The following is a 57,671-nucleotide window of genomic DNA, read 5'->3' on the forward strand; positions in this document are numbered from 1 at the left end:
CTATACGCCCGTAACAAAAATCCTCCCCGTTAGATGCTCTCCGTGTCCGGTGAAGTAGCCTCAACCAGTATAGCCCTCAGGCTCAAGGACTGTCAAATATTCCGCAACATCCCAAGGCTCTCACCCCGGATATCACAGCTCCTGACACCCTCCCGGTCGCTCTCAGTCAGTGCACCGCATCACTGCCGTGCGAGCGTGAATCTATCAGCTCTCATCACTCCGCGTCAACTCCTTTTCACACTCTTTGTGAAAATTTCTCACCTTTCGGCTTTTCTGTGTCCGGCCTGTGATGTCTCGATGCTCTCCCGCAAAGGGTCTGCTGTTGCCCCCTACCTCTGGTTGCCGGAAGCTTCCTCCTGGAATTCTCCCAGGGCAAGAAGGACTCTGCGAAGAAGCATTGCTACCCGGGGAGAAGGTGCAGCCCCTTCCCGGCGATCACCCAGAACCCTCGTCAGGTCGGCGAGCCCGGGAGCGAGCAGAGCCCGTTCGCGTGGTCCGGACTCAACAAACCGGCGATACCCCTCCTCCAGGACACCCGAAAGATCAGCGCCGTACCTCGCCAGGGCAGAGAGAGCCCTGGAAGCAACTCCCGCGTCGGGATCGTCCACGGCATTTCTCAAGGCCCGTCTGCTGGGTGCGTCGAGGAGCTCTTCGAGCAGGGCCACGGCGCGCAGACGTATTCCGGGGAAATCCTTCCCCCGGCGCACCTCTTCCAGCGCGCTGATTCCGATATCCCGAAAAACCGTCACCTGCCCGGAGAGCCGCCCCTCATCGAGGAGATCCTGGCATAGCCTGAGAANCCGTTCCCGCTCGACCCGTCCTCCTTCAGAGAAGGTTGTTCCGGCGAGTTGTCCCAGGGCACCTCCCGGTGCGCCCAGGGCCTCTCCGCTCCTCCAGAAAGAAGGACCGGGCAGCCCCCCCCCACCAGCAACTCCGGGAGCCACGCGAAAAACCTGTATCCGCCAATCCCGGTATATCAGGACCAACTCACCCAGAGAGGGCACAAGGATCATTCTCTCGGGAGAAGCCGCGAGCTGAAAGGCCGATTCCACCACTCCCCGGGAAGAGAGCGCCAGAAGCCGTCGATTCCGGTCAACCAGAAAGACGCGACTCCGGTGGGAATCGAGAACTACCAGCTCTCTATCGAGGGGGTGAACCGTTACCGAGCCGTAATGGGCGCCGTCGTGATCCACCACCTGGAGAGTATCACCCTCCAGAAACCACAGGCGTCCGGCCCCATCGAACCCCTTCAGTTCTACACTCCCCGGGGACCTCCCCAGGGCAGAGCGCTGCCACTCCCGGCGGATCTCGCTCTGATCGGAGACACCACTCCTCGCCAGGTGCACCGAGCCGTCGGAGGCAACAGCAGCCATTACAACACGGCGACGAGACANGGTGGCCGCAAAGGCTTCGGGTGCAAAGGGGAAGGAGAAGACCACTTCACCCCGACCGGACTGATCGAAACGAAGAATCTGNCCGTTTTCCAGAGCAGCAAAGAGAAAGTTCCNCAGAGCCTGCGCGTCCAGGAGCGGGGCTGGCACGGATCGTTCCCAGAGAATTTTCCCNGAGGAGCTCTTGTGGAGAACCCCGCCGGATTTCCGGAAGATAAGGAAATTCCCCGCCGGATCGGGCCATACGAAGCNGGGCGCCTCCCCCAGGGAAGCCACGGGCCAGACCAGACCCCGTTCGAAGGAACCTCGCACCAGACGCCCCTGCGAATCGACGGCGGTGATCGCTCCTCCCCGATCCTGGGATCCCTGGTCCTGAAAGATGAAACGCCCCGAACGAAAACCGAGCCGAAGATCGCCCACCACCTCCCCGGAACGGTCAAAGAGTCTCAGGTACCGGTCTTCCGTGGATATAGCCAGAGCCTGGATGCGGCGCCCCTCTCCGAAAGACCCTGCAGGCCCGAAGGACCCTGCAGGGGAAATGTGCCAGAGCGAGTGGGGATCGAGAGAAATCGCGCCCGGGGCTATGATCTCCCAGGAGAACTCCAGATGCTCGTTCCAGCGAAGTCGTTCCTGCCCCTGAAGAGCTCCTGGATTTCCCTGGAGAATACCGGAAAAAAGAGCCATAAATCCGAGAAGAAGAGCCGGCCCGGTCCTGCGAAAAGAAGATCCCATGGAAGATATAGTATACCACCATCAGAGCGTTTTCTTTGTCCCGGGGCCCCGGATCCCGAGCCTCCCGGCGCTTCAGCTTTGCTGGAGCGCCAGGGGATCACCCTTTGAGCCGCAACTCCACCAGGACCTCCACGTGGGCCGTCTGAGGAAAGAAATCAAGGATCGTCACGTCCTGGATCAGGTAGGCCCCGAGGATCTCACCCAGATCCCTCGCGAGAGTCGCGCTGTTGCAACTCACGTAGAAGAGACGGGCGGCAGGACCTTTCTTCAGCCATCGTCGCAGCGTTGCCGAGAGCCCCGATCGGGGGGGATCCAGGATCACCGCGGAAGAAGGGGGGTCGAGATTTTTCAGGACGGGATCCACCGCAAGGGCCTTCTCGGCAGAGCGCGAAACAACCCGTATCCGCGCTTCCTTCAATCCTGCCCGTAGCAGGTTCTCCCCGATGAACCGGGCGTTTCTCCGGTCCTCCTCGACACAGAGGAGATCTCCGGAAAAAGCACTGCTCCCCGAGACGGCCAGGGCACCCAGAACTCCCGCCCCCCCGTAGAGATCCACCAGCACCCGGGGGGCGTCCCGGGCGATTCGGCTGCGAAGTTCCCGGCCCAGGCGCTCCAGCAGGGGGCCGTTCGCCTGAAAGAAACTGGACGGATCGAAGGAGAGAGGAAGGCCATCCAGACTGCGTTGCGCCGTCTGCGGCCCCGGAGCTACGATAACAGCTCTGGAATCCGGGCTTTCCCCATCCGCCAAAACCAGCACAAGACGCTTCCCCGGAGGCAGCAGAATTTTGCCGCTGGCGGCGTCTTCCAGAAAGCGATTGATCTCTTCGGTCACGACAGGGCAGNTCGAGAGGAGCACGATCTCTTCGGACCGACGGGCCTTGAATCCGGGACGCCCCCGGTGGTCCGTGTGAATCTGGACCCGCTCGCGATAGCCCCAGGGCTCACCGGCCAGAATCTGTATACTCTCCCTCTCAAGAAGAATTTTGCCGATCCGGCGGAGATTTTCAGCGACAATTCCCTTTTTCAGCTCCAGCTGATATTCACTGTGGCAATATTGCCAGTCGCACCCGCCACACCGGCCTGCCAGCGGACAGCGGGGCTCACACCGGTGGGGAGAGGGATCCAGGACCTCCCGCAACACCCCCTCGAACTGGCGGGAACGATCCCGGAGAACCGCAAAAGAAACGAGTTCCCCCGGGAGCACGCCCGAAATAAAACCGGCCTTCCCGTCGAGCCGGAGAAGCCCGTCCCCGCCATGAATGACCCGTTCCACCCGGGCAGTTCCGATCTGAGGGGCCTCCTCGGGAGCGGAATGATCATTTTGGCAAGGATTTTCGGGAGGTGTTTGTATTTTTTTATCGAAACGGGATATACTCATTGCTCCAGAGACAAGATTGCAAAGAGATTATATGAAGACTATGAAACTGGCAAGTATGCCCACCATCAAGCGACTCCCCGGGTACCTTCACGTAGTGGAAGCAGCCGCCCGCGAGGGGTTGCCCTACATTTCCGGAACCACCATCGCCGAGGAATTGGAGCTGGAACCGATCCAGGTACGAAAAGACCTGGCCGTGACGGGAATCATCGGCAAGCCCCGAATGGGATTCCCCGTTCCGGAGCTCATCCAGGCGATCAACGATTTTCTCGACTGGAACAGGGGGCATAACGCGATCGTACTGGGGGCGGGCCATTTGGGATCTGCCCTCCTGGGATATTCCGAGTTTAACCGCCACGGACTCAAGACAGTCGCTGCCATCGACACAGACCCTGCCGTAATTGGCACAGACATCAACGGCATCACGATTGCTCCGGCAGAGGAGATGGCCGCCATCATAGCTGCACACCGCATCGAGGTGGCGGTATTGACCGTCCCCTCAGGGTGCGCCCAGGAGGTCACGAACGAACTGGTCCGGTGCGGGATCAAGGCCATCTGGAACTTCACCAATTGCAAGATCAAGGTTCCCTCCCCGGTGATCGTACAGCAGGAGGATCTTTCCAGTGGCTATGCCGTTCTCTCGGTCAAGTTGCGACTCCAGCAGGGGCAGGTAGATCAGCCCCGAAGCGGCGCAGACGAGGAGACCCCGGGATGACCCCTGGCACAACACCGGAGCACACAAACACTTCCTCGGGGAGGATCCTCTAACGGGACCACATGACCGATCAAGACAAACAGCAACAGCAGAAAGACTTCCTGGCGAACCGTCTGAAGAAACGGTTCCGCCATCTCTGGAAATACGCAAAACGGGTCCAGACAACGGCCTTCCGCGTCTATCACCGGGACATTCCCGAGATTCCCCTGGAGATCGACTGGTACGACGGTCATCTGCACATCGCAGAATACCTTCGGCCCCACGACAGAACGCCCGGGGAACACCAGGCCTGGCTCGAGGAAATGGTGGATACGGCAGCGCGAACCCTGACGGTTCCTCCGGAACGGGTCTTCTTCAAGCAGCGCGAGCGCCAGCGGGGAAAAAACCAGTACGAGCCCGTGGCCCGACAGAACTATACCATCACCGTAGANGAACAGGGCCTGCTCTTTCGGGTGAATCTCTCGGATTACCTCNACACAGGGCTTTTCCTGGATCACCGGGAACTCCGTATGCACGTAGCAAAACGGTGCGCCAACAAGCGGGTTCTGAACCTTTTTGCCTATACCGGGAGTTTCACCGCCTACGCCATCGCCGGAGGAGCCCGGTCAACCGTGACGGTGGACCTTTCCAGAACATACCTGGACTGGGCCAAGGAAAACCTGCGCCTCAACGGCCTTTTTACGGCGGGCCACGAGTTCAGACGGGCCGATGTAATCCAGGAAATCGAAAATCTGCGGAATGAGGGCCGCCGGTTCGATCTGATCATCCTGGACCCTCCGAGCTTCTCCAACTCGAAAAACATGGAGACAACCCTGGATATCCAGCGGGACCACGTGACGCTCATCATGGACTGCCTTGCCCTTCTGGATCCGGGAGGGGAGCTGATCTTTTCCACGAACAAACGGAGATTTCAGTTCAGACGGCAGGAGTTACAGGACCGGGGGGTGGAGATCAGCAGCCTGACAAAACTGACCATGCCGGAAGATTTTCAGGGCACCAACATTCACCATGTCTGGAGCCTGACGGGCGATGCCGGCCGCCGCAGTGGCAGGACCGGNCACCGCCCCGATGCGGGNCCGAATCAGGAAACCAGGCGAAACCGGAAGTAACGCTTCTTTCCCGCCCGGAGCAGGAGTTCCTCCTCGCCCTGGTCGTTTTCCCGGNCCCAGGAGGCGTCCACCCGGGCTTCCACGTCCCCGACCTTTGTGTCGTTGATGACCGCCCCCCCCTGCTGAACCAGCCGTCTGGCTTCTCCCCGGGAGGAGGCCAGGCCGGCCCGCACAAAGAGTTCCAGGACGCCGATTCCTTCGGCGAGATCCCCCAGGGGCATCTCCTCTCCGGGAAGATCGACGCCTCCCGGCCCCCCGGGCGCGCCCGCGCCGCCGGACTGGAAGAGAGCCCGCGCCGCCGCATAAGCCGCCTGGGCCTCGGCCTCGCCGTGGACGAGAGTAGTCACCTCCAGGGCGAGCCGCTCCTTTGCTGCGTTCAGGGCAGCCCCACCCTGACGGGTAAGATCGTCCACAACATCCAGAGGCAAGAAGGTGTACATAAGCAGAAACTTTCGCACATCGTCGTCGGCCACGTTGCGCCAGTACTGAAAAAAATCATAGGGCGAGATCAGGGAGGGCTCCAGAAAGAGCGCACCCTTCTCGGTTTTCCCCATTTTCTTGCCATCGCTCCGGGTCACCAGGGGGAAGGTGAGACCGTAGGCACGGGCCTCGCTCCCCTCCACGCGCCGAATGAGGTCAGCTCCGGCAACGATGTTGCCCCACTGGTCGTCCCCCCCGATCTGGAGCTGGCAGTTCCTGGTCTGGAAGAGACGCAGGAAATCGTAACTCTGAAGGAGCTGGTAGTTGAACTCGATAAAGCTCAGCCCGGTCTCAAGACGCATCTTGTAGGTCTCGAAACTCAGCATGCGGTTCACCGAAAAATGGCGCCCGATCTCGCGCAGGAACTCAATATAATTCAGGTTGGCCAGCCACTCGGCGTTATCCACGAGAGCAAAGGGCACGGATTCCCCGTCGGCGGCCTCACCCCGGGCAGACGCCCCCCCGGAACCTGCTGCGCAGGCCGAAGCAGCCCCCCGGCGCAGGAACCGTTCGATCTGGGATCCGATCGAGCGGGCGTTCTCAGCCACCTCCTCGACCCCGACGAGACGGCGCATCTCGATTTTACCCGAGGGGTCCCCGATGCGAGCCGTGCCCCCTCCCACCACCACCATAGCCTGATGACCAAACTCCAGAAGGTGGGCCATGGCGTAGAGCGGCACCAGATGGCCCGCGTGGAGGCTGCTCCCCGTGGGGTCGACCCCCACGTAAAAGGTCACCTGCTGCCGGTCCAGAAGTTCTCCCAGGGCCTCCTCGTCGGTGCATTGGGCAAAAAACCCCCGCTCCTTGAGTCGCGCCAGCGCGCCGGGCCTCACGGGAGCTGCTGATTTGTTCACGTCTCTGCTCTCCTGTAGGTTTTGATCGCCTCACGCAACCGCTGGGCCAGTTCGCCCAGGGGAATCCGCTCCTGCTCCATGGAGTCCCTGTGCCGGAGGGTCACCGTGCCCTGGTCCATCGTTTCGTAGTCGATGGTCACGCAGAAGGGAGTTCCGATCTCGTCCTGCCGGCGGTAGCGGCGGCCAATCGCCCCGGACTGATCGTAGAAGGTAGAAAAATCTTCCCGCAGCGTCTGCTCGATCTCCCGGGCCTTCTCTGCCAGGCCGTCCTTCTTCACCAGGGGGAACACCCCCACCTGTACGGGCGCGATCATGGGATGGAACCGCAGGACGGTACGAACGTCGTTCTCGCCGACCTCTTCTTCCTCGTAGGCGTCGGAAAGAACCATAAGGACACTTCGGGTAAGGCCGGCCGAGGTCTCCACGATATAGGGGATGTACCGTTCCCGGCTCTCCTCGTCCAGATAATTGATCTCCTTGCCACAGAACTCGCTGTGCCGGGCAAGATCGAAATCGGTCCGGTTATGGATACCCTCCAGCTCCTGCCAGCCAAAGGGAAAGAGGTACTGGATATCGAAGGCAGCCTTGGCGTAATGAGCCAGCTCGTCGGGACCGTGCTCCTCAAAGCGAAGATGGTCCCGGCGAATTCCCAGCTTGTCGTAGTACTTGAGGCGTTCGGCCTTCCAGAACTCGAACCACTGGTCGTCCTCCCCGGGTTTTACGAAGTACTGCATCTCCATCTGCTCGAACTCTACCGTGCGGAAGATAAAGTTTTTGGTGACGATCTCGTTCCGGAAGGCCTTTCCGACCTGGGCGATGCCGAAGGGGATCTTTACCCGCGAGGTCTGGACAACGTTCTTGAAGTTCACATAGATGCCCTGAGCCGTTTCGGGACGCAGATAGACGGTACTGCCCGAATCCGAGGCCGGCCCCAGATGGGTCTTGAACATCAGGTTGAACTCCCGGGGTTCCGAGAGGGGGTTCCCCTTGGGGCTGGTTTTGGTCTCCCGCTGCTCCTCCGTGAGGTGATCCCAGCGGTAGCGCTCGTTTGTGACGGTGTCCTCCACCATGGTATCGGAAAAGCTGTCCACGTGACCGCTGGCTTTCCATACCGTGGGATGCATCAGAATCGCTGCATCGAGACCCACAATGTTGTCGTGGAGCTGAGTCATCTCACGCCACCAGAAACGCTGGAGACGGTTCTTCAGTTCGACCCCCAGAGGCCCGTAGTCCCAGGCCGAGGCAAGACCTCCATAGATCTCGGAGGAGGGAAAGATAAACCCTCTCCGCTTGCAGAGACTGACAATTTTTTCCATCCTCTTGGGATCTACGGTCGGCTCGTTACTCATTGCGCTCAAACTCCTTCTTGTGATTCTTCCGAAGCAACGTGACGGCGGCTGCCACTGCTACATAGTTTGTATCGGGGAAGTTATATCACCTTTAATATCGATACAACACCCCTGTGATGCCGGCCTGCGCCGGGGGTCGTCTCCGGGACCGTTCCAGGCCCCGGGAGCTTACGAGACTGCGGCCTCCAGCACCGCCCGGGCCCCGGCAATGCGCTCCCTGGCCCGGTCCATTCCCAGTTCCTTGAGCGACCCCACCAGGGGAGGAGAGACGGTCCCTCCCGTAAGCGCCACCCGCAAGGGCATAAGGAGGTTCCCAACCTTGGTTCCCGCAGCGTCGGCGGCCCTCCGGAAGGCTTCGTCCAGCTCCTCCTGATCGGCCAGGCCCTGGGACTCCACCACGGCCCAGGCCTGGTCCAGCCACTCCAGGGCTTCCCGGACCGAGGCTTTTTTTGGCACCAGAGCCTGGGCATCCCAGGAGGTGACATCCTGGTAAAGAAATCGTGTCAGAGGAACTACATCCTGGAGAAGTTTCAGCCGCTCCTGAATGAGCGGGATCAGNGCCAGCAGACGCGTTCGGTCTTCTTCTGTGGCCGGGGTCGCAGCCCACCCCTCGGCCTGAAGCCAGGGGAGGAGTTCCCCGGTCAGCTGCTCCGGAGAGAGCTCCCGCAGGTACTGTCCGTTGAACCAGTCCAGTTTCCGGTAATCAAAAACTGCGGGAGCCTTGTTGATTTTCTCTATCTTGAAGAGCTCTTCCAGCTCCTGACGGGAGAAGAACTCCCGGGAATCGTCGAAGGACCAGCCCAGCAGGGTCACGTAGTTCATCACCGCCTGGGGGAGATACCCCTGCCGTCGGAACTCGATGACGCTGGTCGCCCCNTGACGCTTTGAGAGCTTGGACCCGTCCTTGCCCATTACCATGGGCAGGTGGGCAAAGCGCGGCGGCTCCCACCCGAAGGCGTCGTAGATAAGCAGGTGAATCGGCGTGGACGGCACCCATTCCTGGGCCCGCANAACGTGGGTGATCTTCATCTGGTGATCGTCCACCACGTTGGCCAGATGGTAGGTGGGAAAGCCGTCTGATTTCAGGAGCACCGGATCCGGGGGAAGGTCCTTGTTTTTCCGCTTGATCCGGCCCAGCACCAGATCGTCGAACTCTGTTGTGCCCTCCCGGGGAACGAGAAGCCGAACGACGGGGCGAACTCCGGCATCCTTGTAGCGCTGGATCTCTTCGGGAGAGAGATCCCTGCCCTCGCAGGCGTAGGGGGCTGCTCCCTGCTCCCCCCGCTGGGCGGAGGTGTAGTCCAGGTAGGCCCGCCCCGAAGCGACCAGCTCCCCGGCGTATGTCTGGTACCGCTGCAACCGTTCGGACTGCACGTAGGGACCGAAGTCCCCTCCGTGATCGGGACTCTCGTCGGGCTCGATGCCGAGCCAGGCGAAGGTTTCGTAGATATCCCGGAGCGCGTCTTCGTGGAAGCGGGTCTGATCGGTGTCCTCGATCCGGAGGATGAAGGCCCCGCCCTGACTCCGGGCAAAGAAATAATTAAACAAGGCGGTACGGATACCGCCGATATGCTGCATCCCCGTCGGCGACGGGGCGTAGCGGACTCTCACCTGTTCTTCACTCATGACTGGGGCGAGTATACCTCCCCGNGCAGGGTGGATTCAACCGCTCGCCCCAGGATGCTCCATCCCCAGGATAGCCCGCTTCGTCTTCTGTCAGCTCTTCTCCCCCCCGCCCGCGGCGAGGCTGGTGGAACGGCCCCTAGAGCTGGCGATAACTACCGAGAAAATCACCGATCTCGTGCATGGCGCGCCGCAGATCCTCCCGGTCGGGAAGAAAGACGATCCGGAAATGATCCGGTTCGGGCCAGTTGAAGCCGCTCCCCTGAACGAGAAGAATCTTTTTCTCTACCAGAAGATCGTAGACAAATTGTCTGTCGTCGGTGATGTTGAACCGTTTGGTATCGATCTTGGGGAAAAGATAGAGCGCACCCCGGGGTTTCACCGCCGTGAGTCCGGGGATGTCGTTGATCAGCTGCCAGGCCACGTCGCGTTGTTCCCGAAGGCGTCCGCCGGGCAGGATCAGGTCGTTGATGCTCTGATACCCCCCAAGAGCTGCCTGAATGGCGAACTGGGCAGGAGCGTTGCTGCAGAGTCTCATATTGGAGAGCATATCGAGGCCTTCGCGGTAGTCCCGTATCATGGCCAGTTTCCCGCTCAACACCATCCAGCCGGCCCGGAACCCTGCCGCCCGATAGGCCTTGGAGAGACCGTTCAGGGTGATGCAGGGGATATCCCGNCAGTAGGTNGCGATCGAGACGTGCTCGTTGTCGTCGTAGAGAATCTTGTCGTAGATCTCGTCGGCCAGGACCAGGAGTCCCTTTTCGGCAGCGATATCGTGGAGTTCCTCGATCACGTCGCGGGGATAGACCGCACCGGTGGGGTTGTTCGGGTTGATGATCACCAGAGCCCGCGTGCGGTCGGTGATCTTCGACCTCAGATCGGCCAGATCGGGGTTCCAGTCAGACTGCTCGTCGCAGCGGTAATGCACGGGAGTTCCCCCCGCCAGATTCACCGCGGCGGTCCAGAGGGGGTAATCCGGCGCAGGAATCAGAACTTCGTCGCCATCGTTCAGGAGGGCCTGCATGGTCATGACGATGAGTTCGCTCACACCGTTACCNATATAGATGTCCTCGACCTGGACGTCCAGCATACCCCGGGCCTGATAATGTTGCATCACCGCCTTGCGGGCCGCAAAAATGCCNTTGCTGTCCACGTAGCCCTGGGCCGCTCTCAGGTTCAGGATCACATCGTGAACCAGCTCGTCGGGAGCGTCGAACCCGAAGGGCGCGGGGTTTCCGATATTCAGTTTGGTGACGCGGAATCCCTCTTCCTCGAGGCGCTGCGCCTCCTCGAGCACGGGACCCCGGATGTCGTAACAGACGTTTTCCAGCTTCTGGGACTTGTGAAAAGCGTGCAACAGGGTCTCCTTCCTTGCGTCTCAATCGGCCCGGACTGGCCCGAGACCACACCGATCCCGAGAGCCTTCCCGCGCTATCATCCCCGAGGGTATGTTATTTCATGGCCCGGGGACAATCCTGCCCGATCCTCACCCCTTTTCGGAGGACTGGCCCGATCCCTCCGGGCCGTAGAGCCAGAGGGCAACATCCTGCAGAAGCGTGCCCAGAATGACCACATGAAGCTCGCCCTGGGCTGCCGCGAGGTGTTTTTCCCATGCATCACGGGGAAGATGCGTCAGCAGATCTTCCTTCTGCTCCGAGGCCGAGGGGAGGGCTTCCCNCCCCTCTTCTGGAGGGGCCTCGGCGGAACAATCCTGCGGGGGAGGGCCCTCGTAGGCGTTCAGGAGGTAGAGCGCCACCGCCTGGACTATTCCCGGGGAGGTCATCCTCACCAGGTTATCCAGGACGAGGTGCGCTTCGCCGGTTCTTCCTGTCATCAGCANCCCGAAGGCGTAGCACCACTCGATCCATCCTTCGTGGGAAGAGAATTTACCGGATGAACGGAAGGTCTTTTTCCGCTCCCGCGAGGGACGAAACTCCCGAAAATACCGCACCACCGATTCACCGTCGCTGGAAAGAAGATAGGGAACTCCAAACCGCAGGACGTTCCGGCGCACCAGGGAGGGGCATTTCGTGCGCAGGTCTTCTTCGAGCTTCCGGATTTCCTCGGGTCGGGCCGAGACCACGCAGGCGTTGACAAAGAGCTTGACCGAGGAGCGGCGAANCAGGGGCCACCGGCGAAGACGGGCACCCAGAATTGTGACGATCTCCTGCCACTGCTCCTGTTCCAGAGCCCCGAAGAATCGCCAGTTCGAGATGAAATAGACGTTCAGGCAGCCCAGGGCCCCCACAAAGAGTACGGCCATATACCAGTTGGCCTGCCAGAACATACGGGCCACATCGGCCCCCAGAAAAAGGAGGGGCATGATGAACACCAAGAGAAAGGTGACACCCACCACCAGATTGAACACAAAAAAAACAGTTTTCAGCCTCACCCTGCCCATCCGTTTCGCAGCCCGCTCTCGGGGCTAAACAATTTATCCGATTTGCCGTTATACTAAAGCAGGAATAAAGTCTAATATGCGGCCGGAGCAGGGTCAATGGTAAGGAACCGATGAACACAATCGCCACTTCTCAGCTTTCCGAGGGAATNTATATTACCAGGGAAGCCTTTCTTGACGAGAAATACATCCTCCTTTCGCCGGAAATTCCTCTGNACAAGGCCCTGATAGAGCGGCTCGAACAGTGGCACTTCTCGGAAATTCGCAGTGAGGGAGATCTCACCGACNCACCTTCCCAGAGTGCGGCCGGGCCCGTGGCGATGGAAGATGCCCCCCTGGCAGCGATAGACCACGGGCGACGTGATGGCAAGGAGATGCAGAAGGCCCAGAAAAAATACGCAGCCCATCTGCACTTCGCTGAACAACTCTTCGGCCATTATCTTCAGAACGGAATTCTCCAGACCAACCAGATCCACGAGAAGATCAAGCTCCTCCTGGAGGACCTGAAAAACCAGAAGCAGTATCTTCTGCGCATACCCGAGCTGAGTGGTGTCACGGTGAACTACATCGTTGATCACGCCGTCAAAACAGCGATCGTCGCCATGGCTACGGGAGCCTCCATGAAGCTCCCCACTCACCGGCTTATTGAACTCGGCACGGTGGGCCTCCTCCACGAGATCGGCATGATACGTCTGCCCAGCCAGCTCTACATGAGCAACCGGGAACTGGCTCCCCGCGANAAAAAGGCGATATCTACTCACCCCGTGCTGGGGTTCAAGATCCTGCGTCAGTTTGATTTTCCCCTTCAGATTTGCCTGGGCGTGCTGGAATGCCGGGAAAATGTGGACGGTTCGGGGTATCCCCGAAATCTGCCGGCCAACAAGATATCTCTCTACGGAAAGATCATGAACGCGGCGAGCACCTTTGCTGCCATGGCGTCTCCCCGACCCTACCGTCCCGCTATCGATGGCCACACCATCATGAAAACCCTTCTGACGGGGGTGAATACCTCCTACGACAATACGGTGCTCCAGGCGATGATCGGGACCTTTTCCCTCTTCCCCTACGGCACCTACGTCCAGCTCGCTTCGGGACACCGGGCGATCGTGATCGACATCACCCCGGGCAAGGCCCGGGCCCCCAAGGTTCAGATTCTCACCGACCCCAAGGGAACGGTGGTGCGCGAACAGCCGGTGACGGAGACAGAAAACGAGCAGTACACCGTGACGGGTGTGCTGAGCCATCAGGAAGTGACACGCCTCAAGAACGCTCTTTGACCACCGTCAGAAGCCCGGGGCTAATTATCCAGAAGAGGGGGTATGCATGAATACTATCGCTGTTGCTCTGCCCGATTCTCCCGCCGTGAACGTACCTGCGGGGACATCCGTAGAATCGGCCTTGATCCAGGCCGGCTACGTCCATACCGGGGAGTCTCCCGTCGTGGCGGCCCTGGTGAACAACGAGGTGCGGGCCCTGAGCTACCACGTCCAGATTAATGCCGAGGTTGTTCCGATCCTGCGTGACGAGCCCGAAGGCCAGAGGGTCTACCGGCGCAGTCTCTGCTACGTCCTGGCGATCGCCGCATCGCGGGTCTGCCGGGATCAGCGACTCCTGGTGGGCCACGCCCTGGGAAATGCCTACTTTTACTCCTTCGATGGCGGAGAAACTGAAGGCGGGGCGGCATCCCCGGAGGTACTGAAGGCTCTGGACGAGGAGTTTGCTGCAATCGTGGCTGCCGACAAACCGATAGAACGGGGGGTGATCGCCTATACCGAGGCGCTGGAATTTTTCCGCTCCCGCAGGATGGAGGATGCGGCTCTTCTGGTGGAGCGCCACAACTACAGCGAGGTACCGGTCTATCGGTGCGATGATTTCATGGACCTCTCCCACGGTCCACTGGTGGCCCGCACGGGTCTTCTGCAACTCTACCGGATAGAACCGTTTCACGATGGGTTTCTGCTGGTTTTTCCCGGATCCGGTGCCCCCCGGGAGGTACANTCCGAGCACCGCAGCGAAATGCTCTTCCAGATCTACCGGGAGTACAAGCGCTGGGGCCGGATTCTGGGGATATCGTCGACGGGGCAACTCAACCGCCTGACCGAACAGGGCTCGGTNAAGGAGTTTATCCGCGTTGCCGAGGCGTTGCACGACAAGAAGATCGCCCGGATCGCCGACGATATCCACCAGGCGAGCGACACGGGGAAGGTGGTGCTTATCGCCGGCCCCTCATCATCGGGAAAGACCACCTTTACCAAGAAACTTGCCGTGCAACTCACCGTGGTGGGGCTCGTCCCGGTGGTGATCTCCCTGGATGACTATTTTGTTCCCCGGGAGCAGACNCCGAAACACCCCGACGGTTCCTACAATTTCGAGCACATCGAAGCGATCGATATCGAGTTNCTGAACCAGCACCTGCTCGCCCTCTTTGCNGGAGAAGAGATCGATCTCCGGACCTTTAACTTCAAGACGGGACAACCCGAGTACAGGGGAGAAAAATGCTCGCTCCCCGAACGGGGAATTCTTGTCATGGAGGGAATTCACGGCCTGAACGACGCCCTGACCCCGCGCATTCCCCGGGACCGGAAATACAAGGTCTACGTTTCAGCTCTGACCCAGCTGAATCTGGACGACCACAACCGGATCGCCACCACCGATAACCGCCTGATCCGGAGAATGGTGCGNGACCACCAGTTTCGGGGGCACAGCGCTGCCTCGACACTGGAAATGTGGCCCTCGGTCCGGCGGGGAGAGCGGCAGAACATCTTTCCCTTCCAGGACTCGGCCGATGCGACCTTCAACACCGCCCTGGATTACGAGCTGGGGGTGCTCAGGAACTACGCCGAACCCCTGCTCCGTCAGGTCAAGCCGACAGCACCGGTCTATCACGAAGCGGTGCGACTCCAGACCTTCTTGAAAAACTTCACCGTGATTCCCCAGAAACTGGTACCCCGGGAATCGATACTCCGGGAGTTCATTGGGGAGAGCGGGTTTCATTACTGAGACGGCTGGCGTCGGCCGCCCGGGCCAAGGCGATACCCCGGGCAAGGGCCGATGGTCCGTCACAGGAACTCCAGCTGCCCCGGGGGGCCCCATCGGCCCGCCCCCGGGCCTCCCGGAGCAGTTCCAGGAACACCTGCCGGGGAACCGGCGCGGCTCCGAAGGCTGCCAGATGGGCCGTTTCCATCTGACAATCGATAAAGGCAACCTCCCATTGCGAGAGCACCCCTGCCAGGGCTACCAGCGCAGCCTTGCTCGCGTCACGCTCGCGGGAGAACATGGATTCCCCGGAAAAACAGCCCCCCAGAGAGACCCCGTAGAGCCCCCCCGCCAGGGAATCTCCCTGCCAGACCTCTACTGAGTGAGCATAACCCAGGCGGTGCAGTTCCTCGTAGGCAGCCCTCATCTCCCGAGTGATCCAGGTTCCGCCCTCGCCCCTGCGGGGTTCGCTACAGGCCTGGATTACCCCAGGGAAATTCTGGTCAAAGGTGATCTGCCACGATGATTGTGTCAGGGTTCGACCGAGGCGCTTCCCCACGTGGAGGTCCTTGAGGAAGAGCAGGAATCGGGGGTCCGGCGAGAACCAGAGAATCGGCTCCTCCTCGTACCAGGGAAAAACGCCCTGCTCGTAGGCCGAGAGCAAAACCCCGGGCGAGAGGTTCCCCCCCGCCGCGAGCAGCCCCCAGCGGTCGGCCCGGGAGGGGTCAGGAAAGGGGATCCTGTGATCTTCGTCAAGGTGCTCCACGGGTCTCCTCTGGCGAGACTTGCGCTTCCGGGCCCGAACCTTCCGAGGCTGGCGGAGCGGCAGAGATGTCGATGTCGAGAGCGTTTTCTCCGAGGTCGATCCGGGCCTCTCCTCCCCGGGAGAGCTCACCGAAGAGAACCTGGTCTACAAAGGGTTCCTTTACCCGGCTCTCCACGATCCGTGCGATGTTTCTGGCACCGAACTCCTCGGAATAGCCCTCGCGGGCGAGCCAGCTTACCGCCTCGTCGGAGACGGTCAGCAGAACATCCCGTTCCTGGAGCTGTTGCGCAAAGAGACGCACCTCCTTGCGCACAATCGCCTCTATCAGGGACTGGTCGAGGCGAGAGAAGAGGATCACCTGGTCCAGGCGGTTCCGGAACTCCGGCGAGAAGGCCTGCTCCACGGCGTCCTGGACGGCCGAGGCTGTCACGCTCCGTTCACCGAACCCGATCAGGGGCCGGCCGATCTCGCGGGCTCCCGCATTGGAGGTCATGATGAGGATTACATTACGGAAATCCGCCTTTTTTCCGGCGTTGTCCGTCAGGGTGGCGTAGTCCATGACCTGAAGAAGAACGTTAAAGATATCCTGGTGGGCCTTCTCGATCTCGTCCAGAAGAACCACGGCGTGGGGGGTCTTTCTGATGGCGTCCGTCAGGAGCCCCCCTTCTTCGAACCCCACGTAGCCGGGAGGGGAACCGATCAGACGGGAAACGGCGTGCTTTTCCTGATACTCACTCATGTCGAAGCGATGCAGAACCACCCCGAGCTGGTCGGCCAGCTGCCGGGCCAGCTCGGTCTTGCCCACACCGGTGGGACCCACAAAAAGAAAGGTTGCCACGGGTTTGTCGGAGCTGCGAAACCCCGCGCGAGAGCGTTTCACGGCGGAGACCACAGAATCAATGGCCTCGTCCTGGCCGAAGATGTGCTCCCGCAAACGCGGGNCCAGGTCCTGGAGCTGCTTCCGCTCGTCCACCGAGACGGACCGGACGGGTATTCGCGCCATGGAGGAGACGACCTTCTCGATCACCTCCTCGTCCACCAGGGCATCCCCGGCAGGGTCTTCCCGGAAGCGATGCATTCTGAGGAACGCACCGGCCTCGTCGAGAACGTCGATCGCCTTATCCGGGAGAAAGCGCTCGTTGATGTACTGCGCGGCCAGGCGAACCGCTGCCTCGATCGCCTCGGGCGCGTACTGTACCTGGTGATGTTCCTCGTAACGGCTCTGAAGGCCCTGGAGGATCGCCACTGTCTCCTGGTGGGAAGGCTCTTCCAGATCTATTCGCTGGAAACGGCGGGCGAGCGCGCGGTCCCGCTCAAAAAACTGTTTGTATTCGCTGAAGGTGGTGGAACCGATGCACCGGAATGCCCCCGTAGANAGAGGCGGTTTGAGCATGTTCCCCGCATCCATAGCCCCCCCCGAGACAGCTCCAGCTCCCACGATGGTGTGAATCTCGTCGATGAAGAGGATCGCCCGGGGTTCCTGCTCCAGCTCCTTGATCACNGCCTTCATTCGCTCCTCGAAATCTCCCCGNTAGCGGGTCCCGGCGATAAGCGATCCCAGGTCGAGCGCAAAGACCCGGTGCTCCTTCAGGAGATCCGGCACCTGTCCATCGGCGATCCGCCGGGCCAGACCGTGAGCNAGGGCGGTTTTCCCGACCCCCGGTTCACCGATCAGGAGGNGGTTGTTTTTCATTCGCCTGCAGAGGACCTGAACCGAACGGTCCAGCACATCCTCCCGGCCGATCAGGGGTTCCAGGCGGCCCTGGCGCGCCTCCTCAACCAGCTCCAGGGCGTATTGATCCAGGGCGCGCTTCTGCTTTTTCCGGCGCGGATCNCCGGGGGTGCCGAAGGTCGTCTCTTCCGGGGACGGTTCAGGCCCGTCCTCCTGACCGGAGCGTCGGGACTGCCCGGGCGCGTCTCCCTCGTCGTGATACGGGTGATCTTCCCGGTCGTCCTCGTCTTCCCCGTCTTCTGCGGGGAGTCCGTGGCTGATTACCTCGAGCAGGGCGAGACGATGGACTCCGGCCCGGCGCAGGGCAAAACTGCTGTGGGATTGATCCTCGTCGTAGAGGGAAACCAGGAGATCTCCCAGGTCAACCGTATCCTTTCCTGCCGATTCAGTATGAAAAACGGCCCGTTCTATTACCCTCTGGAAACCCAGGGATTGCTGGGGATCCTGCCCCTCCCCCAGGGTGGGCATCTCTTCCCGGAANTAGGTCTCCAGGAGATCTTCCATTTCTTCCAGGTGGGCATCGCTGTGGAGGAGCACCGCACGGGAATAGTCGAAGAAGAGGGCTGCGTAGAGGAGGTGCTCCGGCGTGAGGTACTCGTGAGACCGGTGTTTTGCCTCGTGATAGGCCGCGCTCAGCAGGGCCTGTAGTTCCCGATCAATATCCATGGTGCCTCAGGAGACCTCCTCGATTGTGCACTTCAGGGGATAGCCCCCCTCTTTTGCCAGAGACCGCGTTCGGGCTGCTCTGGTAGCAGCGATATCNTAGGAATAGACCCCCACGATGCCCTGCCCTGTTTTATGTATCTTCATCATGATCGCGTGCGATTCCACGGGAGACTTGTGAAAGACCAGGCGGAGAACCTCCACCACAAAATCCATGGTGGTGTAGTTGTCGTTGTGAAGGATAACCCGATAGCGCTTTGGTTCCTGTACCAGCTCCCGAATCGCGCGATCGACCGCCCTGTCAGGTNATTCCGTTCTTCCCATACCGCCTATAATTTAGTCCATAACGGGAGAAAGGTCACCGGTCAGGCGGNGGNAAATAGCCCATCTCGTCACGGCCGCTTCGNACCAGAAGCCTCGCCTCGGCCGAGAGGGGAAGATAGNCCCTNCCGAAATCGGGGTTGGCCCGGGATGTGTAGGTCAACCAGTAGCGNCCGCCGGGATATTCCTGGATATCGCGGATCAGGGGCGCGAGCCCTTCGGGCTCGTAGAGATACCGCAGGGTGCCTCCCGTCTCTTNCACCAGGAACCGGATCTCCGCAGCGGGGCTGCGGGATTCAACCAGAACACCGTGGAAGCGTATTCCGTTGTTCCGAAGAAAGGCGGCCACTTCCTGCAGGCCGTATTCGTCGAAGGCGGTATCAGACACGGTTCCGTCCCCCACGAGCAGGATGTTTCGCCGCAACCCGCGCTCCAGCAAGGGGACCGCAGCAAGACGAATCGCGCTGTCCAGGGCGCTGTCACCCCGGGAAGCCTCCTCTCTTCGGGAGGAGAGGGCATCGCGGGCGCGCCCGAGGAAACGCTCCTCCGTGGCGGGACGCTTCAAGAGGAGTTCGGGGCTGGCACCGNCGATGTAGAGTCCCAGGCGGTCTTCTGCCGGAACAAGTCCGAGAAGATCCGAGAGGGCCTGCAGGGAATCGCCCCGGAGTTTCTCGCTCTCCAGAGGCTGAAGAATGACCGAGAGATCGAGTTCCCTCAGAGAGGAATCGGTTACCTCGACCCGCAGGTTTTCCTGGGGAATTCCTCGCTCCGAGACGACAAAGTTCTCCCGCGAGAGCCCCACCAGNGGACGCCCCTCACGATCGTGGACCGCCACCAGCAGGGCCACGTCGGGAAAGTTCCGCGCCAGCACCTGCTCGATCTTCACATCCAGACCGCTGTAGAGGGTTCCTTCGGGCTCGAAGAGCGCCAGCTCGCTCCTGTCGATATCGCCTGCCAGTATCCTGCCGTTCGCGTCGAGGGCCACGGGACCTACCCGCTCACGCTCGGCGTCGTCCATCACGGTGACAACCCTCCGCTGGAGGGGATCAAAGAGCAGGACCGCTCTTCCCGCCGCCACGAGCAGGAGAGATTCATCGTACCAGGCGAGCCCCTCTACGGCCGCTCCGGCAACACCGGACGAGGGAAAATCCGAGGCGTCCAGGGGGAGAGGGATTCGTTCGAGATAGTTTCCCGCTGTGTCAAAGACGATGAGGGCCACGCCCCGGGAGTCCCGGTCGGCCACATACACCCGCCCCCCCCGGAGGGCGATCCCCGTGGGGTGCTGGAGCCCGGAAAAGGAGCTTCCCGAGGGACCGCCAAAAGAGAGGAGGTACTCTCCGTCCCCGGAAAAGACGCTCACCCTGCGTCGGCCCCAATCGGTTACGTAGAGATGGCCGTTTTCGTCCAGGGCCAGGTACTGGGGCCCCACCATCTGTCCCTCCCCGAGGCCGGTCCCCCCGAAGTGACCCCTCCGGTTGCCCCGTTCATCCAGGAGGGCCACCCGATTTGCCCCGAACTCGGTGACAAAGAGCATTCCCTCGTGCCACTGCACATCGAAGGGCCGGTTCAGCGCCTGNAGCCCCCCCCGCAAGCGCTGCACCAGTCTTCCGTTGGGCGATATTTTCAGGATTTCCTGTGTGGCCAGAGAAACAAGATAGATGTTCCCCCGGGGATCCGTCGCGACTCCCGTGGGGCGCTGAAAGAAGGGGATATCACTGCCGCCCGATCTGGGCCCGGCCTCNCCCCGGATCAGGTGAGATCGCGAGAAGGCGGGCTCCTGATCCTGAAAGGGGACAATGCCCCGGCGGTAACGGAGGACCTCGAGCCGCGCCCGAAGATAGGCCCCGGCTGCGTCACGATCGGCGAGAAGCTCCCATTCGTTCACGGCGGCGTCGTCAAANCCGCTGCGGAAGAAGGCCCGGCCCAGCCACTCTCTGGCGNGGGGATCTTCGGGCTTGTAGGCCAGGGCGCGGGTAAAGGCCACGATGGCGTCGCTGAAGCGCGCCGCGTGGTAGGCTTCTACGCCCCAGCGGAACTCTTCCTGCGCCCGGGCAGCGTCCATGTCGATCGCCCCTGCCGGGTACATTCCCCGAAAGAGGGCCAGGAAGATCACCAGGACGACCACGGGAACCCTCTCCCTGCAGGGGATGTTCATATCTGCACCCCCGCAGAACGAAGGAGATCCTTGTAATGGTCCACGATCTCCCGCATACCCCGGGAGAGACGAAGGGCCCGCTCGTAGAGTTCCTTGGCCTGCTGCAGGTTCCCCTGGCGACGACAGACCATGGCAAGAGAATCCAGATAAGCGGGGTTCTCCGGGTACCGCTGGAGCGCGCGGAGGCAGTACTCCCGGGCGGTCTCGAGCTGGATATTGTTCTCTGCCAGGATAAAGCCCATGGAGTTCAGGGCGTTGGCGTTCTCGGGGTCGATGCGGAGGGCTTTTTCCAGGTGCGCGATAGCCGGCGCCGTTTTGCCCTGGGCGTAGACGGCGTAGGCCAGGGCCGCGTAGACCTTGGCAGATTCGTAGCCGTCCTCCAGGAGCCTGTTCAACTCGAACTCCGCCAGGCGATAGCGGCCCGTGACGGCGTAGGCGTACCCCATGATCATCCGGGCCTGGTAGATGTGCAGGAACCCGATGTCCGAGGCAACCACCTGCTCCAGGTAGAGGAGCGCTTCGTCGTACTTGCCCAGGTGGGTATAACAAAGCCCCAGATAGTAGCTCAGAAGCGATTCCCGGGATTGTTCTACCGTGATCTCCAGAAAATGATCCAGAGCAACGCGGTACTTCCCCTGCTGATAGAGGCGTATCCCCTCGTTCATGGTCCCTCGTTCACGATCCCCTGACCAGCCCGCTGGTTCGGTAATGGCGCTCGACCTCGTGGTTCACCGGGTTCAGCATGATGGGACTCACCGACAGGTGGCCCTGCTCCACGGCGTACCAGTCCGTTCCCGGTTCCAGTTCTGCCGGTTCGGGGCGGCCATCGACGAAGTAATAGGTGCCCCCCCGGGGTGGTTCGAAGGGCAGAAGCCGATCCTGATAGAGCCGCATGGCCGGAGTGGTTATCTCCACACCGCGGTAGGAGGTGAGGTTTGGCACGTTTATGTTGATGAAATGGCCCTCATCCCAGAGGTCCATCAATTCCTGGACGTGGCCCGTGAGAAAGGAACAGACCGGCTCAAAATGGAAGGGTGCGTGAAAGCTGTTCAGGGAGACGGCGATTCCCGGGATCTTCTTGTACGCTGCCTGGCGCGCTCCGGCACAGGTTCCGGAATAGACGATATCCGACCCCAGGTTTGCCCCGATATTGATACCCGAGACGACCAGGTCAGGCATGACGGGGATCGCTCCGAGGGTGGCAAGAATGACGCAGTCGGCGGGGGTTCCGCTGATCGCGTAGGAACGCTCCCCCACCCGGGTGCAACGGATCGGCTCCGAGAGGGTGATGCTGTTGGAGAAGCCGCTCCGCTCACCGTCGGGCGCGACAACCCATACCTCGTGATCCTGCGCAAAGGCCTCTTCCAGGGCTTTCAGGCCGGGACTGAGGATTCCATCGTCGTTGGTTAGTAGAACTGTCACACAGGAACTGTAGCACCGGCGCAGGGCTGTGTCAAAGCCCGAATCAGGAAGGACCAGGAGATGGCTCGTCCCGGCCACGGAACTTCTCCAGGAGAGGCCGTACACATTTTCTTTCGCTTTCGCTATTCTGGGGGGGTGAATGTTCTCTTGATACTCTTTTCGGCGGGGCTCCTCACACTGGCGCTCCCGAACGAGCTTTTTGTCTGGGGCAGCCCCCTGCTGGGGCTCCTGNCCCTGATCCCCCTCTTTCTGGCCCTTCACCGAAGCCGTTCCCGCACCAGGGCAGCCCTGCTGGGAGCGCTTTTCGGTGCCGTGAGCACGGCCGGCGCGAACTACTGGCTCGCCTTCTTTGGCGAGTTCTCTGTCTGGACCCTGGGGGGGGCCATGACGGGCTACGCCGGGTACAATTTCCTGCTCTTCTCCTTTCTTTTTGACGCGATCCACCGGGGCACCCCCCTGCCCCGGGCTCTCCCGGAGGAGAGAGCCCTGGCGGGAGAGGGGGCGCTGGCGGGAACAAGCTGGTACCGGCCCCTCCACCTGGCGGTCATCTGGACGGGGTACGAGTTTCTGAAGTCCGTGGGGTTTCTGGGATATCCCTGGGGGCTCATCGCCTACCCCCTCTCGCTCTGGAACGGCCTGGCCCAGAGCGCCGAGCTGGCTGGCCCCTGGGGGCTCTCCTTCCTTGCCGCCTGGACAAACGCGATCGGCGCAGAGCTGGTGCTGGGGTACAGGGGAAGATCTGCAGAGGCTCTGCGGGAGAGTCGTTCTGGCACTCTCTCGGGCCTCGTCACCACACCGATACAACACCACGTGATCGCTGCGGGAACTCTCTTCCTGGTTCTGGCGGGGTTTGGCCACTATCGCCTGGCCACGCTGGGACCCGACGATCACCACCGGACCCTTCGCATCCTGGTGGTTCAGCAGAATATCGACAGCTGGCAGCCGGGGCTCTTCTCGGAGGCGCTCCTCCAGGCCCAGGACCTCACCCTGGAGGCGCTCCGGAAACACCAGAGAGACTCATCGGAGCCCCTTGATTTTGTCCTCTGGAGCGAGACGGCCCTCCGTCGTCCCTACCAGGAGGGGGACTCTTTCTACGATGAGGTACCCCGGGAACTGCCCTTCCGTGATTTTCTCCGGCGTCTGGACCTCCCTCTCATCACGGGAGCACCCGCCCCGGTGGGGACAGACCGGGAGACCGGGGGGGACTACCGGAACAGCGCCATCCTGCTCTCTCCCGAGGGAACACTCCTGGGATCCTACGGAAAGCAGCAACTGGTGCCCTTTGCTGAATCGATCCCTTTCTGGCACCTTCCGGCGGTGCAGGGCTTTTTCCGCACCGTGGTAGGCCTCTACGGGACGTGGGTTCCCGGGGACGGGAGCGCTCCCGTGGAGGTTCCTGCGGGAGGGACGACGATTCCCGCGGGGTTCCCCATCTGCTTCGAGGACGCCTTCGGGTGGGTACCACGGGAGATGGTTCGCGAGGGTGCAGAGATTCTGATAAATCTTACCAATAATTCCTGGAGCCGCCAGGATTCTGCCCAGACCCAGCACTACCTGGCTGCACGGTTGCGGACGATCGAGCTGCGGACACCTTTAGTGAGAGGGACCAATAGCGGGCTCACGGCTGTGATCAACAGGCGTGGCGAGATGACCCAGGCCATGCCCATGTTCGAGAGCAGCGCCGGGGTTTTCAGCGTAGCGGTGCCCCCCGCCGAGTGGACGCTCTACCGGACGATTGGCGATCTCCCGGGAAAGCTTGCCGTAGCCTGGGCGGCTCTGATCCTGCTCTTCCGGGAGACCTTCCCCCGAAAAAAACGGAGAAGCCTCCCCAGGATCGGCTGGAAGGCTGACAGGAACGACAACTAGAGAGTCGGCCACACAGCCGCCATCCCGGAAGCGGCGGCGCCGAAGGGCACGCCTGAAGATCCGGCAGAACAGACGCCCACAAAAAAACGGAGCCCCCCGGGGAACTCCGCTCTCTACACCCGGCCTGGCAGGGCCCGGAACAGCTCCCGGCAATCATCCTGCAGGAGATTGCCGGGAAGAACATCAGCTCTTGATGTTGTACATCTTCCGGAACCGCTCGACACGACCGGCTGTATCCACCAGTTTCTGCTTACCCGTGTAAAAGGGATGAGAAGCACTGGAAATCTCCACCTCGTAGAGGGGGTATTCCTGGCCATCGTCATACTTCACAGTCTGGTTTGTCTGTACCGTGGAACGGGTAAGGAACATCGTACCACTGGCGGTGTCCTTAAAGACAACCTCTCGATAGTTTGGGTGTATATCTCTCATTGCATCCTCCGAAAATCTCAATCAGCACCTGATGTATTCATCGACTGAAGGAAGTCGCTATTATTCTTGGTTTTATTCATCCTGTCAATGAGCAGTTCCAGGACTTCCAGGTCGTCCATGGGGCTGATCACTTTCCGCAGGACCCACATCTTGCGAAGCTCCTCCTCCGTGAGGAGAAGGTCCTCCCGGCGAGTGCCCGATTTTTTCACGTTTATCGCGGGAAAGATACGACGGTCTGCCAGGCGGCGGTCGAGGATGATCTCCATGTTGCCGGTTCCCTTGAACTCTTCGAAGATCACCTCGTCCATGCGGCTCCCCGTCTCGATGAGCGCCGTGGCGACCACCGTGAGACTTCCCCCGTCCTCGATGTTTCGGGCTGCCCCGAAAAAGCGCTTGGGCTTGTGGAGGGCGTTGGAATCGACACCACCCGAGAGGATCTTGCCCGAGGTGGGAACCGTCTGGTTATAGGCCCGGGCAAGGCGGGTGATCGAGTCCAGGAGGATCACCACATCCTTCCCGTGCTCTACCAGACGACGGCTCTTTTCCAGAACCATCTCGGCGACCTGGACGTGGCGCTGGGCCTGCTCGTCAAAGGTGGAGGCGATCACCTCGGCCTTGACGTTCCGCTGCATATCGGTCACCTCTTCGGGCCGTTCGTCGATAAGCAGAACGATGAGATACGCCTCGGGGTGGTTCTCGGTGATCGCGTTGGCGATCTTCTGCAGGAGCACGGTCTTTCCCGTTCGGGGGGGAGAAACGATCAGACCCCGCTGCCCCTTCCCGATGGGGCAAAAGAGATTGATCATCCGCGTGGAGCTGTCACCCGACCGGGTTTCCATGTCGAGGCGCAGGTCGGGATACAGCGGAGTCAGGTTGTCGAAGGGGATTCTGGTCTGGGCAATCGAGGGGTGATCGAAGTTCACCGTCTCTACCCGGAGCATGGCAAAAAACCGCTCGCCCTCTTTCGGGGGACGAATCTGGCCGTAGACGGTATCACCGGTCTTCAGGTTGAAGAGGCGGATCTGCGACGGCGAAATGTAGATATCGTCGGGGCCGGAGAGGTAGGAATGCTGGGGGCTCCGCAAGAAGCCGTAGCCGTCGGGGAGGATTTCCAGCGACCCGTAGGCGAAGATCGTCCCGTTCCGTTCGGTATGAGCCTTCAGGATGGCGAAGATGACCTCCTGCTTCTTCAGGGCAGGCAGATTATCGGGGGCGATCCCCATCTCTTCCGCCAGGTCCCGGAGGAGCTTCATGTTCATCATGGTGAGCTCGTTGATGCTCAGGCTCTTCTCGTCCCGGGGGTGGGAAAAGTCGACGGTGCCCTCGTTACCCTGGCCGTTTGTCCCCAGAGGCGCCCGGCCGTTCTGCCCGGCGTCACCGGGATCCCCGGAATCACGCCCCGGGCCCCGGTCTCCAGCGGAATCGTTGTCCTTCACCAGGGCAACCCGAACCCGTTTCTTTTTTACCGGGGCACGCCGCGAAGTGCGAACCTTGGGCGATTCAGGTTTCTGCTGATTCCGGGATTGCTCAAGGTCATCGCCGTTGGTCTCTTCTCCGGATGAAAGTGCTTGCTGTTCGTCGTTATCTGACATGGATGACTCCATTTATACAATTTACCAAAGAGGCAGGTTAACTCGCAGAATACAGAAAGAACACAGAAATCCTTGCGCTATGCTGCTTTTTCCACTTGTTTGTAGAACCAAAACTATACTCATTCCCAAAACCGGTGTCAACCCGGCCGGATCTCACCACGGTTCAGCCCTTCGGGGCGCCAACAACCACGGGCCTACCCCCTGGTGTTATTGTGCGAAAGCGGTTCAATCACGGGGATTGCCTGCTTGCGCAGTTGTTCCAGCGAACCCGAGAAGACGTCCAGGGAATCGCTGTTTCGCACCATCTCGCAGCGCCCCTCGAAGACGACCCCTTCGGCGATGCGAACCTTCCCTGCCCGGACATTTCCGTACACAACGCACCCGGGAAGCATCTCTATCTCCGCTGTAGCCTCGATATTCCCGTGGACCGTCCCGCCGACGATAATGTTCCGTGCCCGGACGTTGGCGCGTACCGTCGCTTCTGCGGCGATGTAGAGAAACCCCCGGGCATCGATCTCGCCTTCGTACTCCCCGAAGAGCGTGACCGACTCCCTGAACCGGAGGGTCCCGGTAAAGCGGGTCCCCTTTCCGAGGCGGCTGACCGTCTCTTGTATGGATCTCGGATCAATGTGATGCGCCATGATGCTTCCTTCTTGCATGGTGGCCAATCGCGGAGCGACCGGGGTTCTATCCACCCCGGCGGGCGACTGGTACCGGGCGATATCTACTTGCTGGTCATGACGAAGACGCCATCCCAATCCTCCGGGGGAGGGTTGTCTTCGTAGAGAAGGCATCGTTCCAGATAGACTCGGGAGGGCCCGTCCTCGGGATCGACCTCGAGGGCCCGGGAAAAGTATTCCTTTGCTGCGGAAAACTCCATAAGCTTGTAGAGCTTTCTGCCCCGGGAGAAAAGGTCCAGAACCTGCTGCCTTTCTTCAGTGATCATTTCACCTTCCTGGAAGGGACTCCCTGGACTGCCATGGCCGCGTGCTTGCGGAATTTACTCTCCAGGTCCTCCAGAGATATCTCCTTCGATTTGAGCTCATCCCCCTGGGTCTGCAACTCCTGCACCTCGTCCTCGAGGCCTTCTACCGTGGCCAGGGCCTCGGCTGTCTGGGCCAGGACGAGCTCCACGAAGGACTGTACCGCCTCGGGATCCCTCACGTCCAGCGCTCTGGCGGCATCGCTCAGACCCTGGATCGGGTTCTTGATATGTCGTGTGAAATACGCAAGGGAGTTGTTCAGGGAATCCACCAGAGCCAGCCTGCGCTCACGGCGGACGACCTGACGCGAAAGCTCCCGCTGCCGAAGAACCGCCTGAATTCTGGCGAGAACCTCGGAGAAGTTGTAGGGCTTGGTGATGTAGTCNTCGATACCCAGCTCAAAGCCTTCGATCTTGTCCTCCACCTCATCCATGGCGGAGAACATGATGATGGGGGTGGATGCTACCTGGGCGTAGTCAGGGTCCTGCTTCACGAGGCGGGTCACCTCCCAGCCCGTTCGACCGGGCAGGATGTTATCCAGGAGAACCAGATCGGGCTTTTCCCGGAGAATCTGGTCCAGAGCCTCGTCACCGTCCCCGGCGGTTACAACGGTGTACCCCAAACGGGAGAGCATCACCTCAAAGAAATCAACGTTTATGTGCTCGTCATCGACCACCAGGATTTTCGGTGTATTCTGCGCCATGGCTCATTGTCCTACGTTCATCTGCAATTTGTCAATCTTGCCCCGGAACCGCTCGCCGACGTCGCCGATGAAGCACGAAGGAGACGGTCATCGCGGGAGGGGTCAGTCCGAGAAAGACCAGGGCGAGCCAGTCACCCCAGGCGGTGTAGAGGGTGCTCCGCTCGTAATAGACGGGCACCTCTCCCGCCAGAAACCCCTCCACAAAGGGCGGATAGAGGTCGAGAAGCACCCCGTTGGGGTCGATGATGGAGGTCATCCCCCCGTTGGTGCTCCGCACCACGCTTCGTCTGTTTTCCACAGCCCGGAAGACGGCCATTCCCATGTGCTGCATCGCTGAAGGTTCGGAATAGGACCAGAGATCGTTGGTGAGATTCACAATCACCTGCGCCCCCTCCCGGACAAAACCCCGCGAAAGGTAGCCGAAGGTATCCTCGAAACAGATCGGTGTGGAGAACCGGACACCGTCGCTCTCGAAGACGGTCCACTCCTCCCCCTGTTCCCAGAAATTGGTGTTGCTCTCCACCAGCATCCGGTGCATCCAGGGCAGCCGATCTTCATAGGGGAAGTGCTCTGTGAACGGCACCAGGTGAATCTTGCGGTAGGTTCCCAGGAGTTCCCCGCCGGGAGCGAAATGAAGCACGGCGTTGTAGTCCCGACGCTCGAGCTCCCCCCGGGAGGTCCGAACGAGCTGGCCATCGCTGTTGCCCACCACAAAAGGGACATCCTGCCGGGCGAGGTAGTGACGCAGCTCCCGGACCAGCTCGTAGCGCTGTTGGTCCCGGCGATAGCGGGTGTGAAAATCGATGGAGGGAACAAAGGAGGTCTCCGACCAGACCACGATCTCCGGATCAGCCTCGGCGATCGCCCGATCGCTCTGACGAAGAAGAATTTCCAGACTTTCCTCGTAGACCCGGAATCCGCCAACCCAGGGGTCGACATTCTGCTGAACCAGAGCGACCCGCCACTGGCGAACCCCCTCGTAGTTCACCGGAGAGAAAAGTCCGTAACCCAGCGAGAAGACCAGAAAGAGGGTGTACCAGACAAGTTCGGGCCGACGGTTTCTGAGCCCCCATCCGAGAGGGGGCACAAGAAGAGAACGGATCTCTTGCCAGACCCGGGGCATTCCGGACCGGGCCTGTTCCCCCGGAAGATCGGGCTCTGCCCGGGAGGCAGCATACTCCCGGAACCACTGCCCCACCAAAAAGGAGGGGAGCACCACCAGAAAGGAGACGATCCAGACCCCCCCGAGATCGGCGATCTGGATGAGCACCGGCGCGGGAAAGAGGGCGTACCCCATAATGCCGTAGGCGTAGCCCAGGAACCCCTGGGTNCGCANGTATTCGTAGGAGAGCCAGAGCAGGGACTGCAACANAAAGGTCGCCCGCCCGCCCCAGCGGTCTGCCGCCCAGAGGGCGGGAAAGAGAAGGAGAAAATACCAGGCGTAGATTACGGGAACGATGAAAATTGCCAGGGGATGAAAGGTGGCAAGCCAGTAGTTGAAGAGGGCGTAGGAAAGAAAGCCGTAAAACGCCCCGTAGAGCGGTGTGGCCCACCATTTCATCCGCCCGATGGCCAGAGCCACGGGAAAAAGCGCCACAAAGGCCAAAGGATAGGCGCCAAAGCGGATAACCACGTTGGGAAAAGCTGCGGCAAACAGAAGAGACCCCAGAGCCAGAAGCGCTGTGGTCNCTGCGACACCCCTCCACCGCCCTGCCCTGTTCCGGGAGACGCGTTTTTCTGCGACNGCCCCTGCCGGGGCCGAGCGGGATGAACCCGATCGTGCTGAACCCGACCGGGCTGAAGGGGGTGCCCCCGAACCGGCCCTCCTCGAGGGAGGGGATTTCTTTCTCTTTGGCATGATGTTTCTACCTGACAGACGAGAAAGGCCCGGAGACCACGACAGGCGAGGAACGCCCCNGAAACCACCGGGACCGGGACAAAAGGAACCGAAGGGCGATCAGCTTCTGAGCGGCCAACTCGCTTCTTTCAGCTCTTTTCCCGGGCGGAAAATGACAACGCCGTGGTTCTTCACCGCCACGGGCTCCCCTGTTTTGGGGTTCCGTGCGTGCTGGCGCCCTTTTCGTGTGCGGATCTCGAACGTTCCAAAGCCGCGGAACTCGATCACCTTGTCGCTGACCAGGGCAGACTTGACCTCCCCGAAGAACGCGTCGATGATCGAGTGTATATCCTTTTTGCTCACGTCCACCGTCTCGCTGATACGCTCGACGATCTCCGCTTTGGTAACCTTGGAATCCGCCACAACCGCTCCGCTGCCCGCTTAGGCCTGGAGGCTGTTTACTTTGCGTGCAAGGCGGGATTTTTTCCGCGCAGCCGTGTTCGCGTGGTACACGCCCTTGCCCGCAGCGGTATCAATGAGTTTGGTGAAATCCCGCAACGCCACCTCTGCAGCAGCCTGATCCTTTTCCTCAACTGCGTTCAGGACCCGCTTTACGCTTGTCCGAACCCGACTCCGTACACTCTTGTTCAATATGCGCCGCTTTTCGCTCTGCCGATGGCGTTTTGCGGCGGATCCCTTTGCGATCAAATGATGTATCCTCCGGATAAAATTGGGTAATCTAGGGGACCGTAGCAAATATCAGCGGCACCTGTCAACTTCAACCTTAACACAGCCGCCTCTTTCCCTGTAGAATNGCCACCCCATGGCCACTATTATACTCTTTATCCTTATTTTTGCCCGCCTCATCTGGTGGGATCTGGGTGACAAGATCCTGATCTGCCTGAACTGGAACCTCGCCAGGAGACACATCGACCGCACNGTATCGGACCGGGCCCGCAAGCTCTTCTCTCTGGCCCGGTTTACCNTGGGGTTGCGCATGGAGATGGATTTCGACGACTCCGAACTGCCCGAGCAGATGATCATCCTCGCGAACCACCAGAGCGTGATGGATATCGTGGTGATCATGGCAGCCTTTCGGCACCATTCGGTAAAGTTTGTCGCCAAGGGTGAGCTCCGACACTGGTGCCCCACGGTTTCACGGGTGCTCCGGGTTCAGCGCCACGCCCTGATTCCGCGCAGGGGCGACTACTCTCTGGCAATGAAGGAGATCGACCGCATGGCCTCCTCTCTCGGCCCGAGGGAATGCCCCGTGATCTTCCCCGAGGGGACCCGCTCCCGCGACGGCGAGCTCCTGCCGTTCCAGAGTGGCGCTGTCCGTCGCATCCATACCCGGGCACCCCTGCCGCTGGTGGCCCTGGCCCTGGACGGCGGGGGCCGCTTCTCCCGGGTCCAGGACGTTCTGGCCATGCCCCGGGGGCACCGCTATCGCATCACCGTAGCACAGGTGTTCCCCCCGGTTCAGGGAAAACGCGAGATCCTCCACCAGGTCGAGGAATCCCGGCAGGCGATCGGGGAGATACTCCGAGACTGGCGGAACCAGGGTTGATCGGGGAGTTCAGAACCCTCACCCCCCTGCTCCGGCGCCATAGCAGGGCCTACATCGCGGGTATTGTCTCGCTCCTGATCACAAGCGGAGCCCAACTGCTCCTGCCGTATTACACGGGACGGGCCATAGACCTGCTTCTGGACGGGGGCGGGGCCGCTGCCGTGGCACGTCCCATGGGGCTTCTCCTGGTGACGGCTCTGGTAATCGCCCTGACCCGCTTCGGCTGGCGCTTTTTCATCCACGGCAGCAGCCGCCGCATAGAGGCGGAGCTTCGGGAGAGCCTCTACCATCAGTTGCTGCGTCTCTCGCCCGATTTCTACCGCCAGACCAGGACGGGCGACATCATGGCGCGAGCCACCAACGACATGCGAGCGATCCGCATGGCCACGGGGATGGCCCTGGTGGCCTTTATCGACGGGCTCTTCATGACCGTGGCAATTCTGGCGATCCTCTTCAGCCGCGACCCCCGGCTCGCCCTGGTCACGGTCATCCCCCTGCCGGTCATCACGATTCTCATTATTGTTCTGGGAGAGGGTATCGGGAAACGCTTTCGGGCGGTCCAGGAGGGGTTCTCCCACCTGAGCGATCAGGTCCAGGAGGTTCTGAGCGGGGTCCGGGTGGTCAAAGCCTTCGGAAAGGAACCCTTCTTTCTGTCCCGTTTTGCCGATGCCAACGACCGGTACCAGCAGGAGAACATGCATCTGGTCCGGATATGGGGCCTCTTCTTTCCCCTGGTGAGTTTTCTCTCGGGGCTGACGCTTCTGATTCTCCTCTGGTTCGGAGGGGCTGCGCTTCTTGCAGGCTCCCTCTCGGCGGGAGACTTCGTGGCGACCCTGGGATACCTGCAGATGCTGACCTGGCCCATGCTGGGAGCGGGCTTCACGGTAAACATGCTTCAACGGGGGGCAGCATCGCTCTCGCGGGTCAACGAGATCCTCCAGAGCACCCCCCTGATNTCNTCCCCTCCCGGGGGCCGCACATCCCCGCCCGGGGGGGCTCTGGAGGTACGCGATCTCTCCTTCACCTTTCCCGGTCAGGAAACCCCCGCCCTGGAGAAGATCTCCNTCGATCTTGCCCCGGGGGAGATCCTGGGAATACTGGGGCGCACGGGGAGCGGAAAATCGACTCTGGTGAGTCTCCTGCCCCTCCTCCTGCCCGCTCCCGAAGGGGCGATCTTTATCGACGGAACCGACGTGGTCCGCTACAACCTGGACACTCTTCGGGAGACCTTCGGGATCGTCCCCCAGAAGACCTTTCTCTTTTCAGCCACGGTGCGCGACAACATCCGCTTTGCCCGGCCCCAAGCCCCGGAGGAGGACCTTCGGCGCGTGGAGAAGCTGGCGGCTCTGGACGAGGATATCGCCGAGTTTCCCCGGGGCCAGGACACCCTCGTGGGAGAACGGGGGGTCACCCTCTCGGGGGGGCAACGCCAGCGCATCGCCATCGCCCGGGCCCTGCTCCCCGACCCTCCGATCCTGATTCTGGATGACGCCCTCTCGGCGGTGGATACCCGTACAGAGGAGCGACTCCTCCGGGGGATTCTCGAGGAACGCCGGGGCAAGACCACCATTATCGTCTCCAACCGCATCTCTACCCTCACTTTTGCCGGGGAAATTCTCGTTCTCCAGGAGGGCCGGATAGCCGATCGGGGGACTCACGGGGAACTGCTGAGCCGCCCCGGCCTGTACCAGGATATCGCCCGGCTTCAGCAGCTCGAACACCTCAGGAAGGACTCATGATTCACCACCAGGACGAGACGATAATCGCCAGCTATGACTTCGGGATCATCCGCCGCATAGCCCGGTACACCGCCCCCTTCCGGAAGCTCGTGATGGTGGCTCTGATATGCCTGGTGGTGGCGACGGCGGGAGAGGTCCTGCTGCCGGTGATCATCCAGAGAGCGATCGACCACCATATCATGGACCACTGGAGCCGCCTCGAGGAGGACGCCCTGGCAGAGATCCCCTCCCCCGGCGAGGTGCGCCGCGTCGGCAGCGCGGTCTACCTTCGGGAAGAGCGCCTGGACCGGATTCCCCGGGCGACCCGGGAAGATCTTCGCCAGCGGAGGATCCTCTCGCGGGAATCCTTTACCCTGATACCCCGGGAGGTTGCCCGGGAACACCCCGACCTTCTTGCGGAATTTTCGGTGATCCCCCAGGACGCCGACCACCGGTGGGTTTCGCTTCCCCGAAGCGCTCTGGAACGGCTCCCGGAACAGGAGCGCCGGGCCCTGCTGCAGCACCAGCTCCAGGGGTTGCGGGGCAAGGCGCTTCTCTTCCTGGGGGTTCTTCTGGCGGTCCTCCTCGGAGCGTTCGGGCAGGTCTATCTCACGGCCTTTACGGGCCAGCTGGTCATGAAGAAGCTCCGCCATGATCTGTTCAGCCATACCCTGGGCCAGCATCTGGGGTTCCTGGGCGATCAGCCCGTGGGGCGTCTGGTCACGCGCATCACCAACGACGTAGAGACGATCAATGATCTCTTCACCTCCGTTCTGGCGGAGCTGGCCCGCAATGTGAGCCTCATGGTCGCCGTGGTGGCCACCATGTTCGCCCTGAACCCCCGGCTGGCCACGATCACCCTGATCAGCATGGTTCCCGTTCTCTTCATCACCGATGTGATCCGCCGGAAGGCCCGGGAGGCCTACCGGGCGGTGCGCCGCGCCGTGGGCGATCTCAACGCCTACCTCTCGGAACACGTCTCGGGCATGGAGATCGTCCAGATTTTTGTCCAGCAAACACGAAGCGGCGGGGAGTTCACCCGGAAAAACGAGACCCTCACCANGGCAAATCTCTCGGAGATGTATGTCTTTGCTGTCTTCCGCCCGCTGGTGGATTTCATGTCCAGCACCTCTCTGGCGGTGGTTATCTTTTTCGGGGCAACCCTGCTGCAGGCGGAAACGGTTTCACTGGGGGTTCTGATCGCTTTTACCAACCTGATCCGCCGCTTCTATATGCCCGTCATGAGCATCTCCGAGCAGTTTACCCTCCTGCAGAGCGCCATGGCAGGAAGCGAGCGGGTCTTTGATCTGCTCGACCAGGATCAGCGGATTCCCGATACGGGCGTGACCCCCCTCGCGGTGGAGTCCGTTTCCGGGGCTGTGGAGTTTCGGGATGTCAATTTTTCCTACCGTCCGGGCGAACCCGTTCTGAAGGGCCTCTCCTTCAGGGCAGAACCGGGGGAGCTGGTTGCCCTGGTGGGGTCTACAGGGTCGGGAAAGACCACCGTGATAAACCTGCTGACCCGCCTGTGGGACGTGACGGGGGGATCNATCCACCTGGAGGGGCAGGACTTGAGGAGCTACCCCCTGGGGGCGTTGCGGCAGGCGGTACAGCAAATCCAGCAGGATGTCTTTCTCTTTGACGACACGATACGCACCAATATCGCCCTGGGGAAGAAGGTCTCCGACGAGGAGATCATGGAGGCCTGCCGGGCGGTGCAGGTAGCATCGTTCATCGAGGATTTGCCCCGGGGACTCGACACCCGGCTCACGGGAGGAACGCGAAANATCTCGGCCGGCCAGGGGCAGCTCCTNGCNTTTGCGCGCGTTCTGATACACAACCCGCCCGTACTGGTTCTGGACGAGGCCACCTCGAGTATCGACAGCGAGACCGAGCGGAAGCTCCAGCAGGCTGTGGAGACGATCACCCGGGGAAGAACCTCCCTGGTGGTGGCCCACCGCCTCTCGACGATCCAGCACGCCCACCGTATTCTGGTACTCTCCCGGGGTGAGCTGGTAGAATCAGGAACGCACCAGGAGCTGCTGGCCCGGGACGGACTCTACGCTACACTCCATCGATTTCAATTTGATCATCCCCGGGATCAGCAGAGAGAGCCTGGGCAGCCTCGGGACACCCCTCGGGGTTGAGGATCCATTCCACGGAACGCCGCCGGTCCTTCTTTTTGCTCTGGGGAACGTTCTGGCGGTGCAGGGAGCAGACAGGAACGGTCAGGTGTTGCCCTTCGCTTCCGGAAAGCCGGACCTGACCGCTGAGGATATTGATCTCCTGTACCTTGAGCACCGCTTCGTCCAGCTCGACCAGGGAGCCCTCGCGGGGGTACTTCCTGCGCTCTTCCTGGTAGAACTGGTGCTCGTAGGAAAGACAGCACAGCAGACGCCCGCAGGGGCCGGAGACCTTCATGGAGTTCAGNGAGTAGTTCTGGTCCTTGGCCATGCGGATCGACACGGGCGGGAGCTTGTCCGATATGCCGTTGCAACAGAGCCGACGCCCGCAGATTCCCATTCCCCCGATGATCCTGGTCTCGTCGCGGACGCCGATCTGGCGCAGCTCCACCCGCACCTGAAAGATACCCACCAGATCGCGGACGAGGGTGCGAAAGTCGACCCGGTGGTCGGAAACAAAGAAAAAAAGCAGTTTTGACCTGTCCAGGGTATAGTGGGCGCTCACGACGTGCATGTCCAGCTTGTGCGCTTCCACGCGCTCGGCGCAGGTTCTGGCGGCTTTTCCAGCCCGCTCCTCNTGCTCCCGATAGGTTCGAAGATCGCTCTCGCCGGCGATCCTGAGGGCCTTGAAGCGGTCCTTGTATTTCTTCCGCGTTCCCTCCTGGACCGTTCCCAGGACGACTCCGATATCTACTCCGTAGCGCCCCTCGTAGACGATTCTGCTCTTGGGCTCCACGGGGAGGTCTCCGCAATCGCACAGGTCGGTTTCGCGACTGTGCATATTTCTCACGACGTAATCCATCGAATACTCCTCGCATCTTCCGAAGCGCTCCCCCCTCCGGTTCCAGTTCCGGGAAGGGCTCCGTGAAGGGCGTTACTGAAAAAGATCAACCAGCATTCCCTCTATCTCTTCGAGACGGGAAAGAATCTCGAGCTGCTGGAACTGGGTCCGCTGGAGCCCCTCCAACAGCCGTTCCACGGACCGGTTGATCTCGGTGATGAGATAATACCGCTTGCGGGAAATCAATCCCGGCCCCGATTCGTGGATCTCTATATTGTTGGCCTGAGCCAGAACCCTGCTCACAAAACGCCGGACCGCCTCGCGATACTGCTGCACCGCCGAATAGGTTCGCTCATCGAGCAGACGCTGCCCCGCCTCGTGGACCGCATCAAAGAGCTTCTCCGTGGGGGCGTCGACCCCGGGGAGCCCCTCCAGAAGATGGGCGCCACCGGCCTGGTCGACCTCGGAAACCCGGGACTGCTCCGGCCCCTGGATCGCCCCGGCGGCCAGATGGGTGTCGAAGCTCTTCTCGCCCACCGATCCCTTCCCCGCAGAGGTTGCCTTGCCGGGACGCCGCCGGGAAGAACCGGACTGTTTCGGCCGGATAGGTTCCATAACGGATCAGAGGTTTCCCACGGGCAGACGTCTGCGCCCCGAGCGACCTCTTCTCCGGGCAGGAGCGCCCCGGGAACCGGCGGTGAGATCACCCGAAGGTGCCCCGGGAGCATCTTTTTTCTCCGTGCCCCGCAGGTGGACCGCACCGTCCAGAATGACTCCCGAGTCGGCGATCATGCGGGGAGCAAAAATGTTCCCCAGCACCAGGGCCGATTCCAGGAGAATGACCTTTTCGCTGGCGTAGATGGTCCCCCGGAAGACACCGCCGATCACCACCGTGGCGGCGTCTATGGTGCAGTCGGCTCTTCCTCCGCGCCCCACGATGACCCGCCCCGAGGTCTTCACACCCCCGCTGAAATCACCATCGATCCGGAGGAGCCCCGATACGTCGATCTGCCCCTTGAAGAAGGTTCCGGCGCCTACGATGGAGTTTACCAGAGTTGATTCAGTTACCGCCATTGCTTCTGCCTTTCCCGATNAANCTTTCCCGATGAATTTCTGCCACGGTGTTNTTCCCCCGAGGAAGCGCTTCTGCAAGATCCCCTTCCAGCGGGTCCGGCCTCCAGAGGATTATGGTCCTGCGGAAGCAGGCCTCCCCGGACGCCCGTTGCACCAGTGCTCATAGTTTCCCGTTATATGCCCCGGGAATCAAGCCGGCCCCGCAGCGTGAGAAAGGCCGCCGGATCCACCACGTCGGTGCCGATCTTCACGATAAAATCGAGCCCGTACCCCGGAGCGAGACCACTGTTCCCCACCGAGCCGATCTCCTCGCCCTGAAGAAGGTTTTGCCCCTCCCGGACAGTGACGCGCTGGAGGTGGGAATAGCGCGTTCTGAAGCCGTATTTGTGCCGAAGATACACGTAGAGCCCCTGGTCCGGATCGTAGCCCATCTCCACAACACGGCCGTTGGCGCTGGCAACGACGGGGCTCCCCGGNGGAGCTGCAATGACCGTGCCCTTATGAATATACCAGGCCCCCGTTATGGGGTGAATGTTGGGACCGAACTCCAGAAGGACCCGGCCCACCCCGCCNGCCACGGGCCAGAGGTTGGGGATATCCGAGAGCAGCTCCTCGCGGGAACGGAGAACCCGCTGGATTTGCTGCAGGGGTTCCAGGGAATCACCCAGACGATCCGAGAGGTTTCGCAGATCCTGGATCTCCCGCGCCCGATTCTCGGCAACCACCTGAAGGTCTGAAAACTCGGCGAGATCGCCCCGGGTAAGGCCCGATGCGCCCGAGGAATCACGCCGCTCGATCCCCAGGCTGTTCAGGGTATCGACCATCTCCTGGTCGAAGGCGCGGGCGACGCGAAGGACCTTCTGGATCTCCTGGATTGTGGCCTCCAGATCGGTCTGGCTCCGGGCGATCTCCTGGGCCTGGGAGTCCACCAGGGCACCCGTGCCGATACGGACACTGGAGAGATAGAGGAAGGTCGCCACCAGGAANAGGNCCCCCAGAAAGAGGACCCCCAGAGCGAGGAGTGATATCTGAAAATTGAAGACGCTCCGCTCCGAGTGGGGGATCAGCATGATGGTGAAACGCTGCGTCAGAATATTCCGAAAGCGCCCACCCTGCCGACCGGATTCCTTCGGGGTCGGACGCTTTCTTGGGCTGGTATCGTATGCCATGAAAGTAAGTTCCGTGGAGGTACGGTACCACAGGGGCCGGGGACCGTCAATCTTGGCGCCTTTCTCTCCGCCTCCAGGTGCGGGACAGATTATCCACAGCCCGAACCGGCATATAATCCGCCACAGGCTCTTCTCAGGAAGATCCGGGTGCGTGGGTTCCACNCCCCCCTTCCCACGCAATCTGGTATCCGGGCGCCACCCGCCGGTTTTTCACGCTCGCCGGACAAGGTGGGCAGAGAGACCGTTCGCCTGGACCCTGCGTATCCGGCACGGCCGAGCTGTTCCCATCGTTTCCACCGCTCTGCCCGGGCCGGCGGGTCGGGCTCCCTGCTCCGATCACCTGCAGATCCATTTCATCGAACTGCCCAAGAATCACCTGAAAAGCACCGGCGAGGTGAAGGACAANCTTGATACATGGTGTTATTACTTTGAGCACGAAGGCTCCGTGAAGGAGGAGNATATGACGGTATTACTGAAAGACAACCCTGCTCTGGGCAAGGCGCACAGAGTCTACCGCGCCTTTACTGCCGACGACGAGCTCATGGATATTGCCGAGGCTCGCGAGAAATGGCAGCGCGATGTCAGTTCGCGCTTGCGCAGCGCCGAGCAGCGCGGTAAGGAAGAGGGCATGAAGCAAGGTATGCAGCGCGGCATGCAGCAGGCGCGTCGGGAAAATGCCCTGAAGATGCTGAAGCGAGGTTTCCCCGTTTCCGACATCGCCGATATCACCGGCCTTTCCGGGCAGGAGATCGGGGATCTCGAGCGATCAACGGCCACCACAGGATAATCATCCCCAGCGGGGACATTTCAATCGAGTCCTGACACTTTTTTTGGGCAGCTTGACCTTGACCGCTGCCGGTGCTATGGTTCCCGTGTCCATCAGGACAAATATCTTTTTTTTTAGGTACCCAGTATGAGATTATTTGATACTCATGCTCACATCGGGTTGATCGATGAAGACCCGATAGAGCAATTGATTGTAGTTCAGGAAGCACGCCACGAGGAAATTGACGGTATCCTCAGTATCTGCAATAACGTGCGCGACTTCTTTGGCATCTACGAAAATCTGAAAACTGCCTCGAACGTGTACTTTGCTGTGGGAGTCTCTCCCTCGGAAGTAACAAATCCTGGCCGTGACTGGGAATCTCAGATTGAGAAGGGGCTGGAACTTCCCCGCGTGGTCGCTGTGGGAGAAACCGGTCTGGACTACTACCGCAAGTTCGGCAACAAGGATTCCCAGATCGAGCTCTTCGTGCAGCAGCTGGAACTGGCCGAGCGCGTGGACAAGCCTGTGGTGGTTCATAACCGGGATGCAGGGAGCGATGTTCTGGAGATCCTCCAGCAGAAAATCCCTTCCCGGGGGGCTGTACTCCATTGTTTCTCCGAGAGCTGGAGTTACGCCCAGAAGGCGCTGGAACTGCCGGTGTATATCTCCTTTGCGGGGAATGTGACGTACCGGAACGCCCGGAACCTCCACGAGACGGCAAAAAACATGCCTCTGGAACGGATGCTCATCGAGAGCGAGAGTCCTTTTATGGTTCCCGCCTCCCATCGGGGCGAGCGCAACCGCCCCTCCTACCTGCCTGAAACGGCTCGTTTTCTGGCAGAGCTTCGGGGGATATCGGAGGAGGAGCTCTCGGAAGCCCTCTATCAGAATAGTTGCCGCTTCTTCGGGATCGATCCCGCCTGAGAAGCCCGTACAGGGCACCCTCCCCGGCTTTGCGGCCGGGAGGGTCGCTTCTCCCTTCCTTCACAACACAGCCCTTTCCACGCAGAAACCTTTTCCGCGACCCTCGCCCTTGCAGGGGCCACAGAGGCTGTTCTGTCCGGAAACGGCCCCTTACAGGGCGCAGCCAGACAGCCTGAAGGCTACGGAAGTGGTTCGCAAAACAGCCGACAGAAAATAGCTAGGTGATTGTCCGGAAATACTCGTAGGTGATGATCCCTGCTGCCACAGAGACGTTGTAGGAGTCGACCGTGGTGCCCCGGGGGGCACGATCGGGAATGGTCACCTTCAGGTCCGCCAGAGCGGCCACCCCGGGGGAAACCCCCTTCCCCTCGGCCCCGAGAAGAATGACCGCTGCGGGATCGAAGGAGACCTTCGGCAGGGCGGTTCCCCCCGCGTCGGCAGCGTAGATCCACCAGCCTGCGCTTTTGCAGTCCCGCAGGGCTCCCGCCAGGTTGGAGACTACCGCCACAGCCACCGCATCGGAGGCTCCTGCCGAACTACGGCGAACACCATCGCTGTCCAGAACGCTCCGCCGGGCCGGCACAATCACCAGAGGAACACCCATGAGGTGAGCCGTGCGCAGGATCGCCCCCACATTATGGGGGTCCGTGATATGGTCCAGAGCGAGGATGGGGCCGGTACTCCCCGGCGGGGTCTGGTGGAGCCAGTCCTTGAGCGATACCAGGCCTGTGCGCGCGTGATCCTGCCCAAGTTCCAGGGCTGCTCCCCTCACGGAGGAGCCCGCCTGTCGGCGAAGCCATTCGGACGATACGGTCTGAACGGTTACCCCCCGGGAGCGGGCCAGATGCTGCAGCTGTCCGTTTCGCCCGCGAGGGTCAACAAGATAAAGAGTTGCTCCGGGGGCTCCCCGCTGGAGCGCCGCTTCGATCGCGTGTCGGCTGGTGATCCAGGGCACGGTTAGTTCTCTCCGTATCGCCGGACCAGATCTACCTGTCCGTCGTGGTTTGTATCCCTGTCGAAGCCTCGTACGTGTACGCCATCGTCCATAAAGATCCAGAGATCGATGTTTCCGTCGAAATTGGTATCGATCTCCTGACGTTCCAGGACTCCCCGGGAGTAGAAATAGAAATTATCCATAATGCCGTCGTGGTTGTGATCAACCGCCTCGTATTTTTTCTCCCCCCGGTCATCGAGACGCAGGGCGTAGTCAGTCGTGCCGTCGCTGTTGCGGTCTCCCAGAATCCACCCCGAACCGTAGTCTTCCACGGGCCAGAGGGGGAACGATTCATCCCCGGCAAGAGCTTGCCCCAGGACGATAAAGACCAGAGATACCACCAGAAATGACGCGACACCACTCGTTCTGTACTTCACTGTGCCCCCTGGTGCGCATTATCGGAATCTTGCACCACAAGGTTAAGTGACAGAGCCCCAGGGCGGACCCGACGGTCAGACCCGGGACCCGGTGTTACAGATCTTTCAGGGGAATGGGTTCGGGCTGCGTTTCTTCCCCCTCGAGACGGGAAAATTCTCGCAAGAGATCCCTGGCCTTACCGGACATTTTGGCTGGCACGACGACCCGCAACTTGATGTACATGTCCCCGCGCCTGTTGGCGCTGTTGGGAACAGGGATACCCTCGTTACGGAGGCGCAGGACCTTTCCGTCCTGTGTTCCGGCGGGGACCTTCACCTTTACCCGCTTGCCGTCCAGGGTTGCCACGTGAAGATCGGTCCCCAGGGCCGCCTGGGTTATACTCACCGGCACCGCGCAGTAGAGATCGTAGTTATCGCGCTCGAAATGCTTGTGCGGCTGGATGTGAATCACCACATGAAGATCACCGGGCTCTCCCCCGCCCCGGGGAGCGTCGCCCTGACCGGGAATGGTTATCCGCTGGCCGTGGGATACACCGGCCGGTATGGTTACCTTGATACGCTGCCGTTTCTTCCGCACCCCCGAACCTGAGCAGGTAGGGCAAGGATCCTCGATGACCGTTCCCGAGCCCTGACAGGAGGGACACACCGAGGCCACAGAGAAGAACCCGCTGCTCCGGCGCACCTGACCAGCGCCTCCGCAGGTCGGGCAGGTCTTGCGACCGCTCCCCGCAGAGGCTCCCGAACCGTTGCAGGCATCACAGCCCGCCTCGCGCTCGTAGGCGATCTCGGCCTTCGTTCCGAAGGCCGCATCGGTGAAGGGAATCTGCAGATCGTACCGAAGATCGGACCCCCGGGAGCGGCCCCGGCCGGAGGATCGGCTGCGACCGCCTCCTCCAAAAAAGGAACCGAAGATATCGGAGAAGTCCCCGAAGATATCCTCAAAATCCCGGGAAGAAGAGAAGCCTTGGGAGCCTCCCCCGAGACCATCCACACCGGCAAAACCAAACTGATCGTAGGCCTGCCGCTTCTCGGGGTTGGCCAGGACCTCGTAGGCCTCGGCCGCCTCCTTGAACCGTTCCTCGGCTCCAGCGTCCCCGGGGTTTCTGTCGGGGTGGTTCTGGACCGCAATCTTGCGGTAGGCTTTTTTCAAGTCCTCTACCGAGGCATCCCGGCTTACGCCGAGAACCTCGTAGTAGTCACGTTTTGCCACAGATCGCTCCGCCCGGCTCAGCTTTTGGAATCGTCATCGTCGACGACTTCGTAGTCCACGTCTTCGACGTTCTCCGAGGACCTTCCCGACGATCCTCCGGGAGCGTCTCCCGGGGAAGCTTCTTCGGCTCCCGGACCCGCACCGGCGGCCCCGGCATCGGCCTGCCCTGCCTTGTAGGCCTCTTCTGCCAGTTTGTAGGCAGCCTGCTTCAGCTCCTCAAGTTTTGCCTTGGTGGCCTCCACATCGTCGCCGTCCATCACATCTTTCAGGGCCTGAACTGCCTGCTGGATCTTTTCCTTGTCCTCCCCGGAGATCTTGTCCCCGAAGTCGTCCAGGGATTTCTCGGTGGAGTAGATAATGCTGTCGGCCTCGTTCTTGGTGTCGATCTTTTCCTTCAGCTTCCGGTCCTGCTCGGCGTTCTCTTCGGCGTCCTTCACCATCCGGTCGATCTCGTCTTCCGAGAGACCACTGGAGGACTCGATGCGGATCTTCTGCTCCTTGTTGGTGGCAGTATCCTTGGCCGAGACGTGGAGAATACCGTTGGCGTCGATATCGAAGGCGACCTCGACCTGGGGGACTCCCCGGGGTGCTGGCGGGATTCCCACCAGGTCGAACCGTCCCAGGGTGCGGTTCTGGCTCGCCATCTCGCGTTCGCCCTGCAGGACGTGAATCGATACGGCCGTCTGGTTGTCGGCAGCGGTGGAGAAGATCTGGCTCTTCTTTGTGGGGATCGTGGTGTTCCGCTCGATCAGCTTGGTGAAGACACCACCCAGCGTCTCGATACCCAGGGAGAGGGGCGTCACATCGAGAAGGATCATGTCCTTCACGTCGCCACCCAGGATTCCTCCCTGGATCGCTGCGCCCATGGCCACCACTTCATCGGGGTTCACACCCTTGTGGGGGTCGCGCTTGAAGATGTCCTTCACGATCTGCTGGACCGCAGGAATACGCGTCGACCCGCCAACCAGGATGACCTCGTCGATATCTTCCGGTGAGAGACCNGCGTCTTTCAGGGCCTGCACGCAGGGGCCCTTGGTGCGCTGCACCAGATCGGCCACCATTTTCTCGAAGGTTGCCCTGTTCAGGGTGTACTGAAGGTGCTTGGGGCCACTGGCATCGGCGGTAATAAAGGGCAGGTTGATATCAGTGCTCTGGGTGCTGGAAAGCTCGCGCTTGGCCTTCTCGGCGGCTTCCTTGAGCCGCTGCAGGGCCATCCGGTCCTTACTGAGATCGATCCCCTGCTCGCTCTTGAACTGATCCACCAGCCAGTCGATAATCTTCTGGTCGAAATCGTCACCGCCCAGATGGGTGTCACCGTTGGTGCTCTTGACCTCGAACACCCCGTCTCCGAGCTCGAGGATGGAGATGTCGAAGGTCCCCCCCCCCAGGTCGTAGACAGCGATCTTTTCTTCCTTGGCTTTGTCACCGAAGCCGTAGGCAAGAGCAGCGGCGGTGGGTTCGTTCACGATCCGCTTTACGTCGAGACCCGCGATTTTCCCTGCGTCCTTGGTTGCCTGACGCTGGGAATCGTTGAAATAAGCCGGGACGGTGATGACCGCCTCGGTGACGGTTTCCCCCAGGTAGTCCTCGGCGGTCTCTTTCATCTTCTGCAGGATGGCAGCCGAGATTTCCGGCGGGGAAAGGTGCTTTCCGTTCACGTCGATCCTGACGCCGTCGTTGGCGTCTTTCTGGACGTGATACGAGACCATGCCGATCTCCCCCGAGACCTCGCTGTACCGGCGCCCCATGAAGCGCTTGATGGAGAAGATGGTGTTCTCCGGGTTGGTGACCATCTGGTTTTTGGCGGGTTGCCCCACCAGACGTTCCAGGGAGTCACCTTTTTTTGTGAAGGCCACCATGGAGGGGGTTGTGCGCTGCCCCTCGGCGTTTTGCAGGACTTCGGCCTCTCCCCCTTCGATCACTGCCACGCAGGAGTTGGTTGTTCCCAAGTCAATTCCAATAATTTTACCCATACACGTATTCTCCTCAAGAGTTCTAAAAATCAGCCTTTGCCCGGCGTCGAAACTTTCACCCTGGCTGCCCGCAGGACCCGGTCATGGAGCAGATACCCCTTCTGGAACTCCTCCAGGACCATCGATGTCTCGTCCCCCTCGCGGGGTTCTGCGGTTACCGCCTCATGCTTCTGCGGATCAAACTCCTGGCCCTCCGAATCGAGCCGCTTCAGGCCCCACTTCCGCTCGAGCATGCTGACGAGCTGCTTCTCTATGAGCACAACTCCGTCGTGAAAGGCATCGTAATCACGGGATTCCTCTGCCGAGGCAATCGCCCTTTCAAAATCATCAATGACCGCTGTCAAGTCAAGCAGCAACTGCTGGTTTGCATAACTGACGGCGTCTTCCTTGTCCCGGATCATCCGTTTCCGGTAGTTTTCCATATCAGCCTGCTTTCGCAGGTACTGATTCTTCAGTTCCGAGTTCTCGGCCTGAAGGTCCTCGATCTCTTTCTTCAGCGCTGCCACGGCACCGGAGTCTTCCGGTTCTGCCCGGCCCGGCTCTTCCCGGCCCGGTTCGTTCGCCGTAGCGGTGCTGCAACGGTCTGCACCGGAAGCGGAGGCTCCCGAGGCTCCGTCTCCCGAAGCGTTACCTTCCGAAGGGCCCTGCGAGGAGGGTGGCTCCTGGTGAGAAGGATTTCCTGTTTCCTCCCGGGCCTCCCTGGGAGCGTCCTCCTGGAGGTCTTGAGTGCGCAGGTTCTCCTGATCTGACATATTTCATCCTCTGGTGTGTTCTATGATTAGGTGAGAAGATACAATGTGAGGAAGCGACCGTCAAGTTTCCCCCGCCTGCGAAGGCGGATCGAAGCCCGGCAGGGTGAGATACCGCTCGGGGATTTCCCATAGTATCAGGCAGGGAGGAATCTCCCGATAGCTCTCGCTCGCCAGATACCGCGCCATGGGCAGAAAGGGCCCCTCTCCCGGGGATGCCACCTGGATCAGGTCGGCCTGGAAGGCGTAGCTCAGGGCTCCCGGAAAATCCCAGAATGGTCCGGCACTGAAACTGGTTCCTGCCAGCGCCAGGGGGATCTCGGGGAGATCAAAGAGCCCGCCCCGGACCTCCCGGAAATGGAAGGAGAACCGGGGGACCTCTTCGGGGCCCAGGGGGAAAAACTGCTTCCATCGGCCCAGGGGCAGAAACTGCAGGAGATCGCCTTCGTGACGATGAAGCCCCTCCTCCTCCAGAGTGACCCGAATCCGGGGGATATCCCTCAGGGCGGGGATCTCTCCGGCACGACGGGCGATCTCCCGCGCCACGGCCAGGGCTCCCCGGGGAGACCAGTGCGTATCGAAGGCCAGAAAATAATCATCCTCTCCGGCGAGGACCTCCCGGGGATCCACCAGGAGCGCCCCTTCCCGGGAGAGGCTGGCCAGAGCCCGTTCGTACCGGGGGTGGTCCGCAGCGGGTTCCCCCAATACCCGCGCCTTGGACGGGAGTAGCAGCACCACCACCTCCACCTGTTCCCGGGCAAGGCGTTGCAGGATGCTCCGGATCCACTCGAGGCGCATCTCCAGATGCATTTCATCCTCGGGAGAACGGCGAAACTCCTCTTCCGTGTAGAGGCGAAAGTCCCGGCCGATCACGACCGGACCGGAGCCCTCCCGAAAGAGGGCCACCCTCAGGGCCGTCACAAGGTGCAAGGCCGGATCCCGCAGGGGATGGGATTTCTCGATCGTCCCGTCGATCCTCCGGGCGAGATCTCCCCGGAGAAGGGACCNGGCAAATCCGGCGGGACGATGGGCTTCAGCCGACGGGGGAAGCGGAAACAGGGCGCTCCTGCCGGCGAGGAGCGCACCTGTCAGGGCCCCGCCCCCGGCCAGGATTGCCAGCGCGAAGAGGGCCGGCGCAAGAAAGGTCCAGAAGGTTTTTCGGGGCATTGCCATCCTCCCCTGATCAGTTTCTCCTGACCAGATTCTGTTGATCTGACGAGCCTTCCGTCGTGGCTCGCCCGTCTCGTTCCGGTGCGCCTGCCCCGTCGCGTCTCGTCCCGCCTCATCCCGTCCCGGCTCGTCCCGTCCCGGACTAGAACTGGAAGTACAAAAAGGGCGAATAGGAAGCAGCCAGGAGCCGCAGAAGGCTTGCACCAAAGAGAATCGAGAGGGAGATACTCCGCAGGAGAGTCCACCGCTCCCGATGGTAGTGCCCCACCGAACAGAGCATCGGCTCTGCCAGGGCGATGACCAGCCCCGCCACCAGCGCGACCAGGGCTCCCGAANTCATCTGCCAGGCCAGATGGGAGGCGATGAGGGGCTCCTGCNACCGGAGGAGAGGCCCCACCTGCAGGAGGGCACGAACCATCACTCCTGCACCTGCGAAGGTCTCAGCCCGAAAAAAGACCCACCCCAGAAGTACCACGATCAGGGTTCTCGCTTTACCCGGCCCCTGCCATCGCCATCGCCATCGCCAGGAGAAGGTTCTTCGCAGGAACCGTTCCAGGGCGAGCCATGCCCCGTGCCAGCCTCCCCAGATCACAAAGGTCCAGGCAGCGCCGTGCCAGAGTCCGCCCAGGACCATGACCACGGCAAGGTTCAGGTAGGTTCTCCCCTGACCTCGCCGGTTCCCGCCCAGGGGAACATACAGGTAATCCCTGAGCCAGGCCGAGAGGGTCATGTGCCACCGGCGCCAGAACTCCGTTATGGAGGAGCTGTGGTAGGGCATGCGAAAGTTTTCGGGGAGGGAAAAGCCCATCATCCTCCCCAGACCGATCGCCATGTCGGAATAGGCTGCAAAGTCGAAGTATATCTGCACGGTGTAGGCCAGCAATCCGATCCAGGCACCCCCGAAGCCCGGGTCGGAGGAGGAGAAGGCCGCCTCTGCCAGGGGAGCTACCGCGTCGGCTATCAGGACCTTTCTCGCCAGGCCGAGCATGAACCGCTCGGCTCCCCGGCACAGGTTCTCCAGGCTGTGCTCCCGGCTGGCAAACTGATCGGCGATCTCGGAGTACCGCACGATAGGCCCCGCCACGAGCTGGGGAAAGAGCGAGACGTAGGCCATAACGTCCAGGAAGGACCGGGCGGGCGATGTTGTACCCCGGTAGACATCGACGATGTAACTGATGATCTGGAACGTGTAGAAGGAGATTCCCACGGGCAGAACCACCTGCGCGGCAGGAAGGGGGCGCAACCCGAGCCCCTGAAACACCACCGAGAGGGACTCCACCCCGAAGTTGAAATACTTGAAATACCCCAGGACCCCCAGGGCGAGGGTTACTCCAGCGACGAGCCACCGCCGGGCCTGAACGTGGGATTCGGCCCTGGCGATCCCCCGCCCTGCCAGAGCTGCCCCCAGGGAGGAAGCCGCCAGAAGCAAAAGAAAATCGAAACGCCACCACCCGTAAAACAGCCAGCTTCCCAGGACGATCCAGAGCGACCGGTTTCGCTCGGGGGTGGCGTAATAGCCCGCCAGAAAGAGGGGCAAAAAGAGGAAAAGAAAGGTGGGGCTCGAAAAAACCATGACCGCTCCGACGGATATCAGTCCTGCACCACCGAGGCGCGGGCGGTGAAGCCGACGAGGCCCGGGTGGCGGGGAACAACAAATACTGCGGTGGAATCGCCCCGGGAAAGGAGGACCTCTGTTACCACCCTGGCCACTCCGTTGTGCCGGATCTCCAGCTCCACCGCTACGGCGTTGAGGGCCACCGTGGCCGAGGCGGGGCCGGAAAAGGGAGGAAAGATAGCCTTCCCCGAATCGGCCACGACGAGTCCGAGCTCCTTCTCCGAGAGGTTATAGAAGACCAGCTGCGCCCTCGCCGGATCGTCGTGGGGTGTATCCTGAAAGACATGGTGTTTCTCACCCGGCTCCGGGGCGAAGCCCGTGACGATTGTAACAAACGAAGCTGGTTCCGGACTCACCACGGTGCGCTCCGGTCCGGGGAGTCGGTATACTCCCCGGGGAACGGGGCGGTAGGGCCCCGCTGTCATGGCTGGTTTTGGAGGAAACCGGATCGGACCCAGGCGGAGGGGGGGAGAATCCTTCCGGGGCGAGAGATTTACCACCCGAACCAGGGCAGCGTCCCCGGGGCGATGGGGCGCGTAGAGCCCCTCCCGGGCGGCCAGATCTGCCCTTCCCGGGATGACCAGGCAGAGGAACACCCCCACCATCGTTCTGAATCCCGGCAGACTGTACACATCACACTCCTTGCCACTATAAATAATAGGGGCAAGAGAGATTTTTCACAACAGGTCTTCCGGTTTTTACACCGGGGAAGGGTTTTTCCCGGGGGACCCCTCCCGGAAACGCCCCGGGAGTTGGACGGTGCAAACCCGAGCCTGTTGCGCTTCGGAAGAAGAAGAAAGGATTGTTTCTTATGAAGTGGCTCTGCCGGTTCGGAACGATCGCCCCCGGGGGTTCTGCCCGTTCGGTCAGACCGGAAGCTCCCGGAAGAAGGCTGTTGTTCTGGCTTTTTCTCTGGTTGTTCCTCTGGTGCTTCCTCTGGTGCTTCCTCTGGTGCTTCCCCACCCCTGCGGTGGCGTTTCAACCCCGGGAGTTTGCCCTCCTGCCCGGGGATGCTCTCCAGGAGATCGTATCGCCCCGGGANATCGACCAGGCCGGAGCAGAACTCTTTGAGACAGCCCCGGCACCACGGGCACGCTACGCCGTGCGGATCTACCAGTTCCGCTTCCCTTCCCGTTATCCCGATGGAACACCCACGGAGGTGGAACTCCAGGTCTTTATCCCGGAGGTTCCGGCTGCGGCGATTCGCGGGGTCTATCTCTTCGCCCCCGGTTCGACGGGTCTGATCGAACCCTGCCGACCCTCGCGGGAACATCTGGCGGGGGTTCGCTGGGGGCTGTACCGGACCCACGTCCTGGCCCGGGCCGGACAGGGGATGATGGGCCTCATGCCGGACTACATCGGCTTTTCCGACTGGCACCAGGTTCAACCCTACTTTCACGCTTCCAGCGAGGCCCGGGTGATCTTCGAGGCGCTGGGGGCTCTGGACACCTGGCTTCGCCCGGCTTTTCCCCGGGGGATCGCTCCTTANACCCGGGTCGCGGCGGGCTTTTCCCAAGGGGGGCACGCCGTACTGGCTGCGGCNGACCGCAACAGCGAACAGCGGCCAGAGCTGGCCCTGCACGGGGTGATCGGTTACGGTGCGACGGCGAGGATCGAGCCGCTTCTTCTGTCGTACCACAGTCTGGCACCGATGATTGTGCACTCCTTCGCCACGCACTACGGGGAGGATCGCTTTCCTCCGNGAGAGATTCTTCGTTCCCCCTGGGCAGAACGCCTCGAAGAGGATACAACCCGTCAGTGCGTGGGGGGCATGGTGCAGTACTATCCCGATTCTCCTGACGAGCTCTACCACCCCTCTTTCCTGAGAGCCCTCCGCGGGGGCTCCCTGGCCCGGGACTACCCGGGAATTCACTCGCTTCTGGAAGAGAATAGCGCCGGTCTTGCCGGCCACGGGGTACCCCTGCTGCTTTTACAGGGAGAACTGGATGGGGTTATCACAGCGGCCCAGCAGGAGNAGTATCTGGGGGAGCTGCGCCGTCAGGAAGCCTCCGTGGATTACCGTCTTTACCCCGGGGTTGGCCACGACACACGGCAGGTCTCCTTCTTCCACGTCCAGGAATGGATCGATTCGCTCGAGTCGGGCTGGATCGGGGAACTCGATTAACCGATCCCGGCTGTTTTCGGGAAGGTGGTCACGGGAGGCTCCTCGCAGAAGGGGTCCGCAGAGAGAGGGGGGCACCGGGAGATTCGGCCGGGGTCTTTCGGGGTGGGGCACTCGAGCTGGAGCACCCGAGCCGGAGCACCCGAGCCGGAGCACCCGGGAGGCTACCGCCGTCCCGAGAGTTCCAGAATCAGTTCCACTTCGCCCTTGCTCATCTTGGTGGCCCGGGCGATCTCNTCCACCTTCCAGCCCTGGTGGGCCAGCTTCTGCACCGTCTCGCGGGCGCTCAGCGAGGGAGCACCCCCGCCGGGGGCGGCTGATTTCTTGCCCTCCTCTCTCATGAGGCTGCCCAGAAGCTTCACCTGCTCTCCTGCGTCGCGNCGTATCTCCTCGAGCCGGGTCTCGGTCCGGGCAAGCCACTCCCGGGCGGTCTTCAGCTCCTCCATGCGGCGCTCCACGTCGGCCAGGGTCTCGTTAAGGCTGGCCAGATTCTGCACGGCCTGTTCCGTCTCCTTGTGGTGGGAGGCCACCTGCTTCAGCTGCCCCGAGAGCTTGGCGATAAAACCGGGGAACTGTTCGACCCGTTCCGTGAGAGTCGAGAGGTTGCCCCGGAGTTCATCCAGCGAGGCACGGNTCTCCTCGAGACCATCGGTGGTCTCGTCGATCACCGAACGGCGCCGTTCCAGACGGTCGAACCGTGTTTCCACCTCCTGCTGCAGCTCGTCGAGACTCCTCACGCGGGCGGTGATTTCCTGAAGCTGGTCGTCGCTGTTGCTGACCTGCTCGATCTTGGTCTCTACCGACTGGGCGAGGGAGATCAGGCGCCGGTAGTCCTCCTCGAGAAGGTCGATCCGGCGCTTGTCGGCGGCGAAGCGGGACATTTTCTCGTTCACCTCGCCGGACATCTTGCGAATCTTCCCGAACTGGCCCTCGATATCCCGAACCTCGCCACGCATTCCCTCCACACGGAGGATCTCGTTCTTGAGTTCCTCGATGTCGTCCTGGAGCTGTATCTTGAGCGAGTCGGCCCGCTCGAAAATGCCGGTCTGCTCGATAAATCCCCGCTGACGCTTGTCGATTTCCTGGAGCGTCGTTTCCAGGGTGCGGGCTTCCTCTTCGAGTTTGCCGAGGAGCTTCTCCCGCATGGCGGAGAATTGGTCCCTCGTGTCTGCGATGAGCCCCCTGAACTCAGCCGACTGGTCCTCGAGACGCGCCGACATCTGTTTTTCGTGCTCCTCTGTGCGGGATCGAAGCTCCTGGTAGCGCCGGGAGAACTCGGTCAGGGCGGCCTCGCTCTCTCCTTCGAGACGCGCTCCGAGACGAGTCACCTCCTCGGCGGTTCTGTCCAGCTCCTCGCGAAGGGCACGTCGCTGATCCAGGGACTGCTCCACCAGATGNTCCCGCTCGGCGGCGAACTCACGNTTCANATCCTGGATGTTGTCGGAGAGACGAACNCGTGCGTCGGCCAGCTGGTTACTCACCTCGGCGTCGCTGGAGCGCAGCTCGTTGAGGACCCTGGTCTGCCAGACCGCGACGTCGCTTCTGGCAGCCTCCACCATCGCTTCCAGTTCGTCCTTGCCCGNCCCGACGTCGTGTCGAATCTGGCCGACCTTGCCCTCTACCTCGGTTTCGAAGTTTTTCAGCTCGCTCCTGATCCGGTCATCGAACTGGGAGAACTCCTGGCGGAAGGTCTGGTGGGACCGATCCTTCAGGGAGACCAGCTCCTCGGCGATAGTCTCCTCAAAACCGCTCATGGACTGCTCCAGGGCGTCCATCCGGGAACCGATTCCCCCCCGGAAGGAGTCCACCTGGGTGTCGATCTTGGTGAGCTGACCGTTGGTGCTCTCCTGGACCTGGTGCAGACGCTCGCGCAGGTCCGCAGAATATTCTTCTTCCAGGGATGTGCGGGATTCCTCGAACTCCCCCTGGAGCGACGCCAGACGCTGGTGAACCTCGTCGCGCCAGCTCTCGATCCGGGACTCCATGGTGGCCGAACGGTCTCTCAGGTCGGCAAAGAACTCGTCCTCGAAGACCTTGAGTTTTTCGCTGACGTTGTCGTAGGCGCGCTGCTTGAGCTCGTTTAATCCGCCTTCGAGCTCGCTCATGGACCCCCGGAGGGTGTCCATGCCCTGGATCGCTTCCTGACGGTCCTGTTCGCGCAGGGNCCGGAGTTCCTCGCCGAAGGCAAGAAAATCACTGCGAACACGCTCGCTTACCCTGTCCATGGTAGCCCGGAGATTCTGCTCCAGTTCATCCACGTCGTTATTGACCGCTTCGATCTTGGAGAAGCGGTAGCCCAGGGACTGCTCGTAATCTCCCAGGCGGGAGTCGACACTCGAGAGGACCCGTTGCTCCATTTCCTGGGCTGTTCCGTCGATACGGCGTTCTGCACCGCTCCGGTAGTCCTCGATCTTCCGGTCGATCCCGGCGCGCCCCTGGTCCAGAAGCTCCTGAAGCCGGGCGAACTCTTCCCGGGCCATTGTGTCGAGGCTCCTGATCTGGTCCTGTCGCTCCTGGAACGACCGGGCCAGCTCGGCCAGGCTCTCTTCGTGGCGCTGGCGAATCTCCTGATACTGGCCCTCCTGACGTTCCTCCAGGAGCCCGATCCGCTCGTTCAGGGCCTCTCCGGCACTGGCGATATGGGCCTCGATCTCGGCCGAGACCCGGGTCAGACGGTCCGATATGCCACCCATCTGGTCCTGCGCGGCCGAAGTGAGCTCCGCAATCCGTGTTGAGAGATCCTCTCCGTGCTCTTCCAGGCGCGCGCCGGTCTCGGCGATGTGGCGGTCCAGGGATTCTTTCTGGCTCTGCTCCTGCTGGCGGGACCGCTCCAGAAGCCGCTCCACCTGCTGATCCATCTCGTGAATTGTCTGGCGCGTTTTCTCGCTCCACTCGTCGGTGCTCGTGCGGAGCTGGACAAACTGCTCCTGCATAGCCGAGGTTTCACCCTCGCTGTGGTTGCGGACCGCTTCGATTTTCTGGTCGATCCGGTCCTGGAGGACGGCGATCTTCTCGTCGGCCTCTTCCTCCAGCCGGCCCCGGGCATCGGCGGTGTACTGCCGTACCGCCAGGAGCGCTTCTTCGGCACGCTCGCGCCCCCTGGCCTCGATATGCTCCCGCAGCGCCTTGAGGGCCTCCGTTTCCAGGGCGGATCCCTCTGCTGCCAGTTCCTCCAGGCGCGCCTCGGTGCGCTCCAGAAGCTCCCGCAGGGAGTCTTTCATGGCCTGATGGTGTTCGTCACCTTCACTGCGGTGACGATCGAACTGTTCCTGCGAGGCCTCCAGGACCTGGTCCATCTCCTGCCTGGCCGAAGCGAAGGTCCGTCGNGATACCTCGGTGGCCTCGGAGAGTTCCCGTTCCAGAGCGCCCAGAAGCTGATCGTGGAGCTCCTGCATCTCGGTGCAGGCCTGGCGGGAACGGTCCTCCGTCTCGGCCTGTATGCGGGCGGCGTCCTCGGAAAAGGCCTGAACCCGTCCGGCGGCGGTCTCGACGCGGGCATCGAGGCCGGTGATACGCTCCTCCGTCTCGGCGAGNATCCGCGCCTCCACCTGGTCAAGGCGCTGGGTGTTCTGCTTCTCGAAGCCCGTGACGATCCCCGGCAGGGAGCGCTCCAGTTCCTCGATTCTGGTCTGGGTCGCCTTGATCCGCTTCCCCACCTTGTCGATGTACTCGCTCTCGCTCTGGACCCGCTTGAGGTTTTCCTCGGCCTGCCCCGTCATGGTGATCAGATCGGTCAGGGCGCGTTCGTAGGCACCCAGGCGGGTTCCGATCTGCTCCAGCCCTCCCGACCGGGTATTGAGGTCATCCTCGATCGCCTGGATGCGCTTCAGGACCTCCTTGGCGGCCTTCTGGTGAACGTCCACCTCGATCCCGATGTCTTTCAGCATGGTGACTTTCTCTGCCACGATCTCGTCCATCTCTCCCTGGACCCGCTCGACAAAGCGCTTTACCTTCTCCAGAGACCGGTTGTTGTGATCCAGTCGACGGTAGACCGCCAGGATTACCACCACCACGAGCAAAATTATAATGTCGCTTATGGAAAAACCCATACGCCCCCTCTTTTCGCGCTCTCCTGCCTCACGCTGGCCCCTGCGCCTTTGCCGCTTGCACTTCCATTCCCTGCACCTTCGCGGCTCGATCCCCTGGTTCCGGCCTGCGGCATCATGACTGTCCGGTGGCCCCGATCCGGTGCTGCAGCCATTCCCGGAGCGCAGAAAAACGGGAGAAGGAGAAATCGGCCTTCCCGGCGACAACAGGTTTTCCCGTGAGGTGAGCCGTCTGCATTCCCGCAGCGCCCGCTCCCAGCACATCGTAGTGGTAGCTGTTGCCCACGTAGAGGATTTCCTGGGCAGGGACCCCCAGATCCAGGGCCAGCTTGTCAAAGGCTACCCGGTGGGGCTTGAGCGCCCCTGTTTCTTCCGACGAAAAGGCAACNTCCCAGAGCCCCTCGAGGTCCAGAATCCGAAGCTTTGATTCTGTGGGNAAGTCGGACATGGCTCCCAGGGGGATTCCCTGTTCNTTTAGCCACAGCAAAAGCTCCCGTGCCCCGGGATAGAGGGAAACTCCCCGCAGGGTTTGTTCCCAGCGGTGATAGATAATCTCCCTGATCGCCCCGGCCGTTTTATCCTCGGACCAGCCAAGACGGTCCGCCGTGAGCGCCACGGTGCGCTTTTCCAGGGCCTCCGGAGAGGGAGGGTCCTGTGGCAGCTCNCGGCGGACCTCTTTCCGGGCCTCGCCGAAGGCGCGAAAGAGGCGCAGATGGCGAAACGCCAGGAGCGCCGTAGCGCGGTACATCGCCGCGTTGGGATAGAGGGTTCCGTCGATATCAAATGCAACTGCTGAAACTCTGTTTGTCACGATCACTATCTTGCCTTTGTCTCCACGATGATTGTAACCGATCCCTCCACAGGGGGCGACCCTTCCGAGGGCTCAAAACGCCATTCTTCCACGGCCCTGCGGATGCGCTGGTTCAGGGCTTCCGAGGGCGTGGGAGGCGCCAGGCGGGCCGAGATGACCTCGCCCCGGGCGTTTACGGAGAAAACAACCCGCACCGGGTACTCTGGCGGGAATCCCGCCGGAAGTGCAAGCCCTTGAAGGTCGGGGCTGCCCCCGCCGATGCGGCGNCGTCGTTCTCCCGAGATTCCATGAGGGGAGTCACCCGAGGCGGGCACGGAGATTCCCGGAGAGTCGGTCTCCTCCCGGGGCTGACGGGAAAGNGGGGCATCCAGGTCGGCTGCGGAGACCACCTGNTGCCCTGCCTGNCGGAGCTCGGCCAGCATCCGGGAGAGTTCTTCTGCGAAGGACCGCGCCGGTGCGGGCCGTTCCTGCCCGGGGAGCGTTTCCGCTGCCGAGAGGCGGTCCTGCTGTTCCCGGTCGTGGCTCTCCAGGGTTTCCTGAAACTCCTGCTGCCACCGGTAGAGCTCCCCGATCTCCTGTTCCAGCCGTGGAGCGTCGCCCCGGGGCGGTTGCTCCCTGAGGGCGTCCCGATCGACGGCCCGCTCTCGTGGCGGGGGTGGAGGAGGTGGTGGTGGCGGTGGGGGCGGCGGTGGCGCCGGTGCAGGCTCGGGTTCCGGCGCAGGCTCGGGTTTCGGCGCAGGTGGTGGTGCCGGGGCGGGAGCAGCGGCAGCTCCCGCAGGGGGCTCTTCCTGGGGCCGGGGCTCCGGAGCACGCTCCTCGGGGATATCCCGGAGCGTCGCTTCTTCCGGCTCCGGGGGGGCTTCCGGCTCCGGGGGCGGCTCATCCTGAAGCAACTCGGGCAGAGGGTCAAAGGTAACGTGCAGGGGCGGTTCCAGCCGTCGCGGGTCCCTCGTCCCGAGAGAGGGAAAGAGAAGAAAGATCAACCCGTGGATCAGCAGGGCCAGGGCCAGGGCCAGGCCAAGGCGCGCGCGGTCCGAAGCGGGAATCCTAATCGGTCCCATGACGCTCCCGGATCTGCTCTGCCACCAGGTTGGCACCCCGGAAACCGTGGAGGCGCAACACGTCCAGGACCGAGATCATCGTTCCGTAGGGAAGCGATGCGTCGGCCTCGATCGAGATAGCCCGGTCCTCAAAGCTCTCCCTCTGTTCTGCCAGGAGCGATTCCAGTTCACCCAGGGTGAAGCGTTCATCGCCCAGATATATTTCGTCCCGGGAAACTACCGAGAGAACCACCGAGCTGGTCAGGGACTCCCGGGAACTGCGGGCCCCGGGGAGATCCAGATCCAGCCCCGTTCGGGTGATGAGGGTGCTGGAGAGCATGAAGAAGATAACCAGCTGAAACACCACGTCGATCATCGGGACGAGGTCAACGTGTACCCTGGGCTGAAGTCTTCGCTGAAAATGAACCATATCACTCCTTCCTCAGATAGAGGACCAGCTCGTTCACCCTGTTCTCCAGACGAATAATGGAGTGGTTCACGCGGCTTACCAGATAATTGTAGAAGGCGATCGCCGGGATGGATACGATGATCCCCGCAGCCGTAGTGAGAAGGGCCTCGGATATTCCCCCGGCCAGGACCGCGGGATCACCCGTACCGATCCCGGTCTGCCCCAGGACCCCGAAGGCCTGGATATTACCCGTTACCGTTCCCAGAAGACCCAGAAGCGGGGTGATGTGAGCGATCGTTCCCAGGGTCGAGAGGAAGCGCTCCATCCGGGGAATCTCCATGTTCGCGGCATCGCTGATCGCCATCTTGATCACTTCCCGTGAATATTCGCGGTGTTCGATCCCCACCTTCATGAGGTTTGTGATGGGACAGGGCATGGTCTCGCAAATTGCCAGGGCCTCGTCGAAGTTTCCCTTGGCCAGGGTTGTCTCGAGACGTTTCATTATGGTGTTCTCGTCACCCTGGTTTTTTCTGAAATAGAGGAGCCGCTCGATGATAATAGCTACCCCAACTACGGAAAGCAGGATGATCAGAACGATGATCACCCCCCCTCGCTGTATTATGTCCATCATGGTATCTGCGCCTCCTTGCTCAAGATTGGTTGGTGTACTTCGGGTACTCGCGGGTCGGACGACCTCCCGCGACGGACAGAGCCGCCGGGGAGAAGATATCACCCCCGGGGAGGTCTCCACCGGCGAGAAAGACCCGGTCCATCAGAAACTCACCCGAATCGAGGCGCCCGCCTCAAAACCCGGTTCGATGAAGGGATCTGCCTCGGCGGGCTTCATTCCACGCCGGGTTCGCCCCTCATCCTCGAAGGGACCGAGCAGGTCCCTCACAAAAACCCGGAGTTCCACGTCCCGGGCAAGACTGTAGCGAAGGGAGCCTCCCAGAAGGGGCAGCTCCATCTCCCCCTTCTCCAGGGGGATCTCCATCTCCAGATCGGCCACAACCTTGCCGAGCTCCCCCCGGAGCGAGAGGTCCAGGGTCTGCTCGGCCGTGCCGGAATCACGGTCCTCCCAGCGGCCCGTCCACCCCATCTCGGCCCGCAGCCAGTCCCGGGGCGAAAGAGCGACCGAAGCCCGGGTGTCGAGGCGCTCGAACTCGTCTATCCGCAGGGGATACACGGCCCGGGNCTCCTGGTAGGCCTCGGGAATCAGCCGGTCCTGATGCAGAAACCAGCCGACCCTTCCGTTCAGCTGGAGAAAACCGGGGAGCAGGTTCAGGGAGAGTTCTCCCTCGGCAAAGAAGACCTCATCCAGAGGCGGATGATCCTTCTCGCCCTCGGGAATTTCCACCACGGGATAATCCTCCCAGAGGTCGGCGTAGGATTGCTCCAGCACCCGATATCCGCCCTGACCCCGCAGGGTCCAGCGATCACCCTGATTATACTGGAACCCCGCCTCGAGGGGGAAATAGGGCCTGTCGTCGAAGCGGTAGCGC

General features: G+C 61.4%; 46 protein-coding genes. 10 read left to right on the forward strand and 36 right to left on the reverse strand.

Features of this window, described 5'->3' with window-relative positions; genetic code table 11:
- Positions 1-2,220: 2,220 nt before the first annotated feature.
- Positions 2,221-3,501, reverse strand: coding sequence for a class I SAM-dependent RNA methyltransferase (locus B071_RS0112140; protein WP_018527343.1), 1,281 nt, complete (start codon positions 3,499-3,501; stop codon positions 2,221-2,223).
- Between the two features lie 31 nt (positions 3,502-3,532).
- Here B071_RS0112140 and B071_RS17490 point away from each other — a divergent pair, with 31 nt between their 5' ends.
- Positions 3,533-4,213 carry a redox-sensing transcriptional repressor Rex gene (locus B071_RS17490; RefSeq protein ID WP_051075310.1) on the forward strand — a complete coding sequence of 227 codons (681 nt, stop codon included), beginning with the start codon at positions 3,533-3,535 and terminating at the stop codon, positions 4,211-4,213.
- Positions 4,214-4,275: 62 nt separating this feature from the next.
- Entirely contained in the window at positions 4,276-5,322 is a 1,047-nt protein-coding gene (locus B071_RS17495) for a class I SAM-dependent methyltransferase (protein ID WP_018527345.1), read from the forward strand.
- Here the strand turns inward: B071_RS17495 and tyrS are convergent.
- From tyrS to B071_RS20655, 5 genes are all read right to left on the reverse strand, one after another.
- Complete coding sequence (tyrS, locus tag B071_RS0112155; protein ID WP_018527346.1) at positions 5,295-6,656, reverse strand: tyrosine--tRNA ligase; 1,362 nt, start codon at positions 6,654-6,656, stop codon at positions 5,295-5,297. The two genes, B071_RS17495 and tyrS, sit on opposite strands and share 28 nt — an antisense overlap.
- Entirely contained in the window at positions 6,653-8,005 is a 1,353-nt protein-coding gene (locus B071_RS0112160) for a glycine--tRNA ligase (RefSeq protein WP_018527347.1), read from the reverse strand. Before B071_RS0112160 ends, tyrS begins: the two co-directional genes overlap by 4 nt.
- A 168-nt stretch (positions 8,006-8,173) precedes the next feature.
- Positions 8,174-9,631 (reverse strand): glutamate--tRNA ligase, encoded by a 1,458-nt coding sequence (gltX, locus tag B071_RS0112165; protein ID WP_040588440.1) that lies wholly within the window; start codon positions 9,629-9,631, stop codon positions 8,174-8,176.
- Positions 9,632-9,767: 136 nt separating this feature from the next.
- Positions 9,768-10,925: a pyridoxal phosphate-dependent aminotransferase gene (locus B071_RS0112170; protein WP_438829703.1), complete on the reverse strand. Its 1,158-nt coding sequence runs from the start codon at positions 10,923-10,925 to the stop codon at positions 9,768-9,770.
- Between the two features lie 189 nt (positions 10,926-11,114).
- The gene (locus tag B071_RS20655; RefSeq protein WP_026245209.1) at positions 11,115-12,029 is read right to left on the reverse strand and encodes a hypothetical protein; all 915 of its coding nucleotides are present in this window, start codon (positions 12,027-12,029) and stop codon (positions 11,115-11,117) included.
- Positions 12,030-12,400: 371 nt separating this feature from the next.
- Here B071_RS20655 and B071_RS0112180 point away from each other — a divergent pair, with 371 nt between their 5' ends.
- Positions 12,401-13,303 (forward strand): HD-GYP domain-containing protein, encoded by a 903-nt coding sequence (locus B071_RS0112180; protein WP_438829704.1) that lies wholly within the window; start codon positions 12,401-12,403, stop codon positions 13,301-13,303.
- 739 nt (positions 13,304-14,042) lie between these two features.
- A complete protein-coding gene (locus B071_RS20520) occupies positions 14,043-15,026 on the forward strand; it encodes a uridine kinase family protein (protein WP_438829705.1) in 984 nt (327 codons plus the stop codon).
- On the opposite strand, the gene aat is transcribed toward B071_RS20520, so the two are convergent.
- The 5 genes from aat to surE form a co-directional block, all read right to left on the reverse strand.
- Positions 14,998-15,768 carry a leucyl/phenylalanyl-tRNA--protein transferase gene (gene aat / locus B071_RS0112190; RefSeq protein WP_018527353.1) on the reverse strand — a complete coding sequence of 257 codons (771 nt, stop codon included), beginning with the start codon at positions 15,766-15,768 and terminating at the stop codon, positions 14,998-15,000. The two genes, B071_RS20520 and aat, sit on opposite strands and share 29 nt — an antisense overlap.
- Complete coding sequence (clpA, locus tag B071_RS0112195; RefSeq protein WP_018527354.1) at positions 15,755-18,166, reverse strand: ATP-dependent Clp protease ATP-binding subunit ClpA; 2,412 nt, start codon at positions 18,164-18,166, stop codon at positions 15,755-15,757. The genes aat and clpA overlap by 14 nt, the downstream gene beginning before the upstream one ends.
- A 6-nt stretch (positions 18,167-18,172) precedes the next feature.
- Positions 18,173-18,487 carry an ATP-dependent Clp protease adaptor ClpS gene (locus tag B071_RS0112200; protein ID WP_018527355.1) on the reverse strand — a complete coding sequence of 105 codons (315 nt, stop codon included), beginning with the start codon at positions 18,485-18,487 and terminating at the stop codon, positions 18,173-18,175.
- A gap of 2,148 nt (positions 18,488-20,635) precedes the next feature.
- Positions 20,636-21,304, reverse strand: coding sequence for a tetratricopeptide repeat protein (locus B071_RS0112210; RefSeq protein WP_018527357.1), 669 nt, complete (start codon positions 21,302-21,304; stop codon positions 20,636-20,638).
- A 10-nt stretch (positions 21,305-21,314) separates the two neighbouring features.
- Positions 21,315-22,139: a 5'/3'-nucleotidase SurE gene (surE, locus tag B071_RS0112215; RefSeq protein ID WP_018527358.1), complete on the reverse strand. Its 825-nt coding sequence runs from the start codon at positions 22,137-22,139 to the stop codon at positions 21,315-21,317.
- Here surE and lnt (B071_RS17500) point away from each other — a divergent pair.
- The gene (gene lnt / locus B071_RS17500) at positions 22,122-23,927 is read left to right on the forward strand and encodes an apolipoprotein N-acyltransferase (RefSeq protein WP_094354964.1); all 1,806 of its coding nucleotides are present in this window, start codon (positions 22,122-22,124) and stop codon (positions 23,925-23,927) included. The genes surE and lnt (B071_RS17500) overlap by 18 nt on opposite strands.
- A 183-nt stretch (positions 23,928-24,110) precedes the next feature.
- Here lnt (B071_RS17500) and B071_RS0112225 read toward each other — a convergent pair whose 3' ends face one another.
- From B071_RS0112225 to rpsT, 8 genes are all read right to left on the reverse strand, one after another.
- The gene (locus B071_RS0112225; protein WP_026245210.1) at positions 24,111-24,356 is read right to left on the reverse strand and encodes a type B 50S ribosomal protein L31; all 246 of its coding nucleotides are present in this window, start codon (positions 24,354-24,356) and stop codon (positions 24,111-24,113) included.
- 17 nt (positions 24,357-24,373) lie between these two features.
- A complete protein-coding gene (rho, locus tag B071_RS0112230) occupies positions 24,374-25,948 on the reverse strand; it encodes a transcription termination factor Rho (RefSeq protein ID WP_018527361.1) in 1,575 nt (524 codons plus the stop codon).
- Between the two features lie 194 nt (positions 25,949-26,142).
- Complete coding sequence (locus B071_RS17505) at positions 26,143-26,589, reverse strand: bactofilin family protein (RefSeq protein WP_018527362.1); 447 nt, start codon at positions 26,587-26,589, stop codon at positions 26,143-26,145.
- 83 nt (positions 26,590-26,672) lie between these two features.
- Positions 26,673-26,894: a tetratricopeptide repeat protein gene (locus B071_RS0112240; RefSeq protein WP_018527363.1), complete on the reverse strand. Its 222-nt coding sequence runs from the start codon at positions 26,892-26,894 to the stop codon at positions 26,673-26,675.
- Entirely contained in the window at positions 26,891-27,634 is a 744-nt protein-coding gene (locus B071_RS18650) for a response regulator transcription factor (protein WP_018527364.1), read from the reverse strand. Before B071_RS18650 ends, B071_RS0112240 begins: the two co-directional genes overlap by 4 nt.
- Positions 27,635-27,665: 31 nt before the next feature.
- Positions 27,666-29,492 (reverse strand): apolipoprotein N-acyltransferase, encoded by a 1,827-nt coding sequence (gene lnt, locus B071_RS0112250; RefSeq protein ID WP_018527365.1) that lies wholly within the window; start codon positions 29,490-29,492, stop codon positions 27,666-27,668.
- A 99-nt stretch (positions 29,493-29,591) separates the two neighbouring features.
- A complete protein-coding gene (locus tag B071_RS0112255; protein ID WP_018527366.1) occupies positions 29,592-29,894 on the reverse strand; it encodes an HU family DNA-binding protein in 303 nt (100 codons plus the stop codon).
- An 18-nt stretch (positions 29,895-29,912) separates the two neighbouring features.
- Positions 29,913-30,179 carry a 30S ribosomal protein S20 gene (gene rpsT / locus B071_RS0112260; RefSeq protein WP_018527367.1) on the reverse strand — a complete coding sequence of 89 codons (267 nt, stop codon included), beginning with the start codon at positions 30,177-30,179 and terminating at the stop codon, positions 29,913-29,915.
- 328 nt (positions 30,180-30,507) lie between these two features.
- On the opposite strand from rpsT, the gene B071_RS17515 reads away from it, so the two are divergent.
- The 3 genes from B071_RS17515 (at position 30,508) to B071_RS17520 (ending at position 34,903) form a co-directional block, all read left to right on the forward strand.
- The gene (locus tag B071_RS17515; protein WP_438829706.1) at positions 30,508-31,038 is read left to right on the forward strand and encodes a lysophospholipid acyltransferase family protein; all 531 of its coding nucleotides are present in this window, start codon (positions 30,508-30,510) and stop codon (positions 31,036-31,038) included.
- Positions 31,035-32,777 (forward strand): ABC transporter ATP-binding protein, encoded by a 1,743-nt coding sequence (locus B071_RS0112270; protein WP_018527369.1) that lies wholly within the window; start codon positions 31,035-31,037, stop codon positions 32,775-32,777. Before B071_RS17515 ends, B071_RS0112270 begins: the two co-directional genes overlap by 4 nt.
- Positions 32,778-32,956: 179 nt before the next feature.
- Positions 32,957-34,903 (forward strand): ABC transporter ATP-binding protein, encoded by a 1,947-nt coding sequence (locus B071_RS17520; protein WP_438829707.1) that lies wholly within the window; start codon positions 32,957-32,959, stop codon positions 34,901-34,903.
- On the opposite strand, the gene B071_RS0112280 is transcribed toward B071_RS17520, so the two are convergent.
- From B071_RS0112280 to B071_RS17535, 4 genes are all read right to left on the reverse strand, one after another.
- Entirely contained in the window at positions 34,821-35,741 is a 921-nt protein-coding gene (locus B071_RS0112280) for a PSP1 domain-containing protein (protein WP_018527371.1), read from the reverse strand. The two genes, B071_RS17520 and B071_RS0112280, sit on opposite strands and share 83 nt — an antisense overlap.
- 72 nt (positions 35,742-35,813) lie before the next feature.
- Positions 35,814-36,335, reverse strand: a complete 522-nt coding sequence (locus B071_RS17525; protein WP_018527372.1) for a DUF327 family protein — start codon at positions 36,333-36,335, stop codon at positions 35,814-35,816.
- A gap of 6 nt (positions 36,336-36,341) precedes the next feature.
- Positions 36,342-36,794, reverse strand: coding sequence for a bactofilin family protein (locus B071_RS18655; protein WP_103679841.1), 453 nt, complete (start codon positions 36,792-36,794; stop codon positions 36,342-36,344).
- Positions 36,795-36,967: 173 nt separating this feature from the next.
- Complete coding sequence (locus B071_RS17535) at positions 36,968-37,963, reverse strand: M23 family metallopeptidase (RefSeq protein WP_018527374.1); 996 nt, start codon at positions 37,961-37,963, stop codon at positions 36,968-36,970.
- On the opposite strand from B071_RS17535, the gene B071_RS19305 reads away from it, so the two are divergent.
- The gene (locus B071_RS19305; RefSeq protein ID WP_245534083.1) at positions 37,962-38,750 is read left to right on the forward strand and encodes an Rpn family recombination-promoting nuclease/putative transposase; all 789 of its coding nucleotides are present in this window, start codon (positions 37,962-37,964) and stop codon (positions 38,748-38,750) included. The two genes, B071_RS17535 and B071_RS19305, sit on opposite strands and share 2 nt — an antisense overlap.
- 126 nt (positions 38,751-38,876) lie before the next feature.
- A complete protein-coding gene (locus tag B071_RS0112310; protein WP_026245212.1) occupies positions 38,877-39,653 on the forward strand; it encodes a TatD family hydrolase in 777 nt (258 codons plus the stop codon).
- Positions 39,654-39,870: 217 nt separating this feature from the next.
- Here B071_RS0112310 and B071_RS17540 read toward each other — a convergent pair whose 3' ends face one another.
- The 13 genes from B071_RS17540 to B071_RS0112380 form a co-directional block, all read right to left on the reverse strand.
- Entirely contained in the window at positions 39,871-40,608 is a 738-nt protein-coding gene (locus tag B071_RS17540; protein ID WP_018527378.1) for a TrmH family RNA methyltransferase, read from the reverse strand.
- Between the two features lie 2 nt (positions 40,609-40,610).
- Positions 40,611-41,024: a hypothetical protein gene (locus B071_RS0112320; protein ID WP_018527379.1), complete on the reverse strand. Its 414-nt coding sequence runs from the start codon at positions 41,022-41,024 to the stop codon at positions 40,611-40,613.
- A 94-nt stretch (positions 41,025-41,118) separates the two neighbouring features.
- A complete protein-coding gene (dnaJ, locus tag B071_RS0112325; protein ID WP_018527380.1) occupies positions 41,119-42,234 on the reverse strand; it encodes a molecular chaperone DnaJ in 1,116 nt (371 codons plus the stop codon).
- Between the two features lie 17 nt (positions 42,235-42,251).
- Complete coding sequence (gene dnaK, locus B071_RS0112330) at positions 42,252-44,207, reverse strand: molecular chaperone DnaK (RefSeq protein ID WP_018527381.1); 1,956 nt, start codon at positions 44,205-44,207, stop codon at positions 42,252-42,254.
- A 29-nt stretch (positions 44,208-44,236) separates the two neighbouring features.
- Entirely contained in the window at positions 44,237-44,959 is a 723-nt protein-coding gene (grpE, locus tag B071_RS17545) for a nucleotide exchange factor GrpE (protein WP_018527382.1), read from the reverse strand.
- Positions 44,960-45,019: 60 nt separating this feature from the next.
- Positions 45,020-46,129 carry an alginate O-acetyltransferase gene (locus B071_RS18660; RefSeq protein WP_083914936.1) on the reverse strand — a complete coding sequence of 370 codons (1,110 nt, stop codon included), beginning with the start codon at positions 46,127-46,129 and terminating at the stop codon, positions 45,020-45,022.
- 139 nt (positions 46,130-46,268) lie between these two features.
- Positions 46,269-47,699: an MBOAT family O-acyltransferase gene (locus tag B071_RS0112345; RefSeq protein ID WP_018527384.1), complete on the reverse strand. Its 1,431-nt coding sequence runs from the start codon at positions 47,697-47,699 to the stop codon at positions 46,269-46,271.
- A 17-nt stretch (positions 47,700-47,716) separates the two neighbouring features.
- Complete coding sequence (locus tag B071_RS0112350; protein WP_018527385.1) at positions 47,717-48,373, reverse strand: alginate O-acetyltransferase AlgF; 657 nt, start codon at positions 48,371-48,373, stop codon at positions 47,717-47,719.
- Between the two features lie 1,654 nt (positions 48,374-50,027).
- Positions 50,028-53,912 carry a SpiroCoCo family coiled-coil protein gene (locus tag B071_RS20525; RefSeq protein ID WP_018527386.1) on the reverse strand — a complete coding sequence of 1,295 codons (3,885 nt, stop codon included), beginning with the start codon at positions 53,910-53,912 and terminating at the stop codon, positions 50,028-50,030.
- A 112-nt stretch (positions 53,913-54,024) separates the two neighbouring features.
- The gene (locus tag B071_RS0112365; protein ID WP_018527387.1) at positions 54,025-54,726 is read right to left on the reverse strand and encodes an HAD family hydrolase; all 702 of its coding nucleotides are present in this window, start codon (positions 54,724-54,726) and stop codon (positions 54,025-54,027) included.
- Positions 54,726-55,781 (reverse strand): energy transducer TonB, encoded by a 1,056-nt coding sequence (locus B071_RS0112370; RefSeq protein ID WP_018527388.1) that lies wholly within the window; start codon positions 55,779-55,781, stop codon positions 54,726-54,728. Before B071_RS0112370 ends, B071_RS0112365 begins: the two co-directional genes overlap by 1 nt.
- Complete coding sequence (locus B071_RS0112375) at positions 55,768-56,190, reverse strand: ExbD/TolR family protein (protein ID WP_018527389.1); 423 nt, start codon at positions 56,188-56,190, stop codon at positions 55,768-55,770. Before B071_RS0112375 ends, B071_RS0112370 begins: the two co-directional genes overlap by 14 nt.
- A 1-nt stretch (position 56,191) precedes the next feature.
- The gene (locus B071_RS0112380) at positions 56,192-56,800 is read right to left on the reverse strand and encodes a MotA/TolQ/ExbB proton channel family protein (protein WP_018527390.1); all 609 of its coding nucleotides are present in this window, start codon (positions 56,798-56,800) and stop codon (positions 56,192-56,194) included.
- Positions 56,801-57,671 lie beyond the last annotated feature (871 nt).

The organism is Alkalispirochaeta alkalica DSM 8900 (assembly GCF_000373545.1).
In the GTDB taxonomy this organism is placed as follows: domain Bacteria; phylum Spirochaetota; class Spirochaetia; order DSM-27196; family Alkalispirochaetaceae; genus Alkalispirochaeta; species Alkalispirochaeta alkalica.

Coding starts and splice junctions, on each gene's coding strand:
- B071_RS17490 (WP_051075310.1), top strand. CDS start 3,533: ATGAAGACTATGAAACTGGCAAGTATGCCCACCATCAAGCGACTCCCC.
- B071_RS0112160 (WP_018527347.1), bottom strand. CDS start 8,005: ATGAGTAACGAGCCGACCGTAGATCCCAAGAGGATGGAAAAAATTGTC.
- B071_RS0112210 (WP_018527357.1), bottom strand. CDS start 21,304: ATGAACGAGGGGATACGCCTCTATCAGCAGGGGAAGTACCGCGTTGCT.
- B071_RS0112225 (WP_026245210.1), bottom strand. CDS start 24,356: ATGAGAGATATACACCCAAACTATCGAGAGGTTGTCTTTAAGGACACC.
- rho (WP_018527361.1), bottom strand. CDS start 25,948: ATGTCAGATAACGACGAACAGCAAGCACTTTCATCCGGAGAAGAGACC.
- B071_RS17505 (WP_018527362.1), bottom strand. CDS start 26,589: ATGGCGCATCACATTGATCCGAGATCCATACAAGAGACGGTCAGCCGC.
- B071_RS0112240 (WP_018527363.1), bottom strand. CDS start 26,894: ATGATCACTGAAGAAAGGCAGCAGGTTCTGGACCTTTTCTCCCGGGGC.
- B071_RS17515 (WP_438829706.1), top strand. CDS start 30,508: ATGATCATCCTCGCGAACCACCAGAGCGTGATGGATATCGTGGTGATC.
- B071_RS17525 (WP_018527372.1), bottom strand. CDS start 36,335: ATGGAACCTATCCGGCCGAAACAGTCCGGTTCTTCCCGGCGGCGTCCC.
- B071_RS18655 (WP_103679841.1), bottom strand. CDS start 36,794: ATGGCGGTAACTGAATCAACTCTGGTAAACTCCATCGTAGGCGCCGGA.
- B071_RS0112310 (WP_026245212.1), top strand. CDS start 38,877: ATGAGATTATTTGATACTCATGCTCACATCGGGTTGATCGATGAAGAC.
- grpE (WP_018527382.1), bottom strand. CDS start 44,959: ATGTCAGATCAGGAGAACCTGCGCACTCAAGACCTCCAGGAGGACGCT.
- B071_RS0112375 (WP_018527389.1), bottom strand. CDS start 56,190: ATGGTTCATTTTCAGCGAAGACTTCAGCCCAGGGTACACGTTGACCTC.
- B071_RS0112380 (WP_018527390.1), bottom strand. CDS start 56,800: ATGATGGACATAATACAGCGAGGGGGGGTGATCATCGTTCTGATCATC.